The organism is Anaerolineae bacterium (genome assembly GCA_035529315.1).
Lineage (GTDB): Bacteria > Desulfobacterota > Desulfobacteria > Desulfobacterales > ETH-SRB1 > Desulfaltia.
This window is the reverse complement of record DATKWZ010000009.1, coordinates 1-57,671: the sequence shown is the minus strand read 5'-3', so window position 1 is coordinate 57,671 and position 57,671 is coordinate 1. Positions and strand designations below refer to the sequence as shown.

The 57,671-nt window shown below is 41.6% G+C and carries 50 protein-coding genes, 3 tRNA genes and 1 pseudogene (1 of these 54 running past the window's edge); 39 read left to right on the top strand and 15 right to left on the bottom strand.

Annotated features, from left to right (window positions below; translation table 11 throughout):
• The 10 genes from VMW78_01505 to VMW78_01460 form a co-directional block, all read left to right on the top strand.
• A protein-coding gene (locus VMW78_01505; protein HUV49683.1) for a TIGR03960 family B12-binding radical SAM protein crosses the window boundary here: on the top strand, window positions 1-2,140 show its 3' portion. Its footprint begins 368 nt before the window's first position; only the last 2,140 of its 2,508 coding nucleotides appear in the window; its start codon lies off the left edge, out of view; it ends in the stop codon at window positions 2,138-2,140.
• A 339-nt stretch (window positions 2,141-2,479) separates the two neighbouring features.
• Complete coding sequence (gene rpmH / locus VMW78_01500; protein ID HUV49682.1) at window positions 2,480-2,614, top strand: 50S ribosomal protein L34; 135 nt, start codon at window positions 2,480-2,482, stop codon at window positions 2,612-2,614.
• A gap of 53 nt (window positions 2,615-2,667) precedes the next feature.
• A complete protein-coding gene (gene rnpA, locus VMW78_01495; protein HUV49681.1) occupies window positions 2,668-3,030 on the top strand; it encodes a ribonuclease P protein component in 363 nt (120 codons plus the stop codon).
• A 4-nt stretch (window positions 3,031-3,034) separates the two neighbouring features.
• Window positions 3,035-3,247: a membrane protein insertion efficiency factor YidD gene (gene yidD / locus VMW78_01490; protein HUV49680.1), complete on the top strand. Its 213-nt coding sequence runs from the start codon at window positions 3,035-3,037 to the stop codon at window positions 3,245-3,247.
• A gap of 199 nt (window positions 3,248-3,446) precedes the next feature.
• A complete protein-coding gene (gene yidC / locus VMW78_01485) occupies window positions 3,447-5,123 on the top strand; it encodes a membrane protein insertase YidC (GenBank protein ID HUV49679.1) in 1,677 nt (558 codons plus the stop codon).
• A 15-nt stretch (window positions 5,124-5,138) separates the two neighbouring features.
• Entirely contained in the window at window positions 5,139-5,933 is a 795-nt protein-coding gene (gene jag, locus VMW78_01480) for an RNA-binding cell elongation regulator Jag/EloR (protein ID HUV49678.1), read from the top strand.
• Window positions 5,934-5,967: 34 nt separating this feature from the next.
• A complete protein-coding gene (gene mnmE, locus VMW78_01475) occupies window positions 5,968-7,383 on the top strand; it encodes a tRNA uridine-5-carboxymethylaminomethyl(34) synthesis GTPase MnmE (protein ID HUV49677.1) in 1,416 nt (471 codons plus the stop codon).
• Window positions 7,384-7,810: 427 nt separating this feature from the next.
• The gene (locus tag VMW78_01470) at window positions 7,811-8,497 is read left to right on the top strand and encodes a YkgJ family cysteine cluster protein (GenBank protein ID HUV49676.1); all 687 of its coding nucleotides are present in this window, start codon (window positions 7,811-7,813) and stop codon (window positions 8,495-8,497) included.
• A gap of 14 nt (window positions 8,498-8,511) precedes the next feature.
• Entirely contained in the window at window positions 8,512-8,862 is a 351-nt protein-coding gene (locus VMW78_01465) for a hypothetical protein (GenBank protein HUV49675.1), read from the top strand.
• Window positions 8,859-9,686 carry a 50S ribosomal protein L11 methyltransferase gene (locus VMW78_01460; GenBank protein HUV49674.1) on the top strand — a complete coding sequence of 276 codons (828 nt, stop codon included), beginning with the start codon at window positions 8,859-8,861 and terminating at the stop codon, window positions 9,684-9,686. Before VMW78_01465 ends, VMW78_01460 begins: the two co-directional genes overlap by 4 nt.
• Window positions 9,687-9,773: 87 nt before the next feature.
• Here VMW78_01460 and VMW78_01455 read toward each other — a convergent pair whose 3' ends face one another.
• On the bottom strand, window positions 9,774-10,289 hold the full coding sequence (locus tag VMW78_01455; GenBank protein HUV49673.1) for a hypothetical protein: 516 nt from the start codon (window positions 10,287-10,289) through the stop codon (window positions 9,774-9,776).
• A 132-nt stretch (window positions 10,290-10,421) separates the two neighbouring features.
• On the bottom strand, window positions 10,422-10,820 hold the full coding sequence (locus VMW78_01450) for a LysE family transporter (protein HUV49672.1): 399 nt from the start codon (window positions 10,818-10,820) through the stop codon (window positions 10,422-10,424).
• A 136-nt stretch (window positions 10,821-10,956) separates the two neighbouring features.
• Here VMW78_01450 and VMW78_01445 point away from each other — a divergent pair, with 136 nt between their 5' ends.
• Window positions 10,957-11,589 carry an FmdE family protein gene (locus tag VMW78_01445; protein HUV49671.1) on the top strand — a complete coding sequence of 211 codons (633 nt, stop codon included), beginning with the start codon at window positions 10,957-10,959 and terminating at the stop codon, window positions 11,587-11,589.
• A gap of 320 nt (window positions 11,590-11,909) precedes the next feature.
• Here the strand turns inward: VMW78_01445 and VMW78_01440 are convergent, their stop codons facing one another.
• Together VMW78_01440 and VMW78_01435 are read right to left on the bottom strand one after the other, a co-directional pair.
• Window positions 11,910-12,452: a nitroreductase family protein gene (locus VMW78_01440; protein ID HUV49670.1), complete on the bottom strand. Its 543-nt coding sequence runs from the start codon at window positions 12,450-12,452 to the stop codon at window positions 11,910-11,912.
• A 45-nt stretch (window positions 12,453-12,497) separates the two neighbouring features.
• Window positions 12,498-13,493 carry a metal-dependent hydrolase gene (locus tag VMW78_01435; GenBank protein ID HUV49669.1) on the bottom strand — a complete coding sequence of 332 codons (996 nt, stop codon included), beginning with the start codon at window positions 13,491-13,493 and terminating at the stop codon, window positions 12,498-12,500.
• A gap of 610 nt (window positions 13,494-14,103) precedes the next feature.
• Between VMW78_01435 and VMW78_01430 the strand changes: the two genes are divergently transcribed.
• The gene (locus VMW78_01430) at window positions 14,104-15,027 is read left to right on the top strand and encodes a manganese-dependent inorganic pyrophosphatase (protein ID HUV49668.1); all 924 of its coding nucleotides are present in this window, start codon (window positions 14,104-14,106) and stop codon (window positions 15,025-15,027) included.
• A gap of 113 nt (window positions 15,028-15,140) precedes the next feature.
• On the opposite strand, the gene ubiE is transcribed toward VMW78_01430, so the two are convergent.
• Window positions 15,141-15,854: a bifunctional demethylmenaquinone methyltransferase/2-methoxy-6-polyprenyl-1,4-benzoquinol methylase UbiE gene (ubiE, locus tag VMW78_01425; protein ID HUV49667.1), complete on the bottom strand. Its 714-nt coding sequence runs from the start codon at window positions 15,852-15,854 to the stop codon at window positions 15,141-15,143.
• 113 nt (window positions 15,855-15,967) lie between these two features.
• Here ubiE and dnaJ point away from each other — a divergent pair, with 113 nt between their 5' ends.
• The gene (gene dnaJ, locus VMW78_01420; GenBank protein HUV49666.1) at window positions 15,968-17,080 is read left to right on the top strand and encodes a molecular chaperone DnaJ; all 1,113 of its coding nucleotides are present in this window, start codon (window positions 15,968-15,970) and stop codon (window positions 17,078-17,080) included.
• A 109-nt stretch (window positions 17,081-17,189) separates the two neighbouring features.
• The gene (gene queD / locus VMW78_01415) at window positions 17,190-17,564 is read left to right on the top strand and encodes a 6-carboxytetrahydropterin synthase QueD (GenBank protein HUV49665.1); all 375 of its coding nucleotides are present in this window, start codon (window positions 17,190-17,192) and stop codon (window positions 17,562-17,564) included.
• Here queD and pyrE read toward each other — a convergent pair.
• Window positions 17,526-18,083: an orotate phosphoribosyltransferase gene (gene pyrE / locus VMW78_01410; GenBank protein ID HUV49664.1), complete on the bottom strand. Its 558-nt coding sequence runs from the start codon at window positions 18,081-18,083 to the stop codon at window positions 17,526-17,528. The two genes, queD and pyrE, sit on opposite strands and share 39 nt — an antisense overlap.
• A gap of 460 nt (window positions 18,084-18,543) precedes the next feature.
• Here pyrE and VMW78_01405 point away from each other — a divergent pair, with 460 nt between their 5' ends.
• The 7 genes from VMW78_01405 to VMW78_01375 all read left to right on the top strand — a co-directional run bounded on the left by VMW78_01405 (window position 18,544) and on the right by VMW78_01375 (window position 26,611).
• The gene (locus VMW78_01405; GenBank protein ID HUV49663.1) at window positions 18,544-19,881 is read left to right on the top strand and encodes a TolC family protein; all 1,338 of its coding nucleotides are present in this window, start codon (window positions 18,544-18,546) and stop codon (window positions 19,879-19,881) included.
• Entirely contained in the window at window positions 19,878-20,555 is a 678-nt protein-coding gene (gene ftsE, locus VMW78_01400) for a cell division ATP-binding protein FtsE (protein ID HUV49662.1), read from the top strand. The genes VMW78_01405 and ftsE overlap by 4 nt, the downstream gene beginning before the upstream one ends.
• 90 nt (window positions 20,556-20,645) lie before the next feature.
• The gene (gene ftsX / locus VMW78_01395) at window positions 20,646-21,524 is read left to right on the top strand and encodes a permease-like cell division protein FtsX (GenBank protein ID HUV49661.1); all 879 of its coding nucleotides are present in this window, start codon (window positions 20,646-20,648) and stop codon (window positions 21,522-21,524) included.
• Between the two features lie 5 nt (window positions 21,525-21,529).
• A complete protein-coding gene (locus VMW78_01390; GenBank protein ID HUV49660.1) occupies window positions 21,530-22,939 on the top strand; it encodes a peptidoglycan DD-metalloendopeptidase family protein in 1,410 nt (469 codons plus the stop codon).
• A gap of 319 nt (window positions 22,940-23,258) precedes the next feature.
• A complete protein-coding gene (locus VMW78_01385; protein HUV49659.1) occupies window positions 23,259-24,593 on the top strand; it encodes a S41 family peptidase in 1,335 nt (444 codons plus the stop codon).
• Window positions 24,594-25,541, top strand: a complete 948-nt coding sequence (locus tag VMW78_01380; GenBank protein HUV49658.1) for a divergent polysaccharide deacetylase family protein — start codon at window positions 24,594-24,596, stop codon at window positions 25,539-25,541. It abuts the gene before it with no gap.
• Between the two features lie 35 nt (window positions 25,542-25,576).
• Window positions 25,577-26,611 (top strand): DUF933 domain-containing protein, encoded by a 1,035-nt coding sequence (locus tag VMW78_01375; protein ID HUV49657.1) that lies wholly within the window; start codon window positions 25,577-25,579, stop codon window positions 26,609-26,611.
• Between the two features lie 22 nt (window positions 26,612-26,633).
• Here VMW78_01375 and VMW78_01370 read toward each other — a convergent pair whose 3' ends face one another.
• Window positions 26,634-27,407: a hypothetical protein gene (locus tag VMW78_01370; protein HUV49656.1), complete on the bottom strand. Its 774-nt coding sequence runs from the start codon at window positions 27,405-27,407 to the stop codon at window positions 26,634-26,636.
• A gap of 909 nt (window positions 27,408-28,316) precedes the next feature.
• Here VMW78_01370 and VMW78_01365 point away from each other — a divergent pair.
• From VMW78_01365 to VMW78_01340, 6 genes are all read left to right on the top strand, one after another.
• Window positions 28,317-29,723 (top strand): amidophosphoribosyltransferase, encoded by a 1,407-nt coding sequence (locus tag VMW78_01365; GenBank protein HUV49655.1) that lies wholly within the window; start codon window positions 28,317-28,319, stop codon window positions 29,721-29,723.
• Between the two features lie 13 nt (window positions 29,724-29,736).
• Window positions 29,737-32,937, top strand: coding sequence for a carbamoyl-phosphate synthase large subunit (gene carB / locus VMW78_01360; GenBank protein ID HUV49654.1), 3,201 nt, complete (start codon window positions 29,737-29,739; stop codon window positions 32,935-32,937).
• An 84-nt stretch (window positions 32,938-33,021) separates the two neighbouring features.
• Window positions 33,022-33,903, top strand: a complete 882-nt coding sequence (gene lpxC / locus VMW78_01355; protein ID HUV49653.1) for a UDP-3-O-acyl-N-acetylglucosamine deacetylase — start codon at window positions 33,022-33,024, stop codon at window positions 33,901-33,903.
• Window positions 33,904-34,076: 173 nt separating this feature from the next.
• A complete protein-coding gene (locus tag VMW78_01350) occupies window positions 34,077-34,589 on the top strand; it encodes a DUF4390 domain-containing protein (protein ID HUV49652.1) in 513 nt (170 codons plus the stop codon).
• A 25-nt stretch (window positions 34,590-34,614) separates the two neighbouring features.
• Complete coding sequence (locus VMW78_01345; protein ID HUV49651.1) at window positions 34,615-36,852, top strand: ATP-binding protein; 2,238 nt, start codon at window positions 34,615-34,617, stop codon at window positions 36,850-36,852.
• A gap of 26 nt (window positions 36,853-36,878) precedes the next feature.
• The gene (locus tag VMW78_01340) at window positions 36,879-38,231 is read left to right on the top strand and encodes a sigma-54 dependent transcriptional regulator (protein ID HUV49650.1); all 1,353 of its coding nucleotides are present in this window, start codon (window positions 36,879-36,881) and stop codon (window positions 38,229-38,231) included.
• 46 nt (window positions 38,232-38,277) lie between these two features.
• On the opposite strand, the gene VMW78_01335 is transcribed toward VMW78_01340, so the two are convergent.
• From VMW78_01335 to VMW78_01320, 4 genes are all read right to left on the bottom strand, one after another.
• Complete coding sequence (locus VMW78_01335) at window positions 38,278-39,117, bottom strand: MBL fold metallo-hydrolase (protein HUV49649.1); 840 nt, start codon at window positions 39,115-39,117, stop codon at window positions 38,278-38,280.
• A 71-nt stretch (window positions 39,118-39,188) separates the two neighbouring features.
• Window positions 39,189-39,857 (bottom strand): CBS domain-containing protein, encoded by a 669-nt coding sequence (locus VMW78_01330; GenBank protein ID HUV49648.1) that lies wholly within the window; start codon window positions 39,855-39,857, stop codon window positions 39,189-39,191.
• Between the two features lie 242 nt (window positions 39,858-40,099).
• Window positions 40,100-41,053 (bottom strand): histone deacetylase, encoded by a 954-nt coding sequence (locus VMW78_01325; protein HUV49647.1) that lies wholly within the window; start codon window positions 41,051-41,053, stop codon window positions 40,100-40,102.
• Window positions 41,054-41,303: 250 nt separating this feature from the next.
• Complete coding sequence (locus VMW78_01320; protein ID HUV49646.1) at window positions 41,304-42,053, bottom strand: AAA family ATPase; 750 nt, start codon at window positions 42,051-42,053, stop codon at window positions 41,304-41,306.
• 257 nt (window positions 42,054-42,310) lie between these two features.
• Here VMW78_01320 and VMW78_01315 point away from each other — a divergent pair, with 257 nt between their 5' ends.
• The 8 genes from VMW78_01315 to VMW78_01280 all read left to right on the top strand — a co-directional run bounded on the left by VMW78_01315 (window position 42,311) and on the right by VMW78_01280 (window position 48,989).
• Window positions 42,311-43,231: a biotin--[acetyl-CoA-carboxylase] ligase gene (locus tag VMW78_01315; protein ID HUV49645.1), complete on the top strand. Its 921-nt coding sequence runs from the start codon at window positions 42,311-42,313 to the stop codon at window positions 43,229-43,231.
• Window positions 43,232-43,243: 12 nt separating this feature from the next.
• Window positions 43,244-43,375: a hypothetical protein gene (locus VMW78_01310; GenBank protein ID HUV49644.1), complete on the top strand. Its 132-nt coding sequence runs from the start codon at window positions 43,244-43,246 to the stop codon at window positions 43,373-43,375.
• 161 nt (window positions 43,376-43,536) lie between these two features.
• Window positions 43,537-44,901, top strand: a complete 1,365-nt coding sequence (gene trkA / locus VMW78_01305; protein ID HUV49643.1) for a Trk system potassium transporter TrkA — start codon at window positions 43,537-43,539, stop codon at window positions 44,899-44,901.
• A complete protein-coding gene (locus VMW78_01300; protein ID HUV49642.1) occupies window positions 44,902-46,350 on the top strand; it encodes a TrkH family potassium uptake protein in 1,449 nt (482 codons plus the stop codon).
• A 56-nt stretch (window positions 46,351-46,406) separates the two neighbouring features.
• Window positions 46,407-46,482 (top strand) — tRNA-Lys (locus tag VMW78_01295).
• 7 nt (window positions 46,483-46,489) lie between these two features.
• Window positions 46,490-46,567, top strand: a tRNA-Glu gene (locus VMW78_01290).
• A gap of 256 nt (window positions 46,568-46,823) precedes the next feature.
• The gene (locus tag VMW78_01285; GenBank protein ID HUV49641.1) at window positions 46,824-48,539 is read left to right on the top strand and encodes a glutamine--tRNA ligase/YqeY domain fusion protein; all 1,716 of its coding nucleotides are present in this window, start codon (window positions 46,824-46,826) and stop codon (window positions 48,537-48,539) included.
• A gap of 249 nt (window positions 48,540-48,788) precedes the next feature.
• On the top strand, window positions 48,789-48,989 hold the full coding sequence (locus VMW78_01280; protein ID HUV49640.1) for a hypothetical protein: 201 nt from the start codon (window positions 48,789-48,791) through the stop codon (window positions 48,987-48,989).
• 15 nt (window positions 48,990-49,004) lie between these two features.
• Here VMW78_01280 and VMW78_01275 read toward each other — a convergent pair whose 3' ends face one another.
• The 3 genes from VMW78_01275 to ylqF all read right to left on the bottom strand — a co-directional run bounded on the left by VMW78_01275 (window position 49,005) and on the right by ylqF (window position 53,202).
• Complete coding sequence (locus VMW78_01275; GenBank protein ID HUV49639.1) at window positions 49,005-50,552, bottom strand: methylenetetrahydrofolate reductase C-terminal domain-containing protein; 1,548 nt, start codon at window positions 50,550-50,552, stop codon at window positions 49,005-49,007.
• Window positions 50,553-50,811: 259 nt separating this feature from the next.
• On the bottom strand, window positions 50,812-52,209 hold the full coding sequence (gene hflX, locus VMW78_01270) for a GTPase HflX (protein ID HUV49638.1): 1,398 nt from the start codon (window positions 52,207-52,209) through the stop codon (window positions 50,812-50,814).
• Between the two features lie 162 nt (window positions 52,210-52,371).
• Window positions 52,372-53,202, bottom strand: a complete 831-nt coding sequence (ylqF, locus tag VMW78_01265) for a ribosome biogenesis GTPase YlqF (protein HUV49637.1) — start codon at window positions 53,200-53,202, stop codon at window positions 52,372-52,374.
• A gap of 288 nt (window positions 53,203-53,490) precedes the next feature.
• Here ylqF and VMW78_01260 point away from each other — a divergent pair.
• The 3 genes and pseudogenes from VMW78_01260 (at window position 53,491) to VMW78_01250 (ending at window position 56,358) form a co-directional block, all read left to right on the top strand.
• Window positions 53,491-54,653 (top strand): annotated as a pseudogene (locus tag VMW78_01260) (IS4 family transposase).
• Between the two features lie 31 nt (window positions 54,654-54,684).
• Window positions 54,685-56,166 (top strand): glutamate--tRNA ligase, encoded by a 1,482-nt coding sequence (gltX, locus tag VMW78_01255; GenBank protein ID HUV49636.1) that lies wholly within the window; start codon window positions 54,685-54,687, stop codon window positions 56,164-56,166.
• 27 nt (window positions 56,167-56,193) lie between these two features.
• Entirely contained in the window at window positions 56,194-56,358 is a 165-nt protein-coding gene (locus tag VMW78_01250; protein ID HUV49635.1) for a hypothetical protein, read from the top strand.
• Between the two features lie 614 nt (window positions 56,359-56,972).
• Here the strand turns inward: VMW78_01250 and VMW78_01245 are convergent.
• A tRNA-Leu gene (locus tag VMW78_01245) sits at window positions 56,973-57,059 on the bottom strand.
• Between the two features lie 95 nt (window positions 57,060-57,154).
• Here VMW78_01245 and VMW78_01240 point away from each other — a divergent pair.
• Window positions 57,155-57,671 (top strand): Fic family protein (locus VMW78_01240; protein ID HUV49634.1); only part of this gene is annotated, 517 nt, incomplete at its 3' end.

Genomic DNA, 57,671 nt, shown 5'->3' with positions numbered 1-57,671 from the left:
CGACCTTTCCGGCATCCCGTTTCTTTCTTCAAAAAGGGATGGTTCGTTCCCGCTGATTATAGCTGGTGGCCCCTGTACGTGCAATCCAGAGCCTGTTGCTGATTTTTTTGACGCCTTGGTGGTCGGAGATGGCGAAAATGTGATAGTCGATATATCCATGGCCTGGCTTGCATGGAAAGAGGATGGCAGTGAAGACAAGAATATTCTTTTAAAACAATTATCGTTAATTAAAGGGGTTTATGTGCCTCAAACTCCGCAACCCAGATTTTCAGACTATAAGGTTGTTACAAGGGAAATAATAGCGGATCTTGACACAGCTCTTTTTCCTGATGCTCCGATAATCCCGTTCGGCAAACCTGTACACGATCGGCTTCGTCTTGAGATCGCAAGAGGATGTACCAGGGGCTGCCGATTTTGTCAGGCAGGGATGATATATCGACCTGTGCGTGAACGATCGGTAAAGAAATTGCTTAATCTGTTTGATACTTCATGTGCGGCTACAGGTTACGAAGATCTCTCGTTATTGTCGCTGAGTACCGCAGATTATAGTTCTATTATCCCCCTGATGAATCAGCTCATGTCTCGATGTGAACCCGGACATATTGCTGTTTCTTTACCTTCGCTACGTGCCGGCACATTGACTCCTGAACTGATTAATATCATAAAAAAGGTCAGAAAAACAGGATTTACTATTGCCCCTGAAGCCGGCAGCCAGAGGCTTAGGGATGTTATAAATAAGAATATTACAGAAAAGGAAATCGTTGACACGGTACAGGATGTCTTTGGTCTGGGTTGGCTGGTGATAAAATTATATTTTATGATAGGCCTTCCATCAGAAACCGAAGAGGATCTTCTGGCGATTGTTGAGCTTGTTAAGAGGCTTCGCAAGATTAAAGCACCAGGGCGCAAGGGCCAGATAAATGTCAGCGTGGCGACATTTATTCCCAAACCGCATACCCCTTTTCAATGGGCGCCGCAGATATCTCTGGCTGAATCAAGGGAAAAGATAGAAATGCTACGGGCCAACTTAAAGATGCCCGGAATCCATTTTAAGTGGCAAAATCCTGAAGTGAGTATGGTCGAGGGTCTTTTTGCACGGGGCGACAGGCGGCTTAGCGGTTTGCTGGTAGATGCATACGAAAAAGGGTGTAAGTTTGACGGCTGGGGTGACAGGTTTCAGTATGGATTATGGGAAAAGGCTTTTTTTGATCAAGGGCTTGATGTAGATCGTTATATAACCCGTTTAAGGGAGGTTACAGACCGGTTGCCATGGGATCATATTGACATCGGAGTAACAAAAGAGTTTTTGAAGCTTGAATGGGAAAAGGCAGAGTGCGGAGAACATACGCTGGACTGTCGCCAGGGTGTTTGTAACACCTGTGGAGTATGCGACTTTAAAACCGTTGAGCCAAAGGTGTTTGAACCGCAAAAACGAGTGCATTGTCAGATGCTTGAATCCGGCATTAATACTATTAATGAGCTTTTATACAACAAAGGAGGTGCGTCAGGTGAAAAAGCCGGGTTTTACACAAGGGTTAGGGTTTTTTATTCAAAACAGGGTTCGGCAAAATATTTCGGGCACCTGGAGCTTGTAAATATCTTTGTACGCGCCTTGAGGCGGGCAGGCATATCGGTAAAGTTTACAGAAGGTTTTCATCCCATGCCTAAGATGTCTTTTGATGATGCTCTTCCAATAGGCATGGAAAGCCTGAATGAATCATTCTCTTTGATGATTTGCGGCAGTGTTAAACCAGACGCGGTGACAACCGCTTTAAACAACCATCTTCCGGAAGGTCTTTTAGTGAAAGAGTGTCAAATATCTTCTTCAAAGCCGGACACTAAACAGGAAAAATCGGCCACATATCTGGTTAAACTAAAAGAGGGTTGTTTTGATAAGCAAAAATTAAACGATTTTATAAAAAGTGCCGATTTTGTGCAAACCCGTGTTAATCGAAAAGGCAAGGTAAAAAGGATAGATTTTAAGGACATGGTTTTAAAGATTGATTTAACCGACCCTTGCAGAATGATGATAAGGCTCAGGTTAGAACCCGGTAGAACGGCACGGCCGTTTGAGATTATAAAGGGAATTTTTAATCTTTCCGAAGAGATAATGAAACAGGCAACAATAATAAAGCAATGATCAAAAATTAATGAGCTCGTAAAAAGTCGCAACTGCCTGATTGTTGTTGTTTCCGCTCTTTTACCGCCTTGACTTTGATAGAAATCAAGGCGGCGAAACTTGAGTTGATGTTTTTCAAAAAATTTCGTTAGATGATAAATTGTTAACAATGCTCAATTTTTGATACTTGACTTTATATTTGACTTGTGATTATTTTATAAGTTTAAAAATAACTGACCAGGCATTTTTGCTGTGAGACCTTTGAAAAATGTTTTCCGCTAAAAGCGGTATTAAACCTGATAATGAGTTAAACATAAGGCAAACGGTCTCAATAAACACATAATTTAGGGGATATTTAATATGAAAAGAACCTATCAGCCAAGCAGGATAAAGCGTGCCAGAACGCACGGCTTTTTAAAAAGGATGTCAACAAAACAGGGTAGAAGAATTATTAACAGGCGTAGGGCTAAAGGCAGAAACCGCCTGAGCGTTTAGGTGTAATACACAATAAAATCGGTTGGTTGTAAGGGTTTCAGGGCGGATATCTTGTGAGATTTTTTTTTACCAAGGTGGATAGACTGTTAAAACGCCCAGATTTTCTAAGGTTGACGGCAAAAAGCAGGCGATGCCAAAATAACAACTTTATTGCAGTTTTTGCTCCGGGTAAAACTGAAAGAACGCGCATTGGTATTACCGTTTCGAGAAAGGTTGGAAACGCAGTCGTTCGCAACAGAATTAAACGCGTTATCCGTGAATATTATCGACTCAACAGGCACAAAAATACAGGGATTTTGGATATAAATATTATAGCAAAGAAGGAGGCTGTAAACCTGTCATCAGCCCAGGCTTTTTTGTCCCTGCAAAACATTTTTGACAAAATTACAAAAACTACAAGGATTTTTTACCATTAATAAAATGTTTCAGATGCTTGCCCTGTTTACTATAAGGGCATATCAATATGTTTTGTCTCCTGTTTTGAGTCCGTCGTGTCGTTTTTATCCAACCTGTTCCGAGTATGCCTATCAGGCTGTTTTACGTTATGGATCGCTAAAGGGATCATTCCTTGCTTTAAAAAGAATTCTGCGATGCCACCCGTTTAATCCGGGTGGAGTTGATCGTGTCCCTTAACCGGATGGCCGTGAATATAAATATTAACGGGTCTGGCAGGCCTGTGCTGTCAGACTTATTTAATATTAGAGATCATTGTATCCCCTAATAGGCCACTCAAAGATTCTGCCGATACAACCAAAACCAACCTGTTTCAGCCGGTTCCAATGCACTTGAACCGGTAATACTTTTTATCAAGTATAAAATTTAGGAGTATATTATGGATGTTCCTCGTTTAGCTATAGCTATTGTTCTTTGTTTTCTTGTTTTTGTTTTGTGGGAGATATTCTTTATTGACAGGGAAGCTATTCAGCCCCCAAGCAAAAGCCGACTGGCTGAACAGATGACAAAAGAGGATCTGTTTAATAAAGATATTGAGAAGGATATTGTCGCTACTAAGACGGTGATGCCCGATTTGATGTCTGGTAAGGACGACCTGTTGAAACCGGTAAAAGCAGCAAGAATAATTACTGTAAATACGCCTTTATATTCGGTTAAAATTTCAGAAAAGGGGGCGATGTTTAATGGGTTTGTTCTGAAAGATTACAAGGAAAACAGCGATGATGATTCACCTTTATATCAAATGATATCTCCGGAAATTCATGACAAGGGAACGGTTCTGCTCGGGCTTGCCGGCAACAGCCTTCCAGGCCTTAACCACGCAGTTTTTAATGTAAATCGCGACAGCGAATTTGTGAACATTAACGATCAATCGGAAGAAATCACATTTTCCTGGGTATCTGAAAACGGCGTAGTTGTAGAAAAGAGATTTATCTTTTTTCCAGAAACATACCTGATTGGATTGAATGTAATAATTAAAAACAATTCTCATCAAACAATACAGGACAATCTAATACTGTCGTTAATGAAAACCTATTCTAAAACAAAGACCATGTATGGATTTGAAGGCCCGAGCGCTTTGATTAACGATTCGCTTGAGCAGATCAAGGCTAAAAAAATAAAAGATAAAAACACATATACGGGAGTTCTGCAATGGGTCACGGTTCAGGATCGTTATTTTATGTCCAGCATTATTCCGGCTAAGCCTGTTGAAGCGAGCATGCGACTTTTCCTGTCGCAGGACGACGTGTTGGAAGCCCAGTACATGCAGCCTGAAACAGTTATACAACCCGGGATGCAGCATAGTTATGAGTACAAACTCTTTTTTGGGCCTAAGAGTACGAGAGTTCTCAAACAATGCGACTATAAGCTTAACAGGGCGATTGATTTTGGGATGTTTGATTTTATCGCCAAACCATGCCTCTGGTTTATGAATTTTTTATACAGCATTATCCCCAATTATGGCGTGGCCATTATTATTTTAACCATAGGCACGAAGATTATACTCTGGCCTCTTGGAACAAAGAGCTATAGATCCATGGCTGAAATGAAGAAAATTCAGCCGCTGATGATGGGAATAAAAGAAAAATACAAGAATGATAAAAAGAAGATGAATGAAGAAATTATGGCATTATATAAAACATACAAGGTAAATCCTGTGGGCGGATGTCTGCCAATGATCGTGCAGCTACCTGTATTTTTTGCCCTTTATCGTATGTTGTATGAAGCCATAGAGCTCAGGCACGCGCCTTTTTTTGGCTGGATCACAGACCTGTCTGCTCCGGATCGCCTTTTTCATTTTAGTTTCTCTATCCCGCTGATGCAGCCACCTTACGGCATTCCTGTATTAACTATTATTATGGGCGCCACCATGTTTCTGCAGCAGCAAATGTCGCCGGCCGTGGGTGATCCTGCCCAGGCAAAGATGATGAAGTTTATGCCGATTGTTTTTACTGCGATATTTATAAATTTTTCTTCCGGACTTGTTTTGTACTGGTTGACAAACAACATTCTGTCTATTGCGCAACAGCATTATATTACAGAAAAAAGAGCTTAATAACGGAGGTTATATATGTCGCCTTCTTTGGAATTTGAAGGTAAAGATATTGAGCAGGCGGTCAAGAATGCCTGTGATGCGCTTAATATCCCCAGGGGAAAACTCAAACATGATGTTATTTCTTATGGATCTACCGGTATTTTCGGGTTGGTCGGAGCCAAGAAAGCAAAGATACGGGTTAAGACGCCCGAGCCTTTGCCCAAGATCACGCCGAAAACGGCTTGCAAAAAGCAGCCGAGCAATATTGGTGATGATGATAAATCATTAACAGAAGCACCCGTAACAGAAGCAGCTACAACAGAAACACCTGTAAGCACGACAACAACTCACGATGATTTTAAACCGGTCGATCTTGGAAGGGATGTTTTACAGCATATAATTGATTGCATTACTACTGATACAACAATATCGATTGAACCGGATGAAGACAGAATGTTATTAAGGGTAAAGGGGGGCAACCCTGCGCTTCTAATCGGAAAACACGGACAGACGCTTGAAGCCATACAATATTTGGTTGAAAAAATCATCAACAAGAATAGCGAGCAAAGAATACGCATACAGGTAGATGTGGATGGTTATCTGGAAAACAGACAGGCAAGTTTGCAAAAACTGGTTGGACGGCTTGCTAAAAAAGCGAAGCAAACAGGGAAGCCCGTGACAATAGGCCAAATGAATGCTTATGACAGGAGAATTGTACATCTTGCCCTAAAGGATGATAGCGAAATTAGAACCAAGAGTATCGGCAACGGTTATATCAAGAAGTTGATGATATTTCCCAGAAAAAATTCTATTAAGAAAGTCTCTGGTTAAGCCGCTTTCATAATCATATTGCCAAAGGTTTCAAATGGACAATCCAACCATTGCTGCTGTTGCGACGCCAATAGGTCGCGGTGGTATCGGTATTATCAGAATTTCCGGCGAAAAGGCTTTAAGGATAGCCGCAACTATTTTTAAAAGCTCTTCTTTTGCCTCTGATCAACATGCAGCTACATGCGACTTTTCTTTTGCAAAATCTAAATATCACAGGCTATACTATGGATATGTTGTTGATCCGGCAAACGGGCGGCAGCTCGACGAGATTCTTTTGGCAATTATGAAGGCGCCACGTTCATATACTGGTGAGGATGTCGTAGAGATACAGGCTCATTCAGGGCCTGTTGTATTGAGCTCTATTCTGGAGCTGGTCTTAAAAAACGGCGCCAGGCTTGCCGAGCCTGGCGAGTTTACAAAGAGAGCATATATAAATGGCCGCATTGATCTTACACAGGCTGAGGCGGTTGTTGATATTATCAATGCCAGGACAAACAAATCGCTCGAAATAGCCACTGCTCAGCTAAAGGGTGATATGCGAATGAGCATTGAAACAATAAGGTGTCCGCTGTCTGATGTTTTTGCTGAAATAAATGCAGCCATAGATTTCCCGGATGATGTTGCAGAGATTGTTGATATTGATACAATAATCAAAACACTCCAGGACAAGGTCATTGCAAGATTAAACGACCTGATTGAGTGGTATGAAAACGCTCATGTTTTGAGAGACGGCCTCAAGCTGGTTGTTGTGGGTCGCCCAAACGTCGGGAAGTCGAGCCTTATGAATCGTTTGCTCCAAAAGGAGCGAGCTATTGTTTCCTCAATGCCAGGCACTACAAGAGACTTTATAGAAGAGCCGTTAGGCATCAGGGGCATCCCTGTAATTATTACAGACACCGCGGGTCTGCATGAAACAGATGATCCTGTAGAGGTTATGGGCATAAAAAAGACTTATGAGCACACCGACCTGTCTGATCTGGTTTTATTTGTGCTTGATGCAGGCTGCCGGATAACAGGGGAGGACTATAAGATATATGAAAGGATCGGCGACAGAAAGCTGATAATAGTTATAAACAAATCAGATCTTGTAGATGATGAACACGGGCTTGACATGCCGGATTCCTGGATTAATATTCCGCAAGTTAAAATATCAGCCCTTTATGGCCACGGGCTTGACAGGCTTAAGGATTTGATAGCAAAAACATCTCTTAGTGAACAGGGTTTCGACTCTGAACATACAATTGTTCCGAATTTAAGGCACAAGATAGCTCTCGAGAGAAGTCTTCAGGCCGCATCATCAGCTGTTAAAGGAATGCGTATGCAAACACCGTTTGAGTTGATTTCCATAGATATTAAGGAGGCTGTCGATTCGCTGGAAGAAATTACAGGTGTTATTGCCAACGAAGACATGCTTGACAGGATCTTCGGCAGATTCTGTATAGGTAAATAATGTTTCACGTGAAACAGAAACAGCTTGCAGCCCTTCACGGCTTGAAATTGGAAATTAGCAACTTGGGATAGATGAAACGAGTTTACGGGTTGACAGTGCAAAAGCATGAAGGCCAAATTTGATGGCCTCGTAAAAAGTCTCTCTGGCGTGTCATTTCGAGGGAAACGAGAAATCTTTATTCTGCAATCTATTGAAAAGATAAGGGTTTCCCCTGCGGTCGAAATGACACATCCAACGAATTTGGCTTTTTACGAATTCATCAAATTTCCAATTTCAATGTTCCGTGAACGCTTATAAAAGTTTAAAGCGAACTAAAATTTTGTGTCATATTTTCGTGCTTTTGTGATAAACAAATCCTGTTTAGTTTCCCGATAAATCGGGGTTTTCGCTTCGTTTCAACCGGCCTGCCCGGGTTAGGAGAATGGTTATGGATATAGATTTTTCACCTTTTTTCAGGAAATATGAAGAGATTGTGACAATGGCGGATGCTGTTTTTGAGCGCGTAAAAAAAGAACATCCGGAATGTATAACATGTAAACAGGAGTGCTGCGACTGTTGTTATGCTCTTTTTGATCTTAGTTTGATTGAAGGATTATATATAAACTATCAATTCAACAAAAAAATTAAAGGAAAAGAAAGGGACAGGATTATTGATAAGTCAAACAAAGCTGATCGAGAGGGATGCAGAATAAAGAAAAAGGCATATAGAGATTTTGAAGCAGGAAAAAAAGAGGATGACATAATAATGGACATAGCAGAGAAACGGATTAGATGCCCGCTGCTAAACGAGCATAATCTTTGCGATATATATCAATACCGGCCCATAACATGCCGGGTGTACGGGATTCCAGGCAGTATTGGTGGATCGGGTCATACCTGTGGCAAATCCGGCTTTGTTGAGGGTAAGCAGTATTCCACGGTAAACCTGGATATACTCCAGAATAATCTTTACAAAATATCTGCTGAGCTTGTAAAAGAAATTAAATCCAGTTATGTGAACATGGCGGACCTGCTTGTGCCTTTATCCATGGCTATTCTTACCAATTATGATGAAGAGTTTTTTGGACTGAAAACCATTAAGAAAGACAGCCCAAAAGAGAAGCAGAACGCCTAAAAGGAGTAGAAAAAATGACGGAAATTTCCCCTGAAGAGGAGAAAAGAAGAAAAAAGGCCATACTTGACGGCATGTCTCCTAGGCGTCGGAAACATATCCTGAAAAAAGGTTATGACGAATGGGATCCTTTTATCAAGCCAAAAGATCCGATAGATATCAGAAAAGATGTGACAAAACGCACAACCCAGATGCTTGTAAGGGAGTTTATGCAGGCATGCAGCCCTGAGGAATATACTAACGAATTCGGGAGGGGGGCTTTTGAGATTTGCCACGGTATAATGAACAACAATGAAACGTTTAGAGGCATGTTTGAGTTTGCATGCTGGTATAAGGATCTCTTGAAAAAGGAAGGGCATATTGAGTGACCTCTGTAAACAAGTACAATTTGCTGAAACAAAAAGTAGCCGAAACTGTATTTGAATCAGATAGATGCTTGACCCAGTTGGATATAGAAAAGGAAATAGCAAACAGATACTTTTATCCCAAAAAACAGACAAAACAGGCAATCAAGGCCTTGGTTGCAGAACAGACTCTGGCATATACTTATAAATATGGCCACACCTTCCTGGAAAAATCCTTTAACAAGCCGGTGCGAATATCAAAACGGGTTGTCCTTAAGCCGCCGGGCATTACATACAGGCGTAAAGCCGGCGATCTGGTAGTTGAGATGCTGCAGGGATCGTCGTTTGGCAATGGAGAGCATCCAACTACGAGGCTGGCAACCAGAGGTGTTGAGCACGCATTATCTTCAGACAGATTTTTAAGAGACAAACAAAACAGATTTGCCCTTGATATTGGAACAGGCTCAGGGGTTCTTGCAATTACGGCAGTCCTGTTTGGCATAAACAGGGCAATCGGACTTGATATTGATCCTGTTGCAAGAGCGGAAGCTAAAAAAAACATTTCACTCAACAATCTATCCAACAGGATTAGTATACATAACCGGTCCATAGATGATATCAACCAGCAGTTTTCCCTGATAATCGCGAACCTGCGCTATCCTACCCTGAAAAAGCTATACTCCAGACTAAACCGTATTACAAAGCATAAAGCAGTAGTTGTAATTTCAGGTCTTAAGGCATCTGAAATGCCGGATATTCAAAAACTCTATACACAGAAATTTCTTAAATTAGAAAGAAAAGAGGTAGAGAAAGGTTGGGGCGCAATGGTGTTTGAAAAAAAAGCTTAAAGAAATCTATCAAGCCTATATAGCGAGGCCTTTGAAAATGTGTATTTTCAAAGGCCTCTAGATGATGTGTCGTTGCTTGTTATAAAACTATGAAAGATCAGGAGCGGGCAAAGTAAAAACCTTTCCACAAACCTTCCATGTTTCGTTTTCTTTTATAACCGGAATTATCGCATCAATCTCATGGGTTTCCCCTAAATGAAAGATTTTTGCGACTGTTGCAAAGAGCGGGTTTATGCTTTTCCTTATTTTACAGGTTAACATGACGTTGGCTTTTGCATCTTCCAGGGGGATTGTATGGGTTTTAATATAGTACATATTGTTTTTCATATACTTTAACTCAAAACCCATTTCCCTGGCTTTAGTAGCTGTCTGCTGAATATATTCGTCTATAATATTAACTTCATCTATTGTTTTTTGTGCATTGCAGAGCCGTTCGTTCATTGTTGCTTTGTCAAGCAGGAAATATGCCTTGGAAAATTCAAGAGCAGCTTTGTGTGGCGAATCTATATTCTCGGCATAAATAAAAGCCACCTGCAATATGAATCCTATTATTACAACTGCTGCTACCATAGATATTATTGAGCGATTGTTATCCTGCGCCATTTTTTCTTCCTCCTTTTAAAACGTCATCTAATACTTGATAAACCTGTAACAAGCCAGATTAGGCAGGTTTTAAATAAAGTTTATACCACATTTTATATTTTATTACAAGATATTTTCACGTTCATTGCAGAGTCAATTTTTTGTTTTTCCCAGTTCATCGTGATCCGGTCTATTGACAGGGTTTAAAAAAAATATCAGGAGATTGTCTTTATATACATTCAGGATTATGGATAAGCCGAAATAGATAAGCAAAGCTCCGTCTGCAACTCCTATGGTTCTCAAAACGATAATATTTTGCAGAATAAATGAGAAGCCAAAAAGCAGAAATATGATAATTACCATTTCAAGTACGGCATGACCCATTATAATCCATAAACCTATCAGATAGCCGCGCCTGCCGGATTGTACCGACTTGATAATCGTATATGTAAACAGCGGGCTAGGTGCCATGGTTCCGGGCAATGCTACCAGAAAGGAAAAGGAAAAAATCACCCATAATGAAGAAACAATATTTATTAACTCATTTGCCATACAATCCTGTTTTGTAATATAAATAGACTGAGCACGGTAAAGGAGCCAAAATAAATTTGGCTCCTTTACCGCCTTGAGCTTGATAAAAATCAAGGGTGCGAAACCTGAGTTATTTCAATTCAAAGGAGACAGCATCATGGAAAAAACAAAAAACACAACCACTAAAATACCGGAGGATCTTAAACAATGCATAGCGTTTCACGGACACCAATGTCCGGGGCTTGTTTACGGTTATCTGGTCGCCAAGCAGGCTATAAAGATTCTTAACCTCAAACGGTCAAGAGATGAAGAAATTGTAGCTGTCTGCGAAAACGATTCATGTGCTGTTGATGCGCTCCAGGTGCTCCTCGGCACAACAGCAGGCAAAGGCAACCTTATTATAAAGGATTACGGTAAAAACGCATATACGATCCTGAACCGGGCAGACAAGACGGCTTATCGCTTTTCCCGAAAACAACATTACACATACAAGGGCAAAGACAAAGAGGAGTTTGCCAGGCTGGATGCCGCTATTTCCGAGGGCTCTGAAACAACCAGAGAAAGATGGCGGTATAAACATTTAAAGTCGGAAGATCTCCTTTCAAGACCCTTTGATGAAGTTTTTTCAACCAGCAGCATAGAGTTTTCCATGCCACCATATGCGCCTCTGGCGCGTTCCGCAGCCTGTAATGTCTGCGGAGAAATGACAATGTCAACAAAAATGGTTTCCACAGATGACAGGAAACTTGTCTGCATGCCGTGTTCAAAAAAAGATCAACAATCCTGTTAAAACAGCAACTATTCAGCCACGGATTCACACAGACGAACGCAGATATGTTTAAATCACAAATGTTGTTCTTAGAAGTTTTTGTGGTATTAGTCCACCGCAAAGCATCAGAGTTTTATCCCTTCTGTCTTCCTTGCCTTGTGGAAGGCAAAGCCTATTCCTCTTGGCTCAACTGAAAGGATAACTATTTATTTTCTTTGAGATCTTTGTGTCTTGAACAAAACTGGCGGTGGATACTTACAAGTTTTCAAAAGATGGGCCGAACTATTATAATAAAAAAAATATCAGTGATGATCAGCGTAAATCGGCGGCTGAATAGATACTCAAAACATATTATAATGCGTAAACTCCTTTATCTGCCTTCGTTTCGGCGCCGATGGCGTTTTGGCAGGATACCCCATCGGTATAAGGACAACCAGTTCATAGCCTGCAGGCACATTTAAAATCTCTTTTGCCTCATCATGCTTGAACGAACCTACTATTACTGTTCCCAGGCCAAGATGATGGGCCATAAGACAGAGATTCTGTGTGGCAAGCCCAAGGTCAAACATAGACCAGTCTCCGAATTTTGTTGAAACTCTGTCTTTATAATAGCCTGACTTGCCAAGCCCGCCGCAAACGGCAAAAACTACCGGCGCCTCTACAATAGCCTTTGATGCGGGATTGCCCTTGGAAATCGTCGCTTGAAGTTTTTTCTTTAATAATTGATCTGTTACCTTTATTATTTCCCAGCACTGGGTATTGACCCATGACGGCGTCCACCTGACAGCATCAAGAACCCTGTCTACAAGCTCTTCAGAAATATCTTTTTCCTCGTACTTGCGGATGCTTCTTCTTTCCTTTATAGCTCTCATAAGATCCGTCATTATAATCCCTCCTTAATTAAACTTCGCCGACCTGCTTTATGTTTATTATTCCAAGTGCTGTATTACTTTTGTTCCGCCGGGTTTATAGTAATAATATTCCATCACTTTGCGGCTTTCATTCACCATTGCTGTCAATGAAAAGGGAAGCTCATTGTTTTTTAATAATTTACGGACAAAGTCTATGGTGCTGTAAAACCTTAAATCACCAAATGTAATTAATTGGCATTGACCAGACTTTTCGGTTTTTATTACAGGATAGCTTGCAAACCAGGCGTACGTATTAAAAATAGATGCGCATCCCCCAAACCTTTTAAATACATATGGTTCGGCTTTATCAAATTCAATAAAGGTTTTTGTGACGCAAGTATTGAAAATGGTAAAGCCGGCTATCTTATAGGTCTCGCTATCTTCAACAATAACCTTCCAGAAGAAAGGTGTAAAGAGCTCCGGTGAAATATGCACCTTTTCAAATGGAATCCTGTTTCTCTGAAGCTCGCGTTCAACACGATATAAAGCCGCATGTTTTATGCCGAGGCATATAACAGGATATAGAAATAGCCAGGCAAGTCCCAGCATTACAACCCTTTGTTTGTGTTTTTTGCTCAAAAAAGAAAAAAAGCAGATACTTGCTGTTGAAACTGTGTAAAACAAATCCACGATATAAACAGCGTCTAAGGAATATCTGGTATTATTAAAGGGATAAAATATCTGGGTGCCGTATGATGTTACAAGATCAAGATATATATGAATCAGGATTATTGAAAAGGATATAATTAATCCTTTGATGATTGGAAAAGATTTTGTAAAGAGACTGAAAACCGCAACCAGTAGCATTGAAAGAATAAGGCTGCCCGCAAAGGAATGGGTTATTCCCCGATGATGGATCAAATACAGTTCCGGTCCAAGAAATGTAACCAGATTGTCTATATCGGGCAGCCATGCCGCAATAATGCAAAATAATATTATAAAACGCCGGTTAAAGGGTTTGCGTACAACCTGGGCGCCTAAAACGCCTGTGGTTATATGTGTTATGGGGTCCATTTTAATTTTTTATCATAATCTGTTTTCAATGGACAATAAAAAAGGGCATCACCGTATGGTGATGCCCTTTTTTATAAAATGTATTTTTTATCAGGAACAACATGAGCTAGTGGTACCACAACTTGAGCATCCAGCCCCTAAATCCATGCCCGATGTTATTTTAAACCCAAACTGATTAAAATCTACTTTAATCGGTTTTGATTTCTCCATAAATACTTTATCGACAACATATTTAAATCCGTCAACCTCATATATATTATCGCTGTCTTTTAACTCATCCAGAGTCATCGCAAGGGAAGGTCCGCCTCACCCTCCTGCGTTTAAAAAAATCCGAATCGGCGATATCTCTCTGTCTTTAAAATATTCACCAATCTGTGTTGTTGCTGCGTTTGTAATCTCAACCATAACTTCCTCCTTAATAACGTAATATCAAAATTTATTAATCCACATTATTTATTTTAATCACCTCAATTATGTTTGTCAATGATGAACTGGGGAAATGCTTTTGTTTCTTGACAGAATCTGCATTTTTTGCTAACTATTACAAAATTTATTAAAAAAAGGCAAGCGGTGAAGTTAATATTAATTTTGTAATTTTTGGAGGTTTGATATGGCAGTTTATATTTTCGGGCATAAAAATCCTGACAGCGATTCCGTGTGTGCCGCTATCGCTCTGGCTGATCTCAAAAACAAGCTTGGTGTGGAGGCTGTAGCCGCGGTACAGGGGGATCTCAATCCTGAGTCAAAGTTTGTTCTGGGAAAATTCGGCGTTAAGGCTCCTGAGCTATTAAGCAGCGGTGCGGGCAAGCAGGTTATTCTTGTTGATCATTCTGATCTTGCTCAGAGTCTGGATGATCTGGCTAAAGCTGAAATCCTGGGAATCGTGGATCATCACAAGCTTGGTGATGTAACTACCCCCAATCCATTAGAAGCCTGGATCTGGCCGGTTGGTTGCAGTTGTACCGTGCTCAAGGCCATGTACGATTTCTTTGGAGTTGAAATTCCCAAAGACATTGCCGGGATTATGCTTTGCGCAATCTTAAGCGATACCGTTATCTTCAAATCCGTTACCTGTACGGATAATGATAAAGAGGCATGCGAAGCCCTGGCAAAGATTTGTGGCGAATCTGATTTAAAAGCTCTTGGCATGTCGATGTTCAAGGTAAAATCTGCTATTGAAGGTACTCCTGCCAGAGAATTGGTATTACGCGATTATAAAGACTTTGATATGAGCGGAAACAAGGTAGGAATTGGTCAGCTTGAAGTTGTAGACTTGTCTCTTCTGGATAGTGTTAAGCCGGCTCTGGTTGAAGATATCAAGGCCCTTAAAAAAGAAGGAAACAGACATTCTGTTTTCCTGTTGCTGACCGATATCATAAAAGAAGGCACTGAAATGCTGATCATCTCTGATGATCCTTCTGTAGTGGAAAAGGCATTTGGCGTAGCTCCTGCTGGAGGAAAAGTGTGGCTGGACGGCGTTATGAGCCGCAAAAAACAGGTTGTTCCCAATTTTGAAAAAGCCTTTGCCAAATAAATGATCGCAAATAGAGATTTTTGAACCGCAATAGCGAGCGCATTCCCCGTAGCTTGCTGCGGGGAATCTTCAAAAAAGCCCTGTGTGTTTTTGTTTTGCATGCAGGGCTTTTTTTATGGTTTTTTCTTATAGCCAACATATAATACCGCAATTCCAAGCGCCAGTTTTTTCCATCTGACATCTTGAAACCCTGCCTTACGCATTGTTGCGGCAAATGAATAAGGATCTGGAAAATTTTCAACAGAACAGGGAAGGTATTGATATGCCATTAGATTTTTTGAAAACAACTTTCCTATAACAGGCAGAATTTTCCTAAAATAAAAATGGTAAAAGGCCGGCAGCAATCCTTTTTCAGGAAAAGCCAATTCAAGTACAAGAATCATTCCGCCCGTGGTTAACATTCTATAAAAAACCTGCAGAGCCGACAACTTGTCAACAATGTTCCTTATGCCGAACGCAATTGTAAGCGCGTCAAAGGTTTCCACCTTAAACGGAAGATTCAATGCGTTTCCGGAAAGTAGATGAATGTTTGAGCCGTCATGCATAGCTCTTATTTTATTCCTGGCAAGCATGAGCATGGATGTTGAAAAATCGATTCCGCAAACTTTTACAGACGACCCTTTTTGCCGGATTATTTCAATGGCAACATCGCCGGTTCCACAGGCCACATCCAGCAATAGCCCGCCGGCAGGGGCCTTTATTTCAGACACCATCATTCTTCTCCAGTAAACATCCTGCCTGCAGCTTAAAAGACGGTTTAACAGATCATACCTTGGCGCTATTTGTTCAAACATCTCTTTTATAAAGTGAAGTTCTACATTCTTCATTGACAAGTATGCCTTATGTATTATGTTTTCAAATTAAGTACTCAAGTTAAATGTATCTATCATATCAAAAAGGCCATGACAACATGAGAACCGTAAAAATATCAGGAAGCTAAATGACTGCTAAACGTGATTACTATGAAATTTTAGGCATAAACCGAAATGCCTCTGGAAGTGAAATAAAGGCCGCCTACCGCAAGCTGGCCCTTCAATACCATCCTGACAGAAATCCAGGCGACAAAGCATCGGAGGAAAGCTTTAAAGAGGCTGCCGAAGCTTATGAGGTGCTTCATGACCCCCAGAAGCGCAATATTTATGATCAATATGGACACCAGGGCATTGAAGGAACCGGTTTTTCAGGTTTTGGTGGTTTTGACGATATTTTTTCAAGTTTTGGGGATATTTTTGAAGATTTTTTCGGATTCAGAACAACAGGGTCCAGAACAAGGGTTCAGAGAGGGGCGGATCTTCGTTATAATTTAAACTTAAGCTTTATGGAAGCGGCCTTTGGGACAGACACGGAAATAAATATTGAAAAGATGGAGGTGTGTTCTACATGTAACGGCAATGCTTGCAAGCCGGGCACACAGCCGGAAAACTGCAAGCGTTGTGGCGGAGCAGGCCAGGTCTCCAGTTCTCAGGGTTTTTTTACGGTAAGGACTACCTGCCCGACATGTCGCGGCCAAGGCCGGTCCATACCTCATCCATGCTCTCATTGCAATGGAACAGGGCAGGTGATGGTCAGCAAAAAGGTTTCTGTTAAAATACCGGCGGGTGTGGATTCAGGCTCCAGGCTTCGTCTGACCGGCGAGGGAGAGGCCGGGCTTTACGGCGGTCCTCCGGGAGATCTTTATGTTTTTATTAGCGTGGGACCCCATGAATTCTTTGAACGCAACAATACGGACGTTATATGCCGGATACCGATATCATTTATACAGGCCGCGCTTGGAGATAAAATAAAGGTACCCACATTAAACAATGAAAAGAAGCTCGAAATCCCCAAAGGAACACAGCCTGGCGATATACTGCGTTTTCCAGGAATGGGCATACCCTCTCTCAGAAATGGCAGCCGCGGAGACCAGATAATGCAAATTATCATTAACACACCCACCAATCTCTCCAAAAAACAGGAAGAGCTTCTCAGGGAATTTGCAAAACTCGAATCAAGCAAGCTGGCGACAAAATTAAAAAATATATTCAAGGGCGCTAACAAAACAGCCTCCGGATAAACAAAAAGAGTAACTGTTCACGGTTGAAAAAACAGATTGCACAAGGATCGGTTGCGGAGCCGAGAACCGGCAACCGTTGAACATTTAAACCATTACAATAAAGGTAAACATGTTTGAGTTAAAGGTTATTACCCATTTTGCAGCAGCCCACCGGCTCAATATGGTGGCAAAAAAATGTGAGAATATGCATGGTCATAACTGGAAGATTGAGGTTTGTGTGGGAAGTAAAAGATTAAACAGCGCCGGAATTATAATTGATTTCGGAGAGATAAAGAAGCAGGTTGCTGAAATTACCGCAAAGCTTGACCACTGTGTCCTCAATGAACTGGATTGTTTTCAAGATAACAATCCATCCTCTGAAAATATCGCACTCTATATTGCCGAAGAACTGCAGGCAATAATAAAAAACAAGGACATAAAGGTTACAAGTGTAACAGCATGGGAATCAGAGGATGCGTGCGCAACTTACAAGCTCATCCCTTGAAATAATTGCAGAAACATTACGCACCTGTTTGCGGATATTTTCAATCCCCCCTTCCTGGCGATCAATCAGTATTACGACCTTAACAACCTCCAAACCTTCAGCCCTTGCCCGCTCAATAGCCTTGATCGTCGAGCCTCCTGTTGTAACAACATCATCTATTATTACGACCCTGTCGCCTGGTTTTACATCCCCCTCGATCCATCTGATAATGCCGTGATCTTTCCTGGTCTTGCGTATTGAAAAGGCATTTATTGGTTTTTGATTTAATTCAGAGGCAAAAGCGGTCGCGAGGGCAATAGGATCTGCGCCGAATGTAAGCCCGCCGATTGCCGCAACATTCAGATCTTTAATCACATCAAACACAAGGTGACCGATTAAAAACATGCCTCTTGGGCTCAGGGTGGTTGGTTTACAATTAACATAAAAACAGCTCATGTTGCCTGAAACAAGCTTAAAGGTCGGTTTGTCGCTATATTTAAAAGATTTTCGACAAAGCATTTCAAGGAGTTCCTGTTTCATGGACTGTATCCTCATTCTCAAAAAATTTATAGATATTGCTTTTTACTATGCATAAGAAATGATGGTCTCGTAAAAAGTCTCGAAATCGTCATGCCGGACCTGATCGGGCATCCAGAACTCATTGAATTTACTGGATAGCGCTTTAGCTTCACTACGTGTCCAGCTTTCGCCGGAATGACGGAAAACGGTGTTTTTGGACTTTTTACTAGTTCATAAGAAATAAATAATCATTTTAGATATTAGTGTCTTTGTGGCTGAACTATTCCTGTTTTTTAAGTATTTGTTGATTTTAGGGCAATTATAAGATAAAAAACCTCCACTGAACTGGAAGAAGCCTGTTTATGGGATTCAGTGGAGGCTTTTGAGTAGGGAAAACTGGGAACAGCACTCCCTGACTTTAAAAAAATTAATATCATAGAAAATTAATTTTGGTCAATGTAAAAAAAGGATGGACTATACATTGCATTTCAACAAGCTTTGCTATAAATATTTAGTTTTTTTTATAATTATCGGGTATTTTCCGGTTTTACCCTGTGTTGCCGAAGCCGAAGAGCCCTTTACCCTTGAACAAACAATCAGGCAGGCAATAAAGGCCAATCTCGGGCTTAAATCCTCCAGAGAGGATATAAATGCCGCAGCTTCCGCCAGGCTGAAACAACGAAGCAATTTTCTTCCAACCCTGGGCGCAACCTATAAATACAAGCGTAACTATGAAGAGCAAACCACGGCGGACGATGGCGCAACGGTTCCAAAAAACAAGTATACTTTTACCGGCACATTCACACAGCCTGTATTTACAGGGTTTTCCCTTATTAACAAGTATAAGGTCGCAGCCCTTGATCTTGACCTTGCGCGGCTTAATGAAAAGACTACCGGCCAGGCGGTTGTCTTTGAAGCAAATAAAGTATATTTTACTCTATTAAAGGCGCAAAAGCTGGCGGCAATTGCAAGCGAAGCGGTTACGCAGATTTCAGCGCACAAAGATGTGGCAAAAAATTTCTATGAGGTCGGAATGACTCCGTTAAATGATTTGTTGAAAGCTCAGGTTGAACTGGCCAATGCCCGGCAGGATCTTATCGTTGCTCAAAACAACCTGGAAAAAGCAAAATCGAATTTTAATATTTTGTTGCGCAGGCAAATTAATGCCCCTGTCGAACTCAAGGATATTGTTGATCATTATTTTTTTGAAAGGAAAATCGATTTTTGCTTTGATATGGCTGAAAAAAACCGTCTGGAAATAAAAGCGGCTGAACTGCAGGTTGAAATCGCACAAAAAGAGTTAAAGCTTGGGAAAGCAGACTATTATCCATCAATAAAAGTGGAAGGTAATTATTATAAAGCCGGGACCGATTTTGATGTTGATGGTGGAGAGGGAATAAGCGATCCTGATAGTTGGGATGTTACAGCCACAGCTTCATGGAATTTCTGGGAATGGGGCAAAACCAGATACGGCGTAAAGGAAAAACTAAGCGCTCTTGCACAGGCTCGATATCAACTTGCCGAGATCATTGATAATATTAATCTAGAGGTAAAACAGGCGTATCTTAATACCAAAGAGTCTGAACAAAATATTATGGCTGTAAAACAAGCCATTGAACAGGCCAAAGAGAACTTTAGAATCAGCGAAGAACGCTATAAAGAACAGATGGACACTTCAACAGATGTCCTGGATGCACAAACGCTTCTTTCCAGAACCATGACTAATTATTACAATGCATTATATGATTTAAAAATATCAAAAGCCTATCTGTATTGGGCAATGGGCCAGGCGCAAGAGGTTGGGGCTGGCTTAGAATGATCGACAAAAACGACAAAAGTGCAATAATTCGAATGTTCCAGGTCCACAAGAATTACGGCTCAAACAAGGCTTTAACCAATATAAACCTCGATGTATCCCCAAATGAATTCCTTTTTATCACCGGTCCCAGCGGGGCAGGCAAATCCACTCTGCTGAAGCTCCTTTATCTTGGAGAACCTGTATCAGAGGGGCAAATATTAATCGACGGAATGAATCTTTCCAGAATTTCCCGCAAACGGATTTCGCTTTTAAGGCGAAAGCTCGGGATAATATTCCAGGATTACAAGCTGATACCCACGAAAACCGTATTTGACAATGTTGCTTTAGTGCTTGAGGCAATGGGTAAAAATAGGCAGTTTGTGCAGAAAAAAGTAAACAGCGTGCTGAGAATGGTAGGAATGGAAAAAAGGTTTAATGCCATGCCTCAAAGCCTGTCAGGCGGAGAACAGCAAAGAATCGCAGTGGCCAGAGCAGTTGTAGGGGCACCTAAGATAATTCTGGCGGATGAACCAACCGGCAGCCTTGACCCGGAATCGGCCGGCACTGTTTTTGATCTTCTTAAAGGGTTCCACGCGCGAGGAGGCACACTCCTTATTGCAACCCACGATCAGGAATTGATACGCAAAACAGGCTGTAGGGCAATCCATCTTAAAGAGGGACGTCAAACCAAATAGGGTTCAAGGGTTCGAAAGCCCCTTGAATCCTCGAATCCTTTGCATCAACCAACAGGGAGAAGAACCAATAGTTTTTACAAGGTCTGAAATATGATTCTTTATTTTAAAAGAGCCTTTCAGGATATCCGAACCAACAAATTTCTGAATGCAGTAACAATTATTACAATATTTCTGTCAATACTTATAGTCAGTGCTCTTGTTCTTTTTTTTCTCAACACAAACGACTATATGAATTCCTGGAAAAAGGGAATAAGAATAATAGCATACCTCAAACCGGATATAGTTGAAGCAAACCTTGTTGATATAAAAAACAAGATTCAGGGGCTCTATGGGGTTGCCGAGGCCGAATTCATATCAAAAGAGGAAGCCATGAAGCGGCTTAGAGAGCAGATGAAACGGCAATCTTCCCTTCTTAATGGACTCAAGGAGAATCCACTTCCCCATGCCTTTGAAATAAGTCTTACAGGGCAGTTTGCAAACAGTGAAAGGATTGAAAATCTGGCGGTTAAGATTGAATCACTTCCTGAAATAGATGATGTTGAATATGGCCGGAAATGGATCGGACGATTTGTTAAGCTCTTTGATCTGTTCAGGTTAACAGGGTATGCCATGAGCGGTATTTTCTTTATGGCCGCTGTCTTTATCGTAGTCAACACTATCAGACTTGTAATCTATTCAAGGCGTGAAGAGATTGAAATAATGCGTCTGGTTGGAGCTACCGACCGATTTATCAAGACCCCCTTTTACATTGAAGCCGTTATTCAGGGTGCGCTTGGAGGAATCATCGGGCTTGCCGTATTATTTGCCGCTTATATATATATATCAATCAACGTTGAACAGGGGCTATCTTCCGATTTGTTACACGTCAGGTTTCTTTCGCTCAGGCTGTCCGGCACAATAATATTGTGCAGTATGCTTGTTGGATGGTTAGGCTGTTTTATTTCTCTGAGACAATTTTTAAAAGAATAAACCGCGTGAAAAAATCCTATTTTATATCGCTTGTTTTTATAATTTTTATTGTTGCCGGCAGTATTGTGTTTTTGCATTCTGCTGTGGCTGTCGGTTTTCAATCAAATGAAACAGGCATTATAACCGTGCCGAAGCTTAATATGCGATCAGAACCCGGAATTGATAAACCTCTTATCAAAACGCTTAAAAAAGGGACAAAAGTAATAATATTAACACACTGCAATAACTGGCTTAAAATTCAGCATAATGATCAGATCGGTTATATTAGATATCTAAAGCACTATGTTCGGATCGTTCAAAGCGAACCAATTGATAATTTAAGTGATGTTGACACTAAAATCAAAACAGCCAAACAAAAGGCAAAAGATGTCAGCAGCAAACTGGAAAAACAAGAGATTGCGCTGCAAAACTTTACAGAAAAAGAGGTTGCCGTTATCAACAGCTTAAATGAGACAGATATTGCCCTAAACAATGCCGTAAAGCGTGTTTCAGCCTTGCGATTCGAGCTTGCCTCACTTGAAACAGACATTCAGAAAGCAACTCGTGCATTCAACGACCTCCAGAAAATGATTAAAACAAGCGAAGATTATGCATCCAATCGTCTTGTTGCTGTCTATAAATTAAACCTGATTGGTAAAATGAATGTTCTTGCATCTGCCGAATCGATCAACGATTTTTTTCAGCGTAAAATTACCATGGAACAGATACTTGCTCATGATGGAAAAACCTGGGGAAAACTTGTAAAAAACAAGGATAGTCTGCAACGGCTGTTGGACAGAATGAATGCTCAAAAAACAAAAAAGCTTTTGCTTGAAACAGACTTAAATAAACAGATCCACATTATGTCTAATGAAAATAAAAAACGCTCGAAACTTCTTTTTGATATACAAAGCAAAAAAAGGCTTGGATTAGCCGCCATTCAAGCATTAAAACAGACAGCAGATGCTCTGGACCGGACGATTCAATCCTTGAGCCGGATGCCTGACAAGGTTAAAAACATATCGCATGGAACTTTTAGCTCCTTTAAAGGGTTGCTTAAAATGCCTGTTAAGGGTAAAATAATACATTTTTTTGGCCGACAGACCAACAGCCAAAGTAAAACAGTAAATTTCAAAACAGGTATTGATATTAAAGCCGACAGAGGCGAACCCATATGTTCGGTATATGATGGATATATACTTTTTTCCAACTGGTTTAAAGGTTATGGGAATATGATTATCGTAGATCATGGAAATAATTTCTGCACGGTCTATGCGCATGCTGAGGAGCTCTTTAAGGAAAAGGGCGATTATGTTGAGGCGGGTGAAGTTGTTGCCACGGTTGGCGATACAGGTTCAATGATCGGCCCGAAACTCTATTTTGAGCTTCGTCATCACGGAAGACCGGTTAATCCGCTTGAGTGGCTTAAGGGTTGATGAAACTTTTTAGGCTACTATTTATAGCAAGATCTTGGACTTTCAAATAACTTAACTTATGCTCGAGCAAAAAGTACGTTTTTGTGCGCTTGTTGCATCAGTTATAATTAAATTTAAACCAGAAAAAACTCATGTATAACAAATCGTAAACAAAGAACCGGACATAATAAAAATAACAATTGTGCCAATCAAGCGATTTTTTATATATAAAGACATTGTGCCAGGTTCTTTGTTAACGATTTTTAATACATTCAAACAGTTTTCTGATTTAAATTTAATCACAACTGAAGCTGATTCCTCAAAGTTAAGGAGCAACTGTATGACAATAAAGAAAAAACAAAACATTAAAATTTGGTTCATAATGATAATCGCTTTAATATTCTGGTCGATCGGGCCCGGATTTTACCACGATCTTTCAGCAAGCAGCGATGAGACATATAAAGGGCTTAAACTGTTTTCCGATGTCATTGAACTGGTTGAAAAAAACTATGTTGATGAGGTTGATACAAAAGAATTAATTCAAAAGGCTATTCAGGGAATGGTAAGCAGTCTTGACCCTCATTCTGCATTGCTTCCGCCCGAGGCTTTTGAAGAGTTGCAGATCGGTACCCATGGTGAATTCGGCGGCATTGGTATAGTTATAACCATGCAACAAGGTATTATTACCGTTATATCTCCAATCGAAGGCACCCCTGCTTACCAAGCCGGAATAAAGGCTGGAGATAAAATTATCAAGGTGGACGGTGAATTAACCAAGGATATGATGCTGTGGGAAGCTGTTAAGAAGATGAGAGGTCCAAAAGGAAAGCAGATAGTTATAACAATAATAAGGGAGGGAGTATCAAAACCGATAGATTTCAGGCTGATTCGTGATATTATTCCGGTTATAAGCGTAAAGTCGCTTGTTTTGCAGCCCGGATATGGATATATCTGGATCACCAATTTCCAGGACAACACAACCGATGAGCTAAAGCTGGCTCTGGCAAAGCTTGAATCCGGTGATGTCCCGTTAAAAGGGCTTGTTCTTGATCTTCGAGACAATCCAGGCGGACTTCTTAACCAGTCAATTTCGGTGACAGACCTGTTTCTTGAAAAGGGTAAAATCGTATCCATCAAAGGACGGCTGAAAGAACATACACAAATTTTCAGAGCTCATCCAAACGAGGTAAAACGGGACTATCCTATTGTTGTGCTGATTAACGGGGGAAGCGCCAGTGCATCCGAAATTGTGGCAGGCGCGCTTCAGGATCATAAAAAAGCCATTATCATCGGGACTACCTCTTTCGGCAAGGGATCTGTTCAAACAGTAGAAACGTTAAGAGACGGATATGGGCTTAAATTTACAATCGCCAGATATTATACCCCGAGCGGAAGATCTATTCAGGCTCAGGGTATTATACCTGATATAGAGGTAAAACAAAGAACCATAGAGCAGGAAGAGGCTGATAAGGACCTGATGAAGGAAAAGGATTTAAAAAATCATCTTGAAGCAGAGCCGGATACAAGAAAAGACACAGGTGAAAAAAAGGATACCGGGAAGAAACAGGGGCATCCATCCATGCATGAGTCCCTTACGCTTGAAAGGCTGCTTGAAGACAACCAGGTTATGCGAGCTCTTGATATCCTTAGAAGTTATGCGATTTTAAGCAGTTAAATGACTATAAAAACAAAGAAAACAAAACAAAAAAAAGTATTTTTCAGCAAGAATAAAGCTAAAAAAACATATTTAAAAAAGGCGATTGCAGGGCTGTCTCTGTTGGTGGTGCTGGTAGTTGTCGCCGGTTTTCTGGCGCATTACTTATTGTTGCGAACGCAACCTGCGCAGCCGGCCAAAAAAAAACAGACATTTAAAATACCTGTCTTTGAAATATATCCCAAAGCGGACAAGGTATTACGCAAACCTGATTATAAACAAAAGCTTATACCAAAAGCTCTGCCAAAAGTGGCAATTATTATAGATGATATTGGCTATGAACAAAAGGTTGCTGAGGAATTTTTAAGTCTTGATACCGTACTTACATTTTCCGTGTTTCCGCAGGCCCCTTTCCAGCAAAGAATTATCAGGGAAGCCCATGCAAAAGGGTTTGAAATTATGCTTCACCTGCCAATGGAGCCTAATGAATATCCTGAGGTTGACCCGGGTCCTGACGCTTTACTTACATCCATGTCTCCTGATGAACTTATCGATCAGCTCAATAAAGACCTGGATGCCGTTCCTTTAATTAAAGGGGTCAACAACCATATGGGTTCAAAAATGACAACCGAATCCACCCGAATGTATCAAATCTTTTCCGTGCTGAAACAAAGAGGGCTCTTTTTTGTTGATAGTCTTACAACGTCTGAAAGCCTTTGCAAGCCATCGGCTCGTCTGCTTAAGATTCCTTTTGGTCAACGGGATGTTTTTCTTGATCATGTGCCTGAGCCTGACTTTATTCGCAGGCAGATAAAAGGATTGATTCGCATTGCCGAAATTCATGGCACAGCTGTAGGGATTGCGCATCCGCATGAAGTAACATATGAGGTTTTTCGTGAAGAGCTCCCCGAACTTCAAAAAAAGGTGCGCCTTGTTCCTGCCTCAAGTATTGTACAGATCATTAATTAGCCCGAACACCAATCACCTGCAAAAAGGATTAAATAATGAAAATAGGGATTATCGGTCTTCCCGGATCAGGGAAAACAACTATATTTGAAGTATTAACCCACAATATAATTGATGCAGGGCATAAAGGGGAAACCCGTATAGGCACAATCAAGGTGCCTGATAAACGTGTTGACATATTAAGCAATATGTATAAACCCAAAAAAACTATTTATGCTCAGGTCGCATACTTTCTTCCAGGATTTCAAGGACAGGGCAAAGAACCGGCAAAAGATTATAATGTCTGGAATGAAGTAAGAGATTGCGACGCCTTGATACAGGTGGTGCGTAATTTCGGCGGATATGGTTTTGAAAACCCTGATCCATACAACGATTTTTTCAATCTTGATCAGGAAATGATTCTTGCCGATCTTGTTGTTGTGGAAAAGCGCCTTGAACGGATTGAATTAGAAAAACAAAGGCACAAAAAAATCGACCAGGAAGAACTTGCTCTTTTAACCGAATGCCAGAAAAATCTCGAAAATGAAATCCCTCTTAGAAAAAATCCGGAGTTTGCTTCTGCGCCTGCTCTTAAAGGATTTGCCTTTGTTTCAGCCAACCCCAGGCTTGTTCTCTTTAATAACGAAGATGACGATGACACCATGCCTAATCTGAAAGATATAACTTCTAAGGAGAGTTGCATGATAATAAGGGGCAAATTAGAACAGGAGCTTGCCCATATGTCTGACGAAGAGGCAGAAGACTTTCTTTCCGAATTTAATATTGCCGCATCTGCCATGGACAGGGTGATCAGCCGGTCATACGAACTCCAGGGGCTTATATCATTTTTTACAGTTGGTGAAGATGAGGTGAGGGCATGGACAATAAAGAAAGGAACTCAGGCCGTTGATGCGGCAGGCGTTATCCATACAGACATAAGAAAAGGATTCATACGCGCAGAGGTGGTTTTGTATGAGGATTTGATAAATGCCGGCACATATCATGAAGCAAGAAAAAGGGGCACTGTAAGGCTAGAGGGTAAAACCTACGAGGTGCGGGATGGGGATATAATTAACTTTCGCTTTAATGTTTGATGTAAGACCTTTGAACTGCAATTTAAGAAAATATTTCAAAAGTGTTTCTGTTATGGACATTTTGTTTTGCTACCATATCATCTATCTCCCATGCGCAAAGTAGTCCCTGTTCTATGAAGTACTCTCCTATTCGGCGTTGAAGAAGGCGTTGTTTGCCTAAAAGAGCCAGCAGTTCAAAGGAGGTTATATACCCCTTTCTCCAGGCATATTCGCCGAATTTTTCTTTATGCCTTTGCTCTCTATTTCGTTCTGTCAGGATTCTCCTGATATCACATGACGACAGCATCCCCCAGTTAAGCGCTATCTGGCCAATCATCGGACGTTGCTTTTTCTGCCAGATTATTGCGCCAATAAGGTTTCCCCATGAAATACAGCCGGAGTAATAGAGAAATTGACCGATTAACAGCCTGCGTTTTGGAAGCCAACCTTTGTAAAAGCGATCTGAACCCCACCTTTTTTTATTAACCTTCGCGCTTCTCTCCGGGCTTTTTCTTTGAATACCTGTTTCATCATCCAAAATATCTATTCGATCATCTTTTAAAATAGAATTCAGGTTTTCGTAGGCCAGGGTCACCTCCTTGAATCGTTCACCCATTTCAGCTTTGATTTTTCCCAGTACTTTTGAACGATCCGGATGTGTTTCCAGAGCCTTCTTCCAGTACACTGTTTTAAGCGCAGGCTGCCGAAGCTGTTTTAGCAGCTCAATCGAAACCTCCTTTTCGTAGCCAAACAGCACATGATAGGCATTAAAAAGGTTAGCTTTTGACATAAAAGACAATGATGTATCGGAATTCATATAACCCATTTAACCTTGTTCAGGGTTCCGGCGTTCGCGGGAACCCTGTGCATTTTCAGCTCAGTATGCTCTATTTTAAGTGTAATATTTTATGGTTATCAATCAATATATTGTTTGTTTGTCAAGTAAAAAATCTGTATATAGTGTTTTGCGGCAAAAAATGCGAACATCCCCATGGTTTTCCGATGGTCATGCAGAGCATAGCAAAAGACAATAGATTCGTTGATTTTTTACTTTACGAGTTTATAAATAACATCGGAAAAACGTAAGTAAGGAGTTCTTCAAAAACATTCTTCGGCGACATCCTTGACAAATTGGACAAAGCCTATAATATATATGAATTTGAGTTGTTTGTGCAGAGCGTGCATGGAGATTGATCGTGCAATAAGTTTTCTCATTGAAATGATTATAAAATATGATACATCACCATACAAAATCAGTTCGTAAAAAGCTGCGGGTGCTATCTATTACCTATCTATCACGTGGAGAAACACTTTTAACGTAAAATCCAGGAAAGTCGAAATAACGGGTGTTGGTGAAATCCTTTTGGAACGAAGCAGCAGGACAAAGCACATCAGCCTATCGGTAAGCCCCTTCAAGGGTGTTCGAGTTGCCGTGCCATTTGGAGCTATAATGTCAAGCTGATAAAATTGCCTGATGAATTGATTGACTATACTATCCTTCATAAGTTAGTGCATACCCCCGGGTTAAGGATCACAGCAAGCGGTTTTGGAATGAATTAGACAAATTTGTTGAGAAAGCGAAACACTTTAATAAAAAACGCAATAATTTGAGCAAGTTGTGGCCTTCGAGGTATATATTCTTTAATAAACGATTCTTTTTTGGGATTTATAGGGTCTGATTAAACAAAGCTGCGATCTGAACAGGCAGAAAAAGGGGTTGTCCGTCATGGGTGGTTTATTTGGAAGTGTTTCAAAAGAAGATTGTGTCAATGATCTGTTTTACGGGACCGATTATCATTCTCATCTCGGCACAAAACGTGGTGGCATGGCTGTTAAAAATTCTAAAGGATTTACAAGGTCTATTCATAACATTGAAAACGACTATTTCCGGTCCAAGTTTGAGCCTGATCTTCCATTTTTAAAGGGGAACAAGGGTATCGGAGTTATCAGTGACAACGATTCTCAGCCGCTTATTATTGGTTCGCATTTGGGATCATTCGCAATCGTTACGGTTGGAAAAATTAACAACATTGAGGAGCTGGTCAGGAAAGAATTTGCAAAAAAAATGCATTTTTCCGAGACCAGCGGCGGCGTGACAAACCCGACGGAACTGGCGGCAATGTTAATTTGTGAAAAAGGCTCCTTTGAAGAGGGAATTGAAAATGCTCAACAACTCATTCAAGGCTCATGTTCAATGCTTTTGCTTACGGAAAACGGAATTTTTGCCGTAAGGGACAGATTAGGCAGAACACCTGTTGCTATTGGAAAGAAAGAAGGCGCCTATGCAGCATCCTCAGAAACATGCGCATTTCCCAACCTTGGATATGATATTGAAAAACATCTTGGGCCGGGCGAAATTGTCTTTCTGACGCCGGATGGATATGAGCAGAGAAAAAAGCCGGAAAGCAAAATGCAAATATGCACTTTTCTGTGGGTCTATTACGGTTATCCGGCATCTGATTACGAAGAAATCAATGTGGAGTCGGTCAGGTATAGATGTGGATACGCCCTTGCAAAAAATGACGAAACAAAAGTAGATTTTGCCGCAGGGGTGCCGGACTCTGGAATCGCTCATGCAATCGGCTATGCAAATGAAAAAAAAATCCCGTATAAGCGCCCATTTGTTAAATACACACCAACCTGGCCCAGAAGCTTTATGCCGCAAAATCAACACAGAAGAGATATTGTTGCAAAAATGAAACTGATCCCGGTTAGATCGATGATAGAGGGTAAAAAGATTCTTTTTTGTGAAGATTCAATTGTAAGGGGTACCCAGTTGCAGGATAATGTTCAAGTATTATTCGATTACGGAGCGCTGGAGGTGCACATGCGCCCTGCCTGCCCGACCTTAATTTATCCATGCAACTTTCTCAATTTTTCAGCATCGCGGACAACACTTGATCTTGCCAGTCGAAAAGCAATTAGAGAACTTGAAGGAAAAGATGATAAGTTTCTGGATGAATATGCCACAGGCGGATCAGAAAGAAATATGGCAATGATAGATGAAATAAGAAAAAAATTAAAACTTACATCATTAAAATTTCAAAAGCTGGAAGACCTTGTGAAGGCGGTTGGTCTGCCAAAAAATAAATTATGCACCCACTGCTGGGATGGGTCCGGTTATTTTAAATAAAAAGGAGTTTTTAATGCCAAAACGCGACGATGTGAAAAAGGTACTTATCATAGGTTCAGGCCCTATCATCATTGGTCAGGCATGTGAATTTGATTATTCCGGCACCCAGGCCTGCAAAGCTCTTCGTTCTCTTGGTTATGAGATCGTTCTGGTAAACTCGAATCCTGCAACAATCATGACAGATCCGGGCACTGCTGATGTTACATATATCGAACCTCTTAACGTTAAAGTATTAACAGACATTATCAAGATAGAACGGCCGGATGCCCTGCTGCCGAATTTAGGCGGCCAGTCAGCCCTGAATTTATCATGTGAACTGGCGCAGGCAGGGGTTCTGGATGAATATAATGTAAAGATCATCGGTGTAAATATTGATGCCATTAAGCGGGGAGAAGATCGTACAGCCTTCAAGGAAACCATGGAGCGGCTTGGCATTGCAATGCCGAAGAGCCAAACGGTAAACAATGTCGAAGAGGCTGAAAAGGTCGCTGCAGAACTGGGTTACCCTGTTGTGATTCGTCCGGCCTATACAATGGGCGGCACAGGCGGCGGCTTGGTGTATAACATTGAAGAGCTTCGCATTATTGCTAAACGCGGTTTGTATGAAAGCCTTATAACCCAGATTCTGGTTGAAGAGTCGGTCCTGGGATGGGAAGAGCTTGAGCTGGAAGTGGTACGGGACGCTAAAAATCAGATGGTTACTGTTTGCTTTATTGAAAATGTCGATGCCATGGGTGTTCACACAGGCGATTCTTTTTGCACCGCGCCGATGATGACTATTGATCCCAAGCTGCAAAGGCGTCTTGAGAAATATGCTTATACCATTGTTGAAGCGATTGAAGTTATCGGCGGCACAAATGTTCAATTCGCGCATGATCCCAAAACAGACCGGGTTGTTATTATCGAAATTAACCCGAGAACTTCCAGGTCGTCGGCCCTGGCATCCAAGGCAACCGGTTTCCCGATCGCCTTTATTTCCGCCCTGCTTGCCTGTGGTCTAACCCTGGATGAAATCCCCTACTGGCGTGACGGCACCCTTGAGAAATACACACCTTCCGGTGATTATGTGGTAGTAAAATTCGCCAGATGGGCTTTTGAAAAATTCAAAGGCTCTGAAGATAAGCTTGGAACCCAGATGCGCGCTGTCGGCGAAGTCATGAGCATCGGAAAAAACTACAAGGAGGCATTTCAAAAAGCAATCCGATCCCTTGAGATAAACCGCTATGGTCTTGGTTTTGCCAAGAACTTCAATAAAAAGTCTCTAACTGAATTAATGAATATGCTGGTTATACCCTCAAGCGAACGCCAGTTTATTATGTATGAAGCTCTGCGCAAGGGAGCCGACATCCAGGATCTTTACGAGCTTACACATATTAAACCCTGGTTTATTAAACAGATGAAGGAGCTGGTGGCTCTTGAAGAAGAGATTCTAACATACAAAGGGAAGATGCTTCCGGATGATATGCTCATCCGTGCGAAAAAGGATGGATTCGCAGACAGGTATCTTTCCCTTCTTCTCGGGATTTCAGAAAAGGATATCAGGGAAAAGCGCATTTCGCTTGGTGTTGTCGAAGCGTGGGAATCTGTGGCGGTCAGCGGTGTTGAAAACTCCGCCTATTACTATTCCACCTATAATGCGCCATGCAAAATCGAGGTAAGCGACCGCAAAAAAATTATGGTTCTTGGCGGAGGCCCCAATCGTATAGGGCAGGGAATTGAGTTCGACTACTGCTGTGTGCATGCCGCGTTTGCCATCCGTGATGCAGGGTATGAATCGATAATGGTTAATTGCAACCCTGAGACAGTCTCTACCGATTATGATACTTCGGACAAGCTTTATTTTGAACCGCTTACTGTTGAAGATGTTTTAAGTATTTATGAAAAGGAAAAACCAGAAGGGGTTATTATACAGTTCGGTGGACAAACGCCCCTGAATATCGCCGGAGACCTGGAAAAAGCAGGTGTCAAAATTTTAGGGACTTCTCCTGAAACAATAGATCTGGCAGAGGATCGGGACCGGTTCCGTAAGGTTATTCACAAGCTGGGGATTCCACAACCCGAATCCGGCATGGCCAGCACCACGGGAAAAGCCCTCAAAATAGCCGAAAGGATCGGATATCCATTAATAGTCAGGCCATCTTACGTTTTGGGCGGACGCGCCATGGAAGTTGTTTATGACGAGGAAATGCTTTTACATTATATGTCGGCAGCCGTAGATGTTTCACCGGAGCGCCCCATAATGATCGACAAATTTCTGGAAAACGCCATTGAAGTTGAAGCAGATGCGATTGCCGATGGAACCGATGCCTTTGTTCCCACGGTTATGGAGCATATTGAACTGGCAGGTGTGCATTCCGGCGATTCCGCGTGCGTAATTCCTCCGGTGAGCATCCCTTTGAAACACCTGGAGACCATTTGCGAATACACAAAAAAGATTGCCATTGAGCTCAATGTACTCGGGCTTATGAATATCCAGTATGCTATCACAAACGACACTGTTTATATTCTGGAGGCCAATCCAAGGGCCTCACGCACCGTGCCGATTGTTTCCAAGGTTTGCAATATCTCTATGGCACGGCTTGCCACCCAGGTGGTTATGGGCAAAAAAATCTCTGATCTCAATCTGAAACCAAAACATATCCCCTATTTCGGTGTTAAGGAGGCTGTGCTCCCATTTAAAATGTTTCCTGAAGTCGATCCTCTTCTGGGGCCGGAAATGCGTTCTACCGGAGAAGTTTTGGGGCTGGCTGATTCATTTGGCCTTGCTTATTTTAAAGCCCAGAAAGCAACTCAACTATCACTGCCGATTGATGGGACTGTTCTTATTACCGTTGTTGACAAAGACAAGCCGGGCGTTCTGGAACCGGCCCGGTTGTTTAGTGATTTAGGGTTCAAGATCTTGGCTACAAATGGAACACATGACTTTCTGCAAAAACATGGCATTGAATCGGAAACTATCCGCAAACTGGGATATGGCAGGCCGCATATTGTGGATGCCGTCAAAAATGGAGAAATACAACTGATTATCAACACGCCCAGTGGAAAGGAGAGCAAGGATGATGATTCATATATAAGAAAGGCGGCGATCGAGTATAAGATTTTAAATATTACCACTACGGCTGCGGCGCTGGCAGCTGCCAAGGGCATTGCTGCTCGAAAAGCGGGAAAAACCAGGGTAAAATCTCTTCAGGCTTATCATGCGGATATCAAATAAGACCGCTTTGTCGCTGCACTTCTCGCAACGACTTGGGACATGACTTTTTACGAATTCATCAAATATTAGAAAGCAAGTAATTATATGCATTTCAAGCAAAGAACCGTTGCCGGATTAATCAACTGCTCCGGCGTAGGTATTCATTCAGGCAAAAAGGTTAATCTGACGATCAAGCCCGCGCCAATAAATCATGGCATTAAGTTCAAAAGAATAGACCTTCCAGACTGTCCGAGCATATCCGCACATTTTAATATGGTTGTGGATACAAGCCTTGCAACCGTAATAGGATATGATGGATTTATTGTTTCAACCATAGAGCATCTTATGGCGACCTTTGCAGGTTTATCAATTGATAATGCTATGGTTGAAATTGACGGCTACGAGATGCCGATAATGGATGGCAGCGCCGAAGTATTTACCTCATCAATAATTGCGGCAGGCATAAAGGAACAAGCCGGTCAACGCTGTTTTTTTGTTGTAAAAGAGCCGATTGAGTTGAAAGAAAACGGGAAATTTGTCGGCATATATCCTGAATCTTCATTTAAAATAACATGCGACATAGATTACGATCATCCTCTGATTAAAAAACAATCTTATACCATAGAACTTTCCGACCAGGTATTTGAGCGCGAAATATGCAGAGCCAGAACTTTTGGTTTCCTGCATGAATATGAAGAGATGAAAAGTTTTGGGCTTGCACGAGGCGGTTCGCTCGATAATGTTATTGTAATAGATAAGGAAAACATACTCAACAAAGATGGTTTACGGTATAAGGATGAGTTTGTGCGGCATAAACTCCTTGACTGCATAGGCGATTTTTCTCTCCTCGGCATGCCGGTTTTAGGCCATGTTAAGGTGAGCAGATCAGGCCATTTTTTTAATCATGCATTTTTGAAAAAATTCTTTGCCCAAAAAGAATCATGGGAAACCAGTATAATACAGGATGTTGTTAAAATGCCCGGATAAGGCACAAAGCTCCTGTTTTCTAAAATCACTTGCCATTTAAGAAGGTATCCGTTATTAACAGAAAACTTTCTTCCTCAATTGTCACCTTAACTTTTTTAGTTTGCCGCTTATATATTATGTTGTCATTGATTTGCCGTAAAATTAGTACCATATTTCTTTGCATATTGCTGATCATGCAAAATCCAGCCTTTGCCTCGGAGGCAGGGCTGACCAATATAATTGTCACCAACACACGCGATGATCTTTTGATTTTTCTTAATGTCGAAGGGGCTTTTAATGATAAGATAAAAAAGGCTGTTCTAAAAGGGGTGCCGGCAACCTTTTCCTTCTATATTACCCTGTACCAGGCCCGCAATATGTGGTTTGACATTAAGCTGGCTGATATAAAGATAACCCATACGATTAAATACAATAGCCTGAAGAAGGAATTTGTTGTTACACGGTCATGGGAAAAGGATAAGCCGTCTGTCGCACAATCTTTTGAAGAGGCCAAAAAGCTGATGACCGAAATTGACAGCTTAAAAATTATTTCGCTTGGCAGCCTGCAGAAAGGCAGCCAGTATCAAATAAGAGCCAAGGCAGAGCTCGGCAAACTAACCCTTCCCTTTTATCTGCATTATATTCTGTTCTTTGTTTCTTTATGGGACGTTGAAACAGACTGGTATACAATAGATTTTATCTACTGAAAGCCGGAATTTTTTCGCACCTATTATGAGCAATAATATATTCAAAAGCCCAAAATCTCATGTCTTAGAAGAGGAACTCAAAAGGCGGAAACGTGAAGGCATTCTGATTGTCATAGTTGTTTTTGCCATTGCCCTCATGACCTTTGCTGAGCACAAGGTAATACATTTTGGGGCAGGGATTCCGGTTTCCAACACAATATTGATGTTCATATTAATCAACATCAATTTGCTGCTGCTTATCCTGTTGATATTTCTTGTGTTTAGAAATCTGGTAAAGTTGCTATATGATAGAAAGCGCAAGGTGATGGGGGCAAAGCTTCGCACGAGACTTGTGGCCGCCTTTATTGCGCTTAGTCTTTTGCCTACGGTTGTACTTTTTTTCTTTTCAATCAGCTTTATTACAACCAGTATTGAATTTTGGTTTAATGTTCCAGTAGAGCAGGCGCTTGAAAACTCATTGCTTGTAGGAAGGCGCTTGTATGATCATGCGGAAGAAAATAACCGGTTTTATCTGGAAAGAATAGCCTACCAGATAAACACCAAAAAACTTCTGGATGAACAAAAAAGGAAAGCCCTTTCCCACTATGTTCAGGTTGTTCAGCGGGCATTTAATATTGATGCTGTTGAAATTTATAGCGTTAATACAAACCGTCTTACATTTGCTCTTGCCATGGAACTGGAAGATGAGCCTTTCAGCATTATTCCTACTGATGATTTTCAAAAGGATATGGAGCTAAAAGGGGTAAGGTCGGTTTTTGAAAAAATTCCGGAAGGGGAGCTGATAAGAACGATCGGAACTATTCCTTTTGGCGCAAATTACACAGATGCCGAAGGCTTTATTGTATTGTCGGTTTTGATTGCCTCTGATCTTTCTGAAAACATGGCATCCATATCAAGAGGTTTTGAGGAATATCAACAGATAATACTTCTTAAGAAACCGATCCAGACAACCTATTATATAACCCTTTCAATAGTGGCGCTGCTTGTTGTTTTTTGCGCTATATGGTTTGGGTTTTATTTGGCGAAATCCATCACAATACCGATCATGGAGCTTGCCGAGGGGACGCGAAGGGTTGCGGAAGGAGATTTGGGGTTCAGCATCGGCCCTGTGGCTGATACTGAAATCGGCACTCTTGTTGATTCATTTAATAAGATGACAAAAGATTTGCGGATCAGCAGAGAACAATTGGAGCTTTCCGCGGGTATGCTTCGCGAACAAAACATTGAGATAGAAAAAAGACGGCAGTATATGGAAATAGTATTAAAGAATGTTTCTGCCGGAGTAATAACTCTTGGCCCAAGCGGGCTTATATCAACGATAAACAAGTCTGCTGAAAAGATGCTCAATCTTAGACCAAAGGACATGCTGAATAAAAACTATAAAAAGCTGCTTAGAGAGCAGCATCTGAACCTTGCGGAAGAAATAATCGACAATCTGACCAGCTCCCGTGAGGATCATGTCACACTTCCGCTTAGATTAACAATAGAAGGAAAGCAGCGTAGTTTTATGATACATGTTAATGCGCTTAAAGACGACGCTGGGAACCATATGGGCATAGTAATGGTCTTTGATGATCTTACGGAACTGGAAAAGGCCCAGCGCATTGCGGCATGGCGTGAAGTTGCGCGCAGGATTGCCCATGAAGTCAAAAACCCTTTAACTCCGGTCTCTCTTTCGGCTCAGCGTCTAAAAAGAAGATATTCAAAGCAGATAAATGAACCGGTTTTTGAGGAATGCATTCAGATGATAATTGATCATGTGGATTTGATCCGGAACCTGGTAAATGAGTTTTCCGCGTTTGCAAGATTTCCGGCGGCAAATCCGGAGCTTTGCGATCTGCCGCCCATTATTGAAGAGACCGTGGCGCTATACAAAGAAGGACATCAAGATATAGATTTCAAAATCAGCATAACAGAGGATATTCCGACTTTAAATATTGATCGCAGGCAGATTAAGCAGGCTATGATTAATCTTGTTGATAATGCAATTGCTTCAATTAATAAGACAAACGGCAAAATTTTAATTACATTGACCAACGATCCTATCTTAAAGATTGTTCGGATAGAGGTTGCTGATAATGGCCCGGGCATTTCTTATAAAGACAAGACGCATCTTTTTGAACCCTATTTTTCAACAAAAAAGACAGGCATGGGATTAGGCCTGACAATTGTCAGTACGATTATTGCTGATCACAACGGCACGATACAGGTGCAGGATAACCAGCCTCAGGGGGCCAAATTTGTAATAGAACTGCCTGTGTAATTTTTTTATAGAAGGAGTTTTGCAATATGTTTCCATCTGTTCTGATTGTTGACGACGAACCATCCATAGTTCAGTCTTTAAGCGGCCTGCTTTATGATGAAGGTTTTGAGGTCATAACGGCAACCAATGGTTATGAAGCCTTAAAGATTATAGATAGCGAGTCGCCGGATCTTGTTTTGCTTGATATATGGATGCCGGGTATCGACGGAATTGAGACATTAAAGGAGATAAAAAAGAATAATGCTTTTATTCAGGTAATAATAATATCGGGGCACGGGTCAATAGAGACCGCTGTTAAGGCCACAAAGCTTGGAGCGTTTGATTTAATTGAAAAACCGCTTTCGATTGACAAGGTGATTGTTGCGATTAATAATGCGCTAAACTTCAGGAGGCTTGAAGAGGAAAACAGATATCTTCGTAAAAAAACAATAGAAAAGCACTCGATAAACGGAGACAGCTCTCCAACCGTGGCGCTGAAAAAGCAGATAGCGATTGCAGCCCCGACAGATGCATGGATACTTATTACAGGAGAAAACGGCACAGGCAAAGAGCTTGTCGCACGTACAATTCACCAGTTAAGCTCAAGGGCGGATCAACCCTTTGTTGGCGTCAGTTGCGCCGCAATTCCTGAAGAAATGATTGAAAGCGAGCTGTTTGGCCACGAGAAAGGGGTGTTTACTGAAGCGACCAAAAAGAAAAGAGGCAAATTTGAGCTGGCAAGCAAAGGAACGATTTTCCTTGATGAAGTAGGGGATATGAGTTTAAAAACACAGGCCAAAATTCTTCGAGTGTTGCAGGAACAAAAATTCCAGCGTGTTGGAGGAAGCAGAACATTAAGCGTCAATGCCAGGGTAATTGCTGCCAGCAACAAAGATCTTGAAAAGGAGATTGAAAAAGGAAGCTTTAGGGAGGATCTTTACTTTCGGTTGAATGTAATACCTATCGAAGTCCCAAACCTGAAGAATCGTTGCGAGGATATTCCGCTTCTTGTTGAAACCTTTTTAGATGAAAGCACAAAACAAAATCACAGTAAAAGAAAGAAAATAACCAGAGAAGCCCTCGATACCTTATGCGCCTACTCATGGCCTGGAAATGTCAGAGAGCTGAAGAATCTTGTGGAACGGATGGCTATCATGGCGGGAAACGATATAATTGATGTTTCCGATATACCGGCTCCATATAATTCAAACCTTGGGCAAGGTTTGGGGCTTGTTGAATCACGGTTGTTTATAATCGATTGCTTAAATGATGCAAAAAAGGCCTTTGAAAAAGCATTTATCCAAAAAAAACTTTTGCAATACGATAATAATGTTGCAAAAACAGCCGAATCAATAGGGGTTAAGCAAAGCTACCTGTATAAAAAGCTGAAAAGCATGTAACTACTCAGGTTCAGGGTTCCAAGGTGCACGGTTCAAGGTCTCATATTTATAACTCAAAGGTCATATCGCTGCTAACACCAAAGCATTCAAGGTTTTCTCCTCTTTCAGCTATGATGGTATTGCATTTTTTGACAATATCATCCATTTCCCTGTCTGTTCTTTCCTGGTTTAAATGGAATAGACCTAATTTTTTTACTCCGGCTTCAAAGGCCAGATCCAGCACACGAGTATATTCAGAATGGCCCCATCCTATATAGTTTTCATAATCGTCAGGCGTGTATTCGGCGTCATGAATAAGCAGATCGGCACCTGAAGAAAATTCCAGATAGTCTTTATATGAAAGACCTCCTGGATGGACAAAACCAAGTTCATTGTCTGTCAGAAAAACAAAAGTTTTATTATTTTCAATGAATTTATATCCGCTGCCGCCGTTGGGGTGGCTGATACGGATAGGGGTTATAGATACTGATCCGATCTTAAATTCTTTGGAGCATGCTTCTTCGTAATATATAGTTGCCTTTAAATTGGAGAATTTTACAGGAAAATTAGGAGGAGACATTAGCATGGGAAGTATGTTTTCCACGAATTTATTGTGAAAGGGACATTTATGCATCCGTAGAGTGGCGCTTTTAGAATATAGAGGTTTGAAAAAGGGAAGTCCCATTACGTGATCCCAATGGGCATGGGTAAAGATGATATTATAGGTAGAGTTTTTCTCTCCCATCAATTGATTGCCGAGCCTTCGAATCCCTGTTCCGGCATCAATTATTATGATGTCATTACTTTTTGCCTTGATTTCTATACATGCGGTGTCACCGCCATACTTGAGATATCCTTTACCTGAAACAGGAATGGAACCTCTTGATCCCCAGCATTTTATAAGCATTTTAACCTTTAAAACCTTTTAAGCAAAACCAACTTTAATGGAAATTTGATTTTACATAAAAGCTGCCTGCTTCAGTCGTTTTTCGGCAGCTGATCAATATACCATTTCATCGGGTCAAGCACCTCATAGCCCATGTTTTTAAATTTTTTCTTTAAAGGGGTTATGTTTTGAGTCAATAGATATGGAAAAACCGCCCGTTTTTCTTCATCCCAGTATCTTGCTACCATAATACTTCCAAAAGAAATGCCTTCTTCAGTTATTGCGTCGACAATTTTTTTCATCTGGCCGAGTTTTTCTTCCACAATGATGCACATTAGTATTCCGGGGTCTTCCATACCAATAACATTGATAAACGCGCGAAGAAGATCGCGCACAGAGATAATACCTATGAGCTTTCCCTTTTCATCTACAACAGGAAACGCCCCAACACGTGTCTGCTGGATAAGCACAAGGGCATCTTGAATGGTATGTAATGGAGAAATGGCAACAGGATCTATTGTCATTATGTCCTTTATTTTGAGTTTTGCAATTTTAGCAGTCATTTTTTTGCTGTTGTAATCGCTTAAAGGCATAGCGCTTCTAATATCACGATCCGAAACTATTCCGATAAGGTGATAATCCATGGTTACAACCGGAAGATGACGTATTCGATGCTCGGCCATTTTATCCCTTGCCTCAAAAATATCAGCATCTTTGTTGATTGTGATAATCTTTTTAGTCATCGATTTGCTGACAAACATTTTCCCCTCCACTGCTTTTATTCAAAATCTCTTGTCTTGTTTCAACAGTTTAGCCACCAAGGCTCAAAAAAGAGATATGAATTTTAAATTTTATTTATGATGCAGGATTATTCTCTGTTCTTTTCTGTATTTTATATCGTAAATCCTGTAACACGGTATAAAGAGAATTATATTATAACTTTGTTGCCTTAGTGCCTTTGTGGCTGAACTATTAAGTTTTGTTTAAAAGCTAAATTCCATTATTATTTGTAATTCAGCAAAATTTCAACATGGTTTTTTGCAAGCTCGGGAAGACGTTTAAGGGAGTATCCTCCTTCAAGAACGGAGATCAACCTTCCGTTTGAATACTTATCAGCCATTTCGACCACGCTTTTTATTATCCATGAAAATGCTTCAGTTGACAGCTTGATATCCGACATGTCATCATCCACATGACCGTCAAAGCCAGAGGATACAATGATTACCTCGGGCTTAAATAATTCAAAGGCAGGAAAAAGGTCCCTTTTTATAAGACGCTTATACTCTTCATCTCCCTTGCCGGGTAATACCGGAGAATTCTTGGTAAATCCAAATCCAGCATCCTCCCCTTCTTCGAATTCTCTCCCTGTGCCAGGATAAGCAAATGAAGGGTGCTGGTGGATTGAATAATAAAAGATATCCGGGTCATCTTCAAATATATGCTGCGTACCGTTGCCATGATGAACATCAAAATCAACGATTCCAACCCTTTTTATGCCCCATTCTTTTTGCAGATACCTTGCTGCAATCGCTACATTGTTGAAATAGCAAAATCCCATTGCCTTGTTGATTTCAGCATGGTGCCCGGGAGGTCGCACAGCACAGAAGGCATTATCGATTTCGCCATTCATGACAAGACGTGTTGTATCAAGGACACCTCCGACAGCCAGAAGCGCCGTTTCATATGTTGCCGGACATATTCTGTTGTCGGGGCAGTCGAATGTCGAGTTACCTGTAACACAAGCCTTTTTAAAACGCTTAATATATTCTTTGTCATGTACAGCCTCGATCCATTTTAGATCACAAAAGCTGGCATGAATCAAAGTGAGCTCGGCAAGAAGGCCGGCCTCTTTTATCCCCTGATAAACAGCCTGAAGTCTTGCAGGCACTTCCGGATGATAGGAACCGGTATCGTGAAGCAGATATCTTTCGTCAAATAAAAAACCTGTTTTTTTCATATGCTTTTCTTCAAATTGTGGTTAGTGCGAGTCGAACATTTTATAACATAGCCTTACTTGATGAACTCGTAAAAAGTCTAATTTTACTCTCTCTGTGACCAATTTTGGGATTCAGCTTTCACCCGGCTAAATTGCAAGAACTCGGGCTAATGCCCTCAAACAGCTTGCAATTTTTAACGCCAGGCTCGACCTGAATCTTTCTCCAAAATTGCTCAATGTCGCTCGCAAAATGACTTTTTACTAGTTCATCTTACTTGATAATTGTATCAAATATCATAAAGGCCGCTTTTACGGCTTGATTATCATGTGGCAGTTCGATTGTCGGACGTCCATTTAAGTCAAATTCGTATACCGCGCTATCCTCAGGTATTGTTCCCGCAAGCTCAAGCTCCTCATTTTTAATCATATTACGGACCGGATCGGGTAAAGCCTCACTTGCCCTGTTTAGAACAAGATAGCTTTTACCGGACACTGCGCTGAGATTTTTTGCGAGTTCATTAATTCTTGAGGCAGTCTGAAGACCGCGTTTTGATGTGTCGGAAACAACGAGAAGGAGATCAACATTTTTTGTGGTCAACCGGCTTATATGTTCCATCCCAGCCTCATTATCCATGACAATATAAGGATAATTGTCGCTCAGTCTGTCCATAAATCCTGCAAGAAGATTATTTGCAGCACAATAACAGCCTGAACCTTCAGGCTGCCCCATAACTAACAGGTCATATCCGTGTGCTTCAACTATAGCACGTTCCAGTTTCATTGACATAAAAACATTCTTGCTCATACCGACGGGAACGTTGCCGTTTTTCATCTCTTCGCGGGCATTACCGAGCGTATAGACGACTTCAAGGCCAAGCACATCATTTAAGTTGGCATTGGAATCGGCATCTATCGCAAGGACAGGGATTTTCCCCTTGCTGACTAAATATTTAATCAGCATACCTGCTAAGGTGGTTTTTCCTGTACCTCCCTTTCCTGCAAGGGCGATTACAAAAGGCATATTATCCGGTTTCCTTATGATCGAATCCGCTTGCGGCGGATTGGAGCCCCGCGAGACGGGGTTTACGCTTTAAAGAAGTTTTTATAAGTAAGTCAGATAAATGAAACAGTCAACCTAAAATTTTATCACAAAATTCGATATGGATTTTGTGTAAAAAACCGATCTGCTCAAAGTTATATTAAATTTTGTGCCTGTCGAATATTATTGACACATATCCCGCATCTCGTTAACTTTATAAATTTAAATGGTTAACCGGAATGAAGAGACAGATACTTAAAATATTCAAAAGAGAAAAAGGGATTGTTTCAGGCGAGAGGCTTAGTTCTGAGCTTGGGATATCAAGCGTTTCTATATGGAAACATGTCCGCAAACTTCAGGATTTAGGATATAATATTATTGCAAGCACAACAGGATACCATCTTATGGACTCTATTGATGCTCTTTTCCCATGGGAATTTCCAGATAGAGAATCAAATATCCACTTTTTTCCTGAAGTAACATCAACAATGGATATTGCCGGAGAGCTTGCCAGGAAGGGATGCTCACATTTTACTGTTGTAATCGCCGGATGCCAGAAAAAGGGCAGAGGTCGTTTAAAGAGGATCTGGCATTCTTCAGAAGGGGGGCTTTATTTTACCATCGTGCTCAGGCCGCAGATACCTCCTATATTAAGCCTGAGGCTCAATTTTGCAGCCTCACTCGTTCTTGTTCAATTGTTGCGTCAAATGTTTTGTGTTGATGCTGTGGTTAAGTGGCCCAACGACATACTGGTCAACAACAGAAAGATATCCGGAATGCTGTCTGAAATAGAGGCGGAATCGGACAGGGTCTCTTTTATAAATATCGGTCTTGGTATAAACGTGAATAACGATCCAGCCGCCAAAGAACCCACCGCTACTTCATTAAGGTGTATTCTCGGCAAAAAAATATCAAGAAAACAGCTCCTTTCTGAGTTTCTTGATAAGTTTGAAAGCTACATTAATAATGCGAACCTTGATAATGTAATCTCTGAATGGAAAAAACATACAATAACCCTTAACCGGCGCGTAAAGGTAGTAACATGTCATGATATATCCGAAGGGGTCGCAATAGATGTGGATGAAAACGGAACGCTGATTCTGGAACTAGCGGACGGATCAATTAAAAAGGTTATATACGGCGACTGTTTTCATGTGTAAGAGGACATAGATGTGAACACAAATCGTTCCATACAGCTTCGCAAAGCAGCATATACTTCACTTTTTGCAGCCTTAATTGCCGCAGGCGCATACCTTTCAATACCAATAGGCCGGGTTTCCATCGTCCTGCTCGTCAACAATTGACACATAAGCCTATCTATAGTAAACTGTAAATATTTATAATTGTCGGTTCACGGTTATGAAAAAAAGGTTGATGTTGCGGATTGTGAATTTTGCATAAGCGCGTGTGCTCTTAAGCAAAACATGAAAGAACAAAAAAATGTTACAACAAGGAGCATACTTAATTGAAAGTAGTAATTATAGGTGCAGGCGAGGTTGGTTTTCATGTTGCAAGCCGCCTGGTTAATGAAAACAAAGATGTGGTTGTTGTTGACAAAGATACTGAAGCAATCCGTCGCGTATCCGATAATCTAGACGTTCAGGTTGTAAACGGGTCGGGAAGCAGCCCTTTATCACTGGAGGAGGCAGGCCTCAAAGATGCTGAAATACTCCTTGCCGTGACAAACAGTGACGAAGCAAATCTTGTGGCATGTCTTGTTGCTGACATACTTTCTCCGTCAACAAAAAAACTTGCCCGAATACGGAATGCGGGTTTTGATCAATACCATGACAATTTCCGCAAACATGCTCCTCATATAGACACCTTAATCAATCCTGAGATCGAGGTTGTAAAAACAATCGACAGAATGATGAATATGCCCGGTGTCGTTGACGTCGGAGAATTTTCAGATGGTCGTATCAAATTTATCGCAATTCGTTTGGATAAGGATGCACGATTGGCCGGGACCCGTCTCTCAGAGCTTTCCAGCATATCAGAAAAACAAAGGCCTCTTATTATTGCCATTATCCGCGAGGAAAAGCTGATTATCCCCAGTGGAGATGACGCGTTATTGGCCGGAGACCTTGTATATTTTATTTGTGAAGAGGAAAAACTATTAGATACTCTGGCTGTTTTTGATAAGCATGCAGAGCCTGCAGAGCGCGTTCTTATAATAGGAGGAGGAAAAATAGGACTAAGACTGGCCAAATTGCTTGATGAAAAATCTATTTATACCAAAATAATTGAAAAAAACCCCGACCGATGTGCCAAGTTGGCCGCGAAATTGAATAAGGTTGTTGTGCTTCATGGAGACGGTTCCGATCAAGAACTCCTGAAAGAGGAAAACATCCAGGATATTGATGTGGTTGTTACGCTGACAAACGATGAGGAGATTAATATTTTAGCTTCGCTGCTTGCCAAACGAATGGGGGCGCGCAAAACAATCACAAAGATCAGCAAGTTCAGCTATTTCCCCTTGATGTCGGCCATTGGGATTGAACAGGTTGTCAGCCCACGACTTTCCGCAATCAATACAATTTTGCAGCATATTCGTCGCGGCAAGGTGCTTTCCTCCATATCAATTAAAGGTGAGCAGGCTGAATTCATGGAGGCGATGGCTCTTGAAACTTCAGACATAGTGGGCAAACCTCTAAAGAATATTTCCTTTCCAAAGGGGGCGCTTGTTGCCGGCATAATACATGAAGAGAATTTTATTATCCCTGCCGGCGATTCCATTATAAATCCCGGCGACATGATAATAATATTTGCAAGAAAAAAAGCCATCCCGAATGTTGAGAAAATCCTCACAGTTAAACTGGAATATTTTTAAATGCGCTGGCGTTATATAATTAATATCGTTGGTGTGTCGGCCATTTTTTTGGGGCTAACCATGATATTCCCCCTTATGGCTGGTCTTTATTTCAACGACCAAAGCGTTATACCTATTTTAAAGTCTATTGGAATAACAATATGTTCAGGTTTTTTGCTTCACATGGTTTTCAGGAAAGCTAAGGCGGAATTCATCAGCCAGCGTGAAGGGATAGCAATCGTGGCCGTAGGATGGACGCTTGCAGGACTGTTCGGAGCATTACCGTTTTATCTGGGCGGTGAAATAAGTTGTTTTGTGGATGCTTTTTTTGAATCGGTTTCCGGGTTTACTACAACCGGAGCATCGATTTTAACCGACGTAGAGGCTGTATCAAAAGGGCTCCTTTTCTGGAGAAGCTTTATGCAGTGGCTTGGCGGTATGGGTATCATACTCTTGTCTGTGGCTATTCTTCCATTTTTAGGGGTCGGCGGCATGCAGCTTTACAAGGCAGAGGTTCCAACCCCTGTCCCGGACAAGCTAAAGCCACGAATAAGGGATACGGCCATGATTCTGTGGAAGGTTTATGCCATCATTTCTCTGGCTGAAGTTGTTCTTCTGCTGATAGGTGGAATGAATCTTTATGAAGCTTTGTGCCACACATTCACAACAATGCCTACAGGTGGATTTTCAATAAAAAACGCTTCAATTGCTCACTACAACAGCCTGTATTTTGATATTGTAATCATTTTTTTTATGCTGCTTGCCGGGATAAATTTTTCGCTTCATTACCAAATGCTCAGAGGGAAACCGCTCGCTTTCTGGCGCGATTCAGAATGCCGGTTTTTTCTTACCTTTGTTTTTCTGTTGATTGTTGTCGTGTCATTTAATGTTTATGGCTCAATATACGAAAAAATCGGCCAGGCATTTCGCTTTGGAGCTTTTCAGGTGGTCTCTATTATTACGACCACGGGCTATGCAACAGCTGATTACGAAAAATGGCCTGCCATGTCCCAGCTTATCCTTCTGTTTTGCATGTTTATGGGGGCTTCAGCAGGTTCGACCGGCGGAGGTATGAAATGCATCCGTGTCATGCTTTGTTTTAAGTATTGTTACAAAGAACTGTTTGCCCTTATTCATCCACATGCGGTTACACAAATAAAAATAGGAGGCAAACCGGTTTCAGATGATATAATGAGAAGTATTTTAGGGTTTCTTGCCCTTTATATGAGCCTTTTTGTTTTTTGCTCTATCCTGCTTGCGGGCATGGGGGTGGATTTTATTACCTCTTTTGGCGCAGTTGCAGCCACTATCGGAAACATAGGACCGGGTTTTGGGATTGTCGGGCCGGTTGACAACTACGCGCAAATACCATTTGCCGGAAAATGGCTGCTTATATGGTGCATGCTTTTGGGAAGGCTCGAAATTTACACGGTAATAATTTTTTTTGTACCTGAATTCTGGCGCAAATAACAACTATTTTTATTGACAACCATAGAATTTACTATTAGGTATTTACTCTTTTAACAGGGCCGTTAACTCAGTTGGTAGAGTATCTGCCTTTTAAGCAGAGAGTCGCGCGTTCAAGTCGCGCACGGCCCACCATATATGTGTCCCCATCGTCTAGCCTGGTCCAGGACACCGGCCTTTCACGCCGGCAGCACCGGTTCAAATCCGGTTGGGGACGCCACTTTTATCATCACTGCCCCCAGCCTATTTGATAGCAACGTCTTTCAGGTCAATCCCCAGTGCATTTCCCATGGTTTTTAGAAGTTTTAGAGAAGGCGCGTGTTTATTGTGCTCAGATAGGGCTGCTGTAAATATCCCCTCTGTTTGTGATTTTAATAGCCCGGCGGTCTTTTGATGGGAAAAGCATTTACACCTATAGAGAGTTTATGCTAAAAAAATCTCAAAACACATCACAAAAAAAAAACAGGGAATGTTTAATGAATAATAATGCAACAGAATCCTCTCTTCCGTCAAACTTTATCCGCAATATTATTGCTGAAGATTTGAAGGCGAACAAAAACAACGGCCGTATTGTAACAAGGTTTCCGCCGGAACCGAACGGCTATCTGCATATCGGACACGCCAAGTCGATCTGTCTTAATTTTGGAATTGCCGCCGAACATGAAGGAGGCATTTGCAATTTGCGATTTGATGATACCAATCCCGGCAAGGAGGATGTCGAATACGTTGAATCAATAAAAACAGATGTCAGGTGGCTTGGATTTGACTGGGGTGACCGGCTCTATTATACATCAGACTATTTTGATCAACTATACGGGTGTGCTGTTCAGCTTATAAAAAAGGGTAAAGCCTATGTGTGCAGCCTGAGTGCGGAAGAAATAAGAAAGTATCGCGGTACTCTGACCGAACCTGGGGAAGACAGCCCCTGGCGCAACCGTTTGATTGAAAAAAACCTGGAAATGTTTGAGCTGATGCGGGCAGGAGAATTTGAAGACGGTGAGCATGTGCTTCGGGCAAAAATTGATATGAAATCCCCGAATTTAAATATGCGTGATCCTGTTATTTACCGGATTAAACACATGGCGCATCACAGAACCGGCAACACATGGTGCATTTATCCGATGTATGATTATGCTCATTGTCTTTCCGATTCCATCGAAGGGATTACGCATTCCCTCTGCACCCTTGAATTCGAAGACCACCGGCCGCTTTATGACTGGATACTTGACGAGCTGAATGTAGATTGTCATCCTCAGCAGATTGAGTTTGCCAGGCTCAACATGACCTACACAGTGATGAGCAAGCGGAAGCTTTTAAAACTGGTTGAACAGGGGCATGTTTCCGGATGGGATGATCCGCGGATGCCGACCCTGTCAGGCTTGCGGAGACGCGGTTATACGCCGGAATCTATCACGGTATTTTCTGATCGCATCGGAGTGGCCAAAAAGGAAAGTATTGTAGATTGTGCATTGCTGGAACACTGCATAAGGGAAGATCTGAACGAACGATCCCCCAGGGTTATGTGTGTATTGCGACCGCTTCGCGTGGTTATTGACAACTATCCTGAAGACCTGACAGAGGAACTGGAGGCTCAGAATCATCCGACAAATCCGGGCATGGGGACCCGGAAGGTTCCGTTTTCCAGGGTCCTGTATATTGAACAGGAGGATTTTCGTGAAGATCCGCCCAAAAAGTTTTTTCGACTGGCGCCGGGCCGTGAAGTAAGATTGAGATACGCCTATTATATCAAGTGTGAGCAGGTGGTAAAGGATGAAAAAACCGGCAAAATTATTGAGCTGCGCTGCACATATGATCCTGACACAAAAGGGGGTTGGTCTTCGGATGAACGCAAGGTCAAGGGAACCCTTCACTGGGTTTCCGCGCCTCATTCAATCAAGGCTGAAGTCCGTTTGTATGATCGTCAGTTTATAAAAGAAAACCCGACAGGGGTAAAAGCCGGAGCTGATTTTATGGATTATTTGAATCCAGACTCCCTGGAAACACTAACATCCTGCCATGTTGAACCATGCCTTGCGCGCGCAAAACTGGAAAGCCGGTATCAGTTTGAAAGGCTTGGTTATTTTTGCGTGGATTCTGTTGATTCTCATGAGGGTGGGCTTGTATTTAACAGGACAGCAACCCTGCGTGATTCATGGGCAAAAATAGAAAAAAAACAGGACCGCCGGCCTTAACCTGTTATCCTGACAGTGCAGGATTTGGCACCAAAGTCTCTCCACGAAAAGAACTGCAACCTCGTGTTATATGCATAAAGATAGGTTCTCTTTTCCGGTTCATCAACTATTTTTTCACCGGCAAATCTGCCTGGGGCGGATAGAAATTTCGAGACTAAAATAAAGCCGGGAAGGTGAAAAACAGGGGAGATGAATTTGGTTGATCACCGTATTTTGTTGGTGGAAGATTAGATAAGGGAGGCTTTGTTAATGGATTTTATTGAAAAGACAAGAATTAGGATGGAGAACTGGATCACACACAATGATCATCATCAAAAGGAATATGAGATACTTGCCAAACAACTGGAAACAGCGGGAAAGAACAAGAGTTCGGAGCACGTCAAAGAAATGATAAAGATGGCGGCTAAAAGTAACGATTTTTTGCGCAACGCTTTAAAAGCACTCGATTAATTTGGTGGGTATCATTCAACGGGTTTGTATTGATCCTCGATTTCCCATAAAATGGTTGATCCAGGAGGACTTCCGGTTTAATGACCAGTCCCTTGGCGGGACAATATTTTCCTTGAGGCTCCCTTCTTCACCAAACGATTTCAAGCGCTCATAAGCCTGAACATAAATACACTGTTTGACCCCTGGATAGACCTCGCACCATCCACTGCGACTCCCGCCGCAGGGGCCATTAAGAAGATATTTTGCGCATTGCGATTGCGGGCATAAAAAGGCTGTTTCAGACAGTGTACAGTCTCCGCACATCAGACATTCAAAACCGATAAATTTAATGATATATTCAAGCTGCGTAAATAGTTTTTCAAGAGATGTTCCGGATATTTTACGACAAACAGCTCTTGTTGGACGATATAACCATCCCTTTTGGTCAAAAACTGTTTTGTGAACCCATCTATTAAAACGATAGCTTGCCGATCTTCGGGGGACGCTTTGGTGTCGATTGACCGGCGCATCCGTGTTCAGCCCTGTTTTACGATCCGGTTCATAGTAGTAAAAACCCCCTTCCTGCGGAAAAGAGAACTCCCGTGCCCATTGCCGCCAGTCGGGATAAAATTCTTCCCCCTTTTCCAGTACAAAGTCTATATCTTCATAGGTAAGTTGGGAACCTCCTATGTGCACACCATCAAACCCAAGACCTTTAAGGATGGCAAGCAGCTTGGCGGCGCGAATTAATTGATTCTTTTTCCCTCTGTCCGGAAGCCGGGCTTCCTCTTTATACATGGACATCAGTTTGTCGGTCACTACGCAGCCCGGAACCGATCCCTGATGCATGACTGAAGCCACAGTCGTGCTCGGTATATATACATTTCCCAGTATCGGGATGCCCATGCTGTTTTGTCGCATATACCGGAGCGCCTCATCAAACTTGCGCGCGTCAAATCCTACCTGGGTAATGACAAAATCGGCGCCGGCGGCAATCTTTTTGTGCAGCTTAAAATATTGGGTCATTAATTCTGCTTCGAGCTTCTTAAAAGGAGAAATAACACACCCCTTGAAAAAAGGGATAGGAGGGAGTTTGGTCCCACCCCCGGGCGCATCCTTTTCCACCTCAAATCCCCTGGTCATCTCATCAACCATTGCTATAAGCTGCACCGTGTCCAGATCAAATACCGGTTTGGCAAACCCTTTAAAACCGTAACGAGGATAGTCCCCGCCCATGACAAGAAGATTGTGCATTTTCTCTCTGCCTTGCGCAAACAAACGGCTTTCCATCTGATTTCGATTTCTATCCTTACACGTCAAGTGCACAAGAGGATCGATTCCGAGCTTTAAGATCTCTTTCCCCAATACCCCAGGGCTAAGGGCAGGATGCCCGCCTGCATTTTCCGTAATGCTCAAGGCCTGGATTTTTCCTCCCAAGGCGGCCTTTTCAGCAAAAGCAAGGAGATTGTCCTGGACTCTGCCTCTGGACCCTCTGCCCGGGACCAGTTCGCACGTTATGGCAAACACGTTTTTGTTTAGAAGTGATTCCTTGAATCTGTTTTTTTCGTTGGGATTAGAATTCATATGGTTATCTTAAACTTTAATTGAATCGCAATAGCGAGCGCGTTTAAACCTTTTCGCCAGGTTCTTGAAATCTTTGTCAAATTCAGCGAGTTTCCGTATTTCCTTAAAGACTTTCTTCACTATAATTCCTCACTGAATAAGGCGAGGTTCGATAAAATACCGCTTCATATTCAATAATTTCTCCATTACTTCCCTAAGGCTGCGTTCGACGACGGATCTCTACCATGGATTGCGCCGAAAAAAGCAAGTTCCCATCTGTTTAATCCATCTTTTTTTGTAACCAGGTTAATGTTTCCGGGAAAGTCTTGAATGTTACTTCCGTTCCTGTTTCATCGTAGGATTCATTTATGATGCCGGCTTTGGTTCTTAACTGTCCTAAAAGGTGTCCTTTGTCGTACGGGATCACCATCGTAGTTTCGATCATATTTGATTCGAAATACTGAAGAATTTTCTTTCGTAGAAATGCGACATCCTCGGGGTTATGCGCAGAGATGAAGATTCCATCGGGAAATTCACGGTGTAGCTCTTCCAGCTCCCCGGTTGTGAGTTTGTCAATTTTGTTCAGGATTAGCCGGCTTGGAATTTTTTCACCACCGATCTCTTTCAGGACCGATTGCGTCACAACCAATTGAGATCGAAAAGCCGGATCGGAGACATCGACCGTAAACAAAAGTAACGAAGCGGCAAGCGCCTCATCAAGAGTAGATTGGAAAGATGCAACTAAATCGTGAGGTAATTTCTTGATAAATCCAACGGTGTCGGAGACGAGTACAGGCGGAAAAGCCTCTGGCTGCATAGCTTTTACACGGGTATCAAGGGTTGCAAATAATTTATCCTGTACCAATACATCGCTGCCGGTCAGCTTTTGCATTAGCGACGACTTGCCGGCATTGGTATAACCAACCAGAGAGACCTGGAAATTTTCTTTCCTGCGGCTGCGCCGTCTAATTTGCTCGTCGCGAATGCCAACAAGGCGTGTCTTTAACTCGGATATGCGGTCTCGAATGCGACGTTTGTCGAGCTCGTGAGAAGTCTCTCCTGCTCCTTTAGATCCAAGACTGCCGCCTTGGCGATCACCTCCAATACGAGATGCTCTTATCCTTGGCGCCAAATAAGCCAGTTTGGCGATCTCAACCTGAATAAGGGCTTCCCTGCTTTTGGCATGACGGCTGAATATTTCGAGGATCACACCGGTTCGGTCCAAAACTTCTACGCCGGTCGCTTGTTCAAGGTTTTTCAATTGCTTAGTGGAAATTTCACCATCATAGACGACAACATTGGCTTGCACGCTGTTTTTTGCCATTGGGTCATCGCTTGAACTCTCTTCATCTGAGCCGGCGAGACTGCCGACTGGATAATCTTCGTCAATGTCGTCGCAGGTTTCATCTTCTGATTTCCGGCTAAATCCTTCAACAATTCCAGAGCCGCCGGTATAGCCGGCAAGTTCTTTTAATTTTCCAGCGCCCAATAAGGTCCCCATATCAGGTTTTGGGCGGCGTTGCGTTAGCGTTGCGACGACCTTGAGGCCCATGGTTTTAACCAGGCGCCTGAGTTCGAGAAGAGACGAATCGTTCTCCTCATCGGAAACGCCATGAGTTTGAACTGAAAACAAGACCGCCGTTTTCTTTCCTTTGTTATCATTTGATTGTTCGATCATCTTTTGGTTTGACCATCCGTATTCAATTTAAAATGTTGTTTTTATATTTTTATGGGGATCTATCGTCATCTCATCTTTTCAAATCTATCCTGGTTTGCTCCCCATAGCTGCAGGTGAGCTTAACCGATCCCCGTTGCAAGGTCATAGGTTTCTTCGTTTCCATTAACAATCGGGATATTCTAAAGTAATTTTACCCAGTTTCCCTTTCCTGAATTCACCCAAAACAATACTGGACACTCGCAGGTAATCGACAATACCAGCTTTCAAAAGGCAGCCCCTTTTGGCTGCAATATTTTCCAGAATTTCAAGGGGCGTTTTATCTTTAATATCAATTTTGAATCTGGCACATAATTCTTCCGGGGCAATTTCAACCAGTTTTTCTATAAGATTAGATGCAAGCGTCGTCACATCCAGAACATCATCATTTATGGTTCCGATAAAGGCGAGATTTGTAAAAGTTTCTTTATCTTTTCTGGGGCGCAAAATTCCAGGAGTATCCAGAAGTTCAAATTGTGATTTTGCCTCTATCCACTGTTTAGCCCGTGTAACTCCAGGCTTATTGGCGGCCCTGGCCTTTTTTTTCCCGGCCATGCAATTTATCAAAGTGGATTTACCCACATTGGGTATACCTACCACCAGGGCTCTTATGATTTTATTTTTAATTCCAGCCTTATTAATTACCTTACGGGCTAAATTTGTAATATTTTTTAAACCATCACCTTTAACAGCACTTACCAACGCAACCTCGGTATCCCCTTTGTTAAAAAAGGAAACCCACTTTTTGTTGCCATAATTACTGCTAAGGTCGCATTTATTCAAAATTACAATTTTTGCTTTTTGCCCGATTATTCTATCAATATTCATATCTTTACTGGATAAGGGAGCCCTTGCATCCAAAACCTCGAAAACAATATTTACTGCTTTCAAGTTCTTTTTTAAAAGATCCTCAGAATCTTTCATATGTTTTGGAAACCAGTTTACATTTTCAGTCATTACAAACACCATTTTTATTTTAAATGCAGTTTTTTTAAATACATAGTTCCGGGGACATCCATGAAAAAAAAGGTCACCCATTTTGCTTCAGGGTCAAGCGTAGACCCCTTTTCTTCCTCGCTCAAGATTTAATCGACACCAGTAGTGTCCGGTTAAGATTTTTGAAACATGGGTTAACTATATTAATATATATTAAATATTGACGAAATCCAAAGGGATCGATTTGAATTTGCCATAAACCTGGTTTTATGGTTCTTTTGCAGAAAAACATGCGAAAGGAGCCTCACTATGAACCAGGGTCAAACTATTTTCTCTCAGGCAATCGATTTTCTACCAAAGAAAAAATTTAGTCAATGTGTCAATCGTTATAGTGATAATCACTGTATACATTCTTTTACATGCTACAATCAATTTTTATTTATGGCTGCTCAACTGGCATACCGTGAAAGCTTACGTGATATCGAGCGCTGTCTACGGGCCATGCAGGAGAAACTTTACCATATTGGTATAAGGGGTAAGGTCTCTCGTAACACTTTGGCTGATGCCAACGAAATTCGAGATTGGCAGATATACAGCGACTTTGCCCAAATTTTGATTCATGAAGCTCGTAGTCTGTATGTCGAAGATGATTTTGGCCTTGAATTGAAAGAGACCGTATATGCTCTTGATTTATCGACAATTGATCTATGCCTTTCGGTTTTTCCATGGGCTCGATTTCGCAAAACCAAGGCAGCCGTAAAATTACATACGCTACTGGATTTGCGCGGCGATATCCCGACTTTTATTTGAATTACTGATGGTAAAGTTCACGATGTTAATGTGCTCGATCATCTTATTCCGGAACCGGGCGCAATCTATATCGTGGATCGTGCCTATTTGGATTTTCAGCGGCTTTACCAAATACACCAGTACTTGGCCGTATTTATGACTCGTTCTAAAACCAATACAGGGCTTTGCCGTTTATATTCACAAAAAGTTGATAAAACCACTGAAGTTAGATATGATCAAATAGTTTTACCAATGGGGTTTTATGCAAAAAAAGATTATTCGGCCAAGCTACGTCGCATAAAATATTTCGATGCTGAACAAGAAAGAACATTCATTTTCCTTACCAATTCACGCTTCCGGCGTTAACGATTGCCGAGTTGTATCGTTACCGGTGGCGAGTGGAAATATTTTTCAAATGGATCAAACAGCATTTGAGAATCAAAAAATTCTTTGGCACATCGGAAAATGCTGTTAAAACTCAAATATGGATCGCAATATCAACGTATGTTCTGGTTGTCATAATGAAAAAACGGCTGAAAATTGATTTGACTCTCTACACTGTTTTGCAGATTTTAAGTATATCTCTTTTTGAGAAAAAGCCTATTTATAAGGTGCTGGCGCAAAGTGATTACAAAAACCAAATTACTATCGGACATATCCAATTGAAATTATTTGAATGTTAACCGGACACTATTTATATAAAGGTGATCGCAAATGACTCAGGAAGTAATAGTTCGCTTTCCACCCAGTCCGACCGGATATTTACATATCGGCGGTGCCAGAACAGCTATATTCAACTGGCTTTTTGCCAAAAAAACAGGCGGTAAGCTGATTTTGAGAATAGAGGATACCGATGCGGAGAGGTCTACAGAAGAATCTATTAAGGGAATTATTGAAAGCTTGAAATGGCTTGGGATTACCTGGGATGAAGGACCATATTTTCAGTCTCAATTCATTAAAGAACATCAGTTTGCCGCACAAAAACTCTTGGAATCAGGACATGCATATAAATGTTTTTGCACTAAAGAGACGCTTGATAGAAAGCGTGAAGAATCTCTTAAGAAAAAAGGCTCATTACACTACGATGGCACATGCCGGAATTTAACATCAGAAGAGGTTTCTGCAAAAGAGGCGGACGGAATTCCATGCACAATTCGTCTGAAAGTACCCCATGTTGAAGGTTCTGTATGTTTTAAAGACATAGTGTATGGTTTTATTGAAAACAAGTATGAAGATATAGATGATTTTGTAATAGTCCGATCTAATGGGAAGCCTCTTTATATTCTTTCCAATACTGTAGATGACATAAGGGATAGGATAACACATGTTATACGCGGTCAGGATGGCTTGGGAAATACTCCAAAGCAGATATTGCTGTACAAAGCTCTTGGAGCATCTGTTCCAGAATTTGCCCATATGTCTTTAACGCTTGATCCCCAAAAGGCCAAGATTTCAAAACGAACTCACGGAGAATTGGTCGCAGTACATTTTTACAGGGAGCATGGCTTTTTGCCCTGGGCTTTAGTAAACTTTCTGGTCCGTCTTGGATGGTCAACACCCGATTCCAGAGATATCTTTACAAAAAAGGAACTTGTTGAAGCATTTTCATTAGAGGGAATAAACAGAGCTAATTCTATTTTTAATGTTAATAAAAATGATCCAAAGTTTTTTACAGATCCAAAAGCTTTGAGCATAAACACACATTACATTCGGAATCTTCCTGTTGAAGAAATTGAGCCTTATGTTAAGGCAGAACTGGAAAAGGCTGGAATTTGGAATCCTGAGTTTGAATCAGTAAAACGTGACTGGTACCTTGCTACAATAGATCTTATTCGAAGCAGGTATCATGTTACCACAGAGTTTGCCACACTTGGCAAAGCATATTTTTCCGATGAGTATCAAATGGAAGAAAAAGCTCTGAAAAAAAACATTTTAAAGCATGATGGCCTGAAAAACTGGTTTTCGATTTTGGCAGACCGCATTGATGCTATAGAGTCATTTTCTATTGAAGAAACCGAGAATGTGATACGGTATATGGCTGAAGAATTCGGCATAAAGGCGGGAGTTTTGATAAATGGAATGCGTGCGGCGGTTACAGGGCAGGCAGTTGGGCCAGGTCTTTTTGATATCCTTATTGCTATTGGGCAGAAGCGAGTTGTAGAGCGCTTGCGCAAGGCTGTATCATTATTTGACTAAGAGGGATAGGCTGTCCGAGAAGAAACCTTGGTATTGGTATGCGACAGAAAAAAGGATCCCATAGTATCTGTGCTTGATGAAAGGCTGAAGGAGATCGAGACCGGTAACAAGAAGGGAATTTCCTTGGAACACGTAAAAAGGGAATTGGGAAAGAAGAGGGGCCTGTTTGACGAAGAAGAATGTAGAAAATAGGTAGATGAAGAAAGAGTTTGGGGACGCCCTTTATATTTCCACATTTGGGCTTAAGGATCGATGAGATTGTAGCCCTTTTATTGTACTATTGTCTCCCCTCGCTTTACCAACTGACTCACCCCGGCCAATAGAGATTCAATCGCCTTGCTATTTGAGCCATACTAATACAAGGGTCTCTTACCACCCAATAACATAGTAGATTTCTTGCCGCAACCCGTAACCATCATTTCAAAACTTTAAATGTAAAGGGATGTCCCGAAAGCCAAATGATAATTTGTAAACTGCAAAACTAAAGGGCGTCCCCAATATCCATAAAAATTTTAGCTATGGTGAATTCAAGTTGCAAGTGCACCAAATAAAATAAATAGTGGACATGAAATTACTGAATAAATAAGACTGCATAAGAGCTGTTCAAAAAAGAAGGGCTTTGAAAAATCCGCATGCTGTCATTGCGCCTGCCTATGCGTGACCACACGCATACAAGAACGCAGTGAAGCAATCTCGAATTACCTGTAATTACGAATAGATTGCCACGTCGCTTCGCTGCTCGCAATGACTTGAGAAGCGTTTTTCAACGATCTCAAAAGATGGATAAAAAAGGCTGGTTACAAACGTGGTGCCGAAGGCCGGACTTGAACCGGCACGGCCGTAAGCCACTACCCCCTCAAGATAGCGTGTCTACCATATTCCACCACTTCGGCATTTGGCCGGGCCTAAAAACCGTTAATTTGCATCATTTTGCCGTCAAATTAACGTATACTTGACAAATAGCCGTTAATTGTGTATGCTCCCCCCCATGGCGACAAACAATGCTATAAAAGACAAAATTAAGATTCTCAAAACCCGATACGATCAGCTTCGGAAGGGAAGGGAGTCTTTGCTTGCGATCATTGATGAATCTGAGCTTTCGGAAAGCGTTTTCAATTCAAATGCTATCGAGAATTCGACCCTGACGCTCAAAGAGACCGAGCGTATTCTGCTTGAACTTGAGGTCTCCCGTAATGTCTCGGTCCGGGAGGTTTTTGAAGCAAAAAATCTCGCGCGGGTGATGGAATACACCAGAGGTAAGGCCGGCGAAGCGGAGCTTTCCATAGACATGATCCTGCTCCTGCACACGATGCTCATGGGAAACATCAATGACGCCATTGCGGGGCGGTTCCGCACGGCGGGTGAATATGTTCGCGTGGGAACACATATAGCTCCGGCGCCGGAACAGGTGGAGGGCATGATGGAGACGATTCTGCTGGAATATTCTGCGGATCAGACTGCTTACTTTGCCGATAAGATCGCAAGATTCCATCTGGATTTCGAGA

Excerpts from the sequence above, each read along its gene's own strand:
- dnaJ (HUV49666.1), top strand. The coding sequence starts at position 15,968 with ATGACTGCTAAACGTGATTACTATGAAATTTTAGGCATAAACCGAAAT.
- VMW78_01440 (HUV49670.1), bottom strand. The coding sequence starts at position 12,452 with ATGACGGATCTTATGAGAGCTATAAAGGAAAGAAGAAGCATCCGCAAG.
- yidC (HUV49679.1), top strand. The coding sequence starts at position 3,447 with ATGGATGTTCCTCGTTTAGCTATAGCTATTGTTCTTTGTTTTCTTGTT.
- ftsX (HUV49661.1), top strand. The coding sequence starts at position 20,646 with ATGATTCTTTATTTTAAAAGAGCCTTTCAGGATATCCGAACCAACAAA.
- VMW78_01320 (HUV49646.1), bottom strand. The coding sequence starts at position 42,053 with ATGCCTTTTGTAATCGCCCTTGCAGGAAAGGGAGGTACAGGAAAAACC.
- queD (HUV49665.1), top strand. The coding sequence starts at position 17,190 with ATGTTTGAGTTAAAGGTTATTACCCATTTTGCAGCAGCCCACCGGCTC.
- VMW78_01470 (HUV49676.1), top strand. The coding sequence starts at position 7,811 with ATGGATATAGATTTTTCACCTTTTTTCAGGAAATATGAAGAGATTGTG.
- VMW78_01325 (HUV49647.1), bottom strand. The coding sequence starts at position 41,053 with ATGAAAAAAACAGGTTTTTTATTTGACGAAAGATATCTGCTTCACGAT.
- VMW78_01330 (HUV49648.1), bottom strand. The coding sequence starts at position 39,857 with ATGTTTGTCAGCAAATCGATGACTAAAAAGATTATCACAATCAACAAA.
- VMW78_01375 (HUV49657.1), top strand. The coding sequence starts at position 25,577 with ATGAAAATAGGGATTATCGGTCTTCCCGGATCAGGGAAAACAACTATA.
- carB (HUV49654.1), top strand. The coding sequence starts at position 29,737 with ATGCCAAAACGCGACGATGTGAAAAAGGTACTTATCATAGGTTCAGGC.
- VMW78_01465 (HUV49675.1), top strand. The coding sequence starts at position 8,512 with ATGACGGAAATTTCCCCTGAAGAGGAGAAAAGAAGAAAAAAGGCCATA.
- ftsE (HUV49662.1), top strand. The coding sequence starts at position 19,878 with ATGATCGACAAAAACGACAAAAGTGCAATAATTCGAATGTTCCAGGTC.
- VMW78_01280 (HUV49640.1), top strand. The coding sequence starts at position 48,789 with ATGGATTTTATTGAAAAGACAAGAATTAGGATGGAGAACTGGATCACA.
- VMW78_01380 (HUV49658.1), top strand. The coding sequence starts at position 24,594 with ATGACTATAAAAACAAAGAAAACAAAACAAAAAAAAGTATTTTTCAGC.
- VMW78_01315 (HUV49645.1), top strand. The coding sequence starts at position 42,311 with ATGAAGAGACAGATACTTAAAATATTCAAAAGAGAAAAAGGGATTGTT.
- VMW78_01450 (HUV49672.1), bottom strand. The coding sequence starts at position 10,820 with ATGGCAAATGAGTTAATAAATATTGTTTCTTCATTATGGGTGATTTTT.
- VMW78_01345 (HUV49651.1), top strand. The coding sequence starts at position 34,615 with ATGAGCAATAATATATTCAAAAGCCCAAAATCTCATGTCTTAGAAGAG.
- VMW78_01275 (HUV49639.1), bottom strand. The coding sequence starts at position 50,552 with ATGAATTCTAATCCCAACGAAAAAAACAGATTCAAGGAATCACTTCTA.
- VMW78_01350 (HUV49652.1), top strand. The coding sequence starts at position 34,077 with ATGCAAAATCCAGCCTTTGCCTCGGAGGCAGGGCTGACCAATATAATT.
- VMW78_01300 (HUV49642.1), top strand. The coding sequence starts at position 44,902 with ATGCGCTGGCGTTATATAATTAATATCGTTGGTGTGTCGGCCATTTTT.
- VMW78_01340 (HUV49650.1), top strand. The coding sequence starts at position 36,879 with ATGTTTCCATCTGTTCTGATTGTTGACGACGAACCATCCATAGTTCAG.
- yidD (HUV49680.1), top strand. The coding sequence starts at position 3,035 with ATGTTTCAGATGCTTGCCCTGTTTACTATAAGGGCATATCAATATGTT.
- VMW78_01445 (HUV49671.1), top strand. The coding sequence starts at position 10,957 with ATGGAAAAAACAAAAAACACAACCACTAAAATACCGGAGGATCTTAAA.
- pyrE (HUV49664.1), bottom strand. The coding sequence starts at position 18,083 with ATGAAACAGGAACTCCTTGAAATGCTTTGTCGAAAATCTTTTAAATAT.
- jag (HUV49678.1), top strand. The coding sequence starts at position 5,139 with ATGTCGCCTTCTTTGGAATTTGAAGGTAAAGATATTGAGCAGGCGGTC.
- VMW78_01435 (HUV49669.1), bottom strand. The coding sequence starts at position 13,493 with ATGGACCCCATAACACATATAACCACAGGCGTTTTAGGCGCCCAGGTT.
- gltX (HUV49636.1), top strand. The coding sequence starts at position 54,685 with ATGACTCAGGAAGTAATAGTTCGCTTTCCACCCAGTCCGACCGGATAT.
- rpmH (HUV49682.1), top strand. The coding sequence starts at position 2,480 with ATGAAAAGAACCTATCAGCCAAGCAGGATAAAGCGTGCCAGAACGCAC.
- VMW78_01335 (HUV49649.1), bottom strand. The coding sequence starts at position 39,117 with ATGCTTATAAAATGCTGGGGATCAAGAGGTTCCATTCCTGTTTCAGGT.
- VMW78_01370 (HUV49656.1), bottom strand. The coding sequence starts at position 27,407 with ATGAATTCCGATACATCATTGTCTTTTATGTCAAAAGCTAACCTTTTT.
- VMW78_01385 (HUV49659.1), top strand. The coding sequence starts at position 23,259 with ATGACAATAAAGAAAAAACAAAACATTAAAATTTGGTTCATAATGATA.
- VMW78_01455 (HUV49673.1), bottom strand. The coding sequence starts at position 10,289 with ATGGCGCAGGATAACAATCGCTCAATAATATCTATGGTAGCAGCAGTT.
- VMW78_01285 (HUV49641.1), top strand. The coding sequence starts at position 46,824 with ATGAATAATAATGCAACAGAATCCTCTCTTCCGTCAAACTTTATCCGC.
- VMW78_01430 (HUV49668.1), top strand. The coding sequence starts at position 14,104 with ATGGCAGTTTATATTTTCGGGCATAAAAATCCTGACAGCGATTCCGTG.
- lpxC (HUV49653.1), top strand. The coding sequence starts at position 33,022 with ATGCATTTCAAGCAAAGAACCGTTGCCGGATTAATCAACTGCTCCGGC.
- hflX (HUV49638.1), bottom strand. The coding sequence starts at position 52,209 with ATGATCGAACAATCAAATGATAACAAAGGAAAGAAAACGGCGGTCTTG.
- ubiE (HUV49667.1), bottom strand. The coding sequence starts at position 15,854 with ATGAAGAATGTAGAACTTCACTTTATAAAAGAGATGTTTGAACAAATA.
- VMW78_01365 (HUV49655.1), top strand. The coding sequence starts at position 28,317 with ATGGGTGGTTTATTTGGAAGTGTTTCAAAAGAAGATTGTGTCAATGAT.
- ylqF (HUV49637.1), bottom strand. The coding sequence starts at position 53,202 with ATGACTGAAAATGTAAACTGGTTTCCAAAACATATGAAAGATTCTGAG.
- mnmE (HUV49677.1), top strand. The coding sequence starts at position 5,968 with ATGGACAATCCAACCATTGCTGCTGTTGCGACGCCAATAGGTCGCGGT.